This is a genomic window from Alteromonas sp. LOR, assembly GCF_000753865.1.
Lineage (GTDB): Bacteria > Pseudomonadota > Gammaproteobacteria > Enterobacterales > Alteromonadaceae > Alteromonas.
Genome location: NZ_JQFW01000057.1, coordinates 346,657 through 404,327 on the forward strand (window position 1 = coordinate 346,657; position 57,671 = coordinate 404,327).

The following is a 57,671-nucleotide window of genomic DNA, read 5'->3' on the forward strand; positions in this document are numbered from 1 at the left end:
TCAGCATCTACCTTCTTACCGCGAGTCAGCTCTTTTAATTTTTCATAGGGCTTTTCTATACCATAGCGACGCATCACGGTTTGAATTGGCTCAGCAAGAAGCTCCCAATTATTATTAAGCTCGTTAGTGAGGCTTTTTTCGTTTACCTCAAGCTTACTGATGCCTTTAAGCGTAGCTTGGTATGCAATTACTGCATAACCCACACCCACACCTAAATTACGCAAAACGGTTGAATCGGTAAGGTCACGCTGCCAACGAGAAATAGGCAGCTTAGCGGCTAGGTGATCAAAAATAGCGTTGGCCAGACCTAGGTTGCCTTCTGAGTTCTCAAAATCGATAGGGTTTACTTTATGCGGCATAGTTGATGAACCAATTTCGCCGGCAACGGTTTTTTGCTTAAAGTGACCCAGTGCAATGTAGCCCCATACATCTCTATCAAAGTCGATAAGGATAGTATTAAAGCGGGCAATAGCATCAAACATCTCGGCAATGTAGTCGTGGGGTTCGATTTGCGTAGTGTATGGGTTCCACGTTAGGCCTAGCGATGTTACGAAGCCTTCTGACACACTGTGCCAATCTACATCTTTATACGCAGATAAGTGAGCGTTGTAATTACCCACAGCACCATTGATTTTACCTAACAACTCTACATTTGCGATTTGCGTGCGCTGGCGCTTAAGGCGGATAGCCACGTTTGCCATTTCCTTACCCATAGTGGTAGGCGATGCAGGCTGGCCGTGTGTTCTTGCCATCATAGGTACCGATTGATACTTTTTCGCTAGTGTAATAAGCGCATCTATGAGTTTATCGCAGTAAGGTAATATAACGCTTTCGCGGGCTTCATTAAGCATAAGTCCGTGAGAAAGGTTATTGATGTCTTCTGATGTACATGCAAAGTGAATAAATTCGTTAACTGCTGAAAGCTCAGCGTTATCCGCCACCTTTTCTTTTAGAAAATACTCAACCGCTTTTACATCGTGGTTAGTGGTGCGCTCGATATCTTTGATACGAGTGGCATCTTCAACACTGAAATCAGCCACAATACTGTCTAACAGCGTATTTGCTGATTCAGAAAAAGCGGGAACTTCCTCAATGTGCTCGTTGTTCGACAGCATTTGTAGCCAACGAACTTCTACTTCTACTCGGTACTTTAATAAGCCATACTCGCTAAAAATACTGCGTAATTCTACGCTTTTGCCAGCATATCGACCATCGACAGGGGAAATTGCAGTTAACTGACTCAGTTCCACCTTGAGCTCCTCACTAGTTTATTAGTATGAGCGCCTTAACGGCACTAGTTGATTAATCTGAGCGCTTTAACAGCACTACTTAAAATTTGTTTGCGCTTGAACAAAATGTTGCGTCTTTTACCACCCATTTGACGCCACATTACCGCCGCTCTAACACCTGACAGTAATATTGCCCGCACTTTATGTTGGGTACCCGGTTGGCTTAGGTAGTCGGGATTGCCTGCAACCTGAATTTTCGGTGCAAGCGGGCTAACAACATCGCTGTATATACTTGCAAGAGAAGACACAATTTGTGGATTTTGAAAGTCCACGTGGGCAAGCTGTCGCTGAACGTGTGAAATGCGGTCGCCTAGCTCGTGCATGGCTTTTGATTTGCGTGCTAGCTTGCGCTCAAGGCCAAGAATACTCGCAATGTAACGAGTAAGCTCTGTATCTTTGGTTGCCTGCTTGTCGGATAGTTGTGAAACCAGCGTAGAGTATCCCAACTGTAGGTTGCTCAGTTGACCAAACACCTGCTGTGGTGTTTCTGGGTCGGTAACAAGGATGCTTGATAAGCTAGCCTCTATGGCGTCATTATCTGCTGTACCTTTTCTTGCCAGTTGCTGAACAAGCGCTGCCGCTTGGCATACACCAGCAAGGGCTAAGTTATCTTCAATATCTGCATCTAACATTATCGGATATAGCTCTCAATAATACCGCCACCTAAACATACTTCATCGAGGTAAAAAACGGCTGATTGGCCTGGAGTAACGGCTTTTTGTGGCTCGTCGAACATGACTTCGATAGTGTCATTGTCTTTCGGCGTGATGGTACAAGGGATATCAGCCTGGCGATATCGTGTTTTCACCATAGCTTTAAACGGTGCACTCACATTTTCGCGGTCAACCCAGTGTAGCTGTTTCGCCACTAAACCTTTTGAATAGAGACGAGGGTGGTCTGCACCTTGACCTACAATAAGGACGTTACGTGCTACGTCTTTATCTACTACGTACCATGGGTCTTCACCAAATTTGGCAAGGCCGCCAATATGAAGCCCTTTACGCTGGCCTAATGTGTGATACATCAAGCCTTCGTGCTTGCCTATTTCCTCACCTTCAGCGGTTTCAATAATACCTGGCTGTGCAGGCAGGTACTGCGCTAAAAAGTCTTTGAATTTTCGTTCACCGATAAAACAGATGCCAGTGGAATCTTTTTTATCATGGGTAATTAGACCTTGTTCTTCAGCTATTTTTCTAACCAGTGGCTTTTCAATGTCTCCTACTGGAAACAACGTTTTGGCGACGTGCTCTTCGCCTAGTGTATAAAGAAAGTAGCTTTGGTCTTTGTTGTTGTCTAACCCGCGCAGCATTTGCCATTGACCGTCAACCTCGCGACGGCGTACATAATGACCCGTTGCAATATAGTCGGCGCCTAAGTCTTCTGCCGCAAATTCTAGAAACGCTTTAAATTTAATTTCCTTGTTGCACATAATGTCGGGGTTTGGTGTTCTACCCGCCTTGTATTCTTCAAGGAAATATTCGAATACGTTATCCCAGTACTCTGCAGCAAAGTTGATTGTATGCAGTTCCATGCCAAGCTTGTCAGCGACTGCTTGGGCATCTTTTAAGTCTTCAGCTGCGGCGCAATATTCGTCGTTGTCATCTTCTTCCCAATTTTTCATGAAAAGCCCTTCAACCTGATACCCCTGCTGTTGAAGCAGGTAAGCTGAAACGGATGAATCTACACCGCCGGACATTCCGACAATAACTTTTTTGCTGGCGTTTGAATCTATGTCAGTCACTACGTCTTGCACACTCAATAATTAGGAAATTGCAGGAAAAACCCAGGCTGTTCTCTGGGATAGTTGTTTCAACCGGTCTTTCAACCGGCTTTTTGACCGGTTTTTCAATGTCGCTCTCTAAATGAACGACAACTTGCTTGCGTATCAATTTTTAGGTCGCGGATTTTATCAGAATTGGAGGGGTAATTCACGCTAATATCTTTTCAATACGGCATAGCTTATAAGGTAGGGTGTTTAAATCTAATTTCAATATGAACAGTTGTTTTGACTCTTTATCCACCATAGGAGCTAAGGCTAAAAAGGCGCATCTCCTAGTACCGAATACAGGCTCTCAAAACACAGTGGCTATTTCATTAAGTTATTTCACCGCACTATTTCATCACACTATTTTACACACTATCCATCAATGCTTACGAACTTGCCGTTTTGAATGCCGTCTATGGTCCAGTTTCCAACACGATAACGAATCAGGCGTAGAGTAGGGTAGCCCACGTGAGCCGTCATTCGTCTAACTTGCCTGTTACGTCCTTCGGTAATAGTAATTTCAAGCCATGAAGTAGGAATAGATTGACGAAACCTTACAGGGGGATGCCTATCCCATACCGTAGGCTCAGACATTAATTTAACTTTTGCAGGTTGAGTCATGCCGTCTTTCAGCTCTACACCCGCTTGCAGTGACTGAATAGCGGCATTATCTGGTATGCCTTCAACTTGAGCCCAATAGGTTTTGCTGGTTTTAGCTTTTGGGTGGGCAAGCTTGTGCTGTAATTTACCATTGTTGGTAAGCACTAAAAGTCCTTCAGAGTCTCTGTCTAGTCGGCCCGCCGCATACACATCAGGAACCTCTATATAGTCTTTTAACGTTTCGCGACCATCTGCATCGGTAAATTGAGAGAGCACCTGGAACGGTTTGTTGAAAAGAATAACTTTTGTATCGGACTGCATAGAAAGCCTGTTTAAAGTGGTATTGATGTATGTGTTGTCAAAAATACGGATGCTGCGTCGCGGTTTTCATTTGCGTGACGAAACTATGCTTTGGATATCGCTCATCAAGCATAACCTTTATGGTGTTTATACCTATTTAGTGCATTTTTATCACCCTCAGCATGTTAACGATCGTAGCACGGTTCAAATAATGGTTCCTGTATTTCCCCCTGTATTTCTCTTCCTTTTCGGACCAAATTGCCAATTAATACGTTGATCTTTATCACTAAGACAATGGTATGACTTGTAACTCGAACTTTCGACCCTATACTAATGAACGCAGCCAATGTTATAGGCTGTGCATTCGTTTATCCGTTGTAAAATGACAGAGTGATATGTGAAGGGCGTTTGTTGCAATGACTTGTAGCATTGATTGTCACAAAGACACGCCGCCTAAGCGCATTGTTAAAAGGATGTGCGGCGGAAAACGAAGACGAAAGACAATAATCGCGTTTACAGACAGCAATGCTTTGTGAGGCGAAAGAGTAATTACGTATTGCAATGACCGTGGGCGCTACCCTTTGTAGCGGGTTGTTGCAACAAAATGGATTAAAAACGGCAGCACTCTGCCGACTTAACAGAGGTATATAATGACCAAGTCTAAGATCATCTATACGAAGACGGATGAAGCGCCAATGTTGGCAACGTATTCGTTACTTCCAATTATCAAGAAATTTGCTGCTGCAGCAGGCATCGATGTTGAACTAACCGACATCTCACTAGCTGCCCGTGTTTTAGCAAACTTCCCAGAATATCTGAAAGAAGAGCAAAAAGTACCGGATGCATTATCTGAACTTGGTGATTTGACTCAAGATCCTAATGTAAACATCATTAAGCTTCCAAACATCAGTGCCTCAATTCCACAGCTTCGCGCAACCATCAAAGAGCTTAACGACAAAGGGTTCAATGTACCTGCGTTTCCTGACTCGCCTAAAACCGATGAAGACAAAGAGATTCGCGAACGCTACAGCAAAGTACTTGGTAGTGCAGTAAACCCTGTACTTCGTGAAGGTAATTCTGATCGCAGAGCACCAACAGCAGTTAAAAACTTCGCTCGCAAGCATCCTCATTCAATGGGTGAGTGGTCTCAAGCGTCTCGTTCACACGTGGCTCACATGCGCGGCGGCGATTTCTACTCGGCAGAAAAGTCGGTTACCGTTGAAAAAGACGGTCACGTAAGCATTGAATTTACGGGTAAAGATGGCAGTAAGAAAACCCTTAAGCCTCGCGTAGATTTGCTAGCTGGCGAAGTTATCGACGGCATGTTCATGAGCAAAAAAGCGCTTTGTGAATTCTTTGAAGAACAGATTGAAGATGCGAAAAATTCAGGCGTATTGTTCTCACTACACGTGAAAGCAACGATGATGAAAGTGTCGCACCCTATTGTATTCGGACACTGTGTTAAAGTTTTCTACAAAGACCTGTTCAACAAGTACGGCGACCTTTTCGAAGAGTTAGGCGTTAACCCTAACAATGGTTTAGGTAGCGTTTACGACAAAATAGCGACCCTTCCTGAAAGTCAGCGTTCTGAAATCCAAAAAGATATCAATGCGTGTTACGCAGATAGACCACCAATGGCGATGGTTAATTCAGATAAAGGCATTTCAAACCTTCACGTACCAAGTGACGTTATTGTAGATGCTTCAATGCCTGCAATGATCCGTAACTCTGGTCAAATGTGGGGACCGGATGGAAAAGCGCACGATACTAAAGCGGTTATTCCAGAAAGTACGTACGCGACTATTTATCAAGAAGCGATTAACTTCTGTAAAACCCATGGTGCGTTCGATCCAACAACAATGGGTACAGTGCCAAACGTTGGCCTAATGGCGCAAAAAGCTGAAGAGTACGGTTCTCATGATAAAACATTTGAATTGGAAGCTGATGGTACAGTGTCTATCGTAGACCAAGACGGCAACGTGCTTATTTCTCATGACGTTGAGGAAGGCGATATCTGGCGTATGTGTCAGGTGAAAGACGCGCCTATTCAAGACTGGGTGAAGCTAGCGGTGACTCGTTCACGTCAATCAGGCATGCCTGCGGTATTCTGGCTGGACGATGAGCGTGCACACGATGCCCAGCTTATTGAGAAAGTGAATACCTACCTAAAAGATCACGATACTTCTGGCTTAGACATTCAAATAATGTCTCCAGTACGCGCTATTCGTTACAGCATGGAACGCGCAATTCGCGGGCTTGATACTATTTCTGTAACCGGTAATGTGCTTCGTGATTACCTCACTGATTTGTTCCCAATTTTAGAGCTTGGTACCAGTGCTAAGATGCTATCCATTGTTCCATTGATGGCGGGCGGTGGCCTTTACGAGACGGGTGCAGGTGGTTCAGCACCAAAGCACGTTCAACAGTTTGTTGAAGAAGGCCATTTACGTTGGGATTCACTAGGCGAATTCCTTGCGTTAGCCGTTTCTTTAGAAGATGTTGCTATTAAGCACAAAAACCCGAGAGCGAAGATTCTTGCAGAAGCATTAGACAAAGCAACTGAAACACTGCTTAACGACGGTAAGTCACCACAGCGTAAAGCAGGGCAGCTTGATAACCGTGGTAGCCACGTTTACCTTGGTCTGTATTGGGCACAAGAAGTGTCTAATCAAAGCGAAGATGCTGAGCTTGCTGCGCAGTTTAAGTCTGTCTACGACGAACTTTCTGCAAAAATGGACGACATTATTGCAGAGATTGATGCGACACAGGGTAAAGCGCAAGAAATTGGCGGTTACTACTACCCAGACGAAGACAAGGTTTTCGCTGCAATGTCTCCAAGTGAGACGCTTAAAGCAATTATCGGCGCTTAAGAGCTTTAGCTCAGTTGATAGGGCGCTATTAGCGCCTAGTTAACACGTAATTAGCGCGCAAATAGCGCGCAAGTACTGAATAAATAGCGCGCTAATTAGTGCATATACCAAAAACCCAGAAGTGCTGCTTCTGGGTTTTTTATTGTCTTTTTTTCGCCATAAAGCCTCTTTCTGCTATGGTTGATGTTAACGCTAGCGCCTATTTTTACGTGCTGACATATTGCGTCTACGTCTGCGTTAGCGAATGTGATGCAGCTTAAGTGAATAAGGCGTAATACGAAGGGAATTTAAACATGAGTGAAAAAGAACAACGTTCGGTGGTGTCGAGGGAAAAGCCTCAAGAGCAAAGGCGCGAAACCGCGAACACACTCACTCTTAAGCATGAGTTTCCTGCGTCCCGCTTTACGGATAAAGAGACTTACAAAGCAGAGGAGAAAGCCCTTCAAGAACAGCTTTTTCACGTTCAGCAAGCGTATTTTCATCAAAATCGACGAGCATTGATTATTTTTGAAGGCTGGGACGCATCGGGGAAAGGCGGTGCGATAAGGCGAGTTACCGAAAAACTCGATCCCCGCGGCGTGCGAGTATTACCCGTGGCTAAGCCTGATGAAAAAGACCAGGCTAAGCATTTTCTTTATCGTTTTTGGCATCATGTTCCGGCCCCTGGGAATATGACTATATTTGACCGTTCCCACTATGGAAGGGTGTTAGTCGAACGCGTTGATCAATTGGCCAGTGATGCACAATGGCAGCGTGGGTACCGAGAAATTAACGAGTTTGAAGAGACACTTCACAATAGCGGTGTTCGAATTATAAAGCTGTTTATGCATATCTCAGCTGCAGAGCAGCGAAAACGCTTTGAAGAAAGACTTCGCAATCCTTATAAACGCTGGAAGCTCACTGCAGAAGACCTGCACAATAGTAAGCAACGACATCATTATATTAGTGCAATTAATGATATGTTTGCCAAAACAAACACGCCATTCGCACCATGGAAAATTATTGATGGTGAGCATAAGTGGCAAGCTAGGGTTGCAGTGCTGCGCGCTATTGTTGCGGGGTTAAGCGCAGATGTAGATATTGTGCCGCCACCTCTTGATGAAGACTTAATAGCAATGGCCACGCAAGAACTTAATATTACTGATGAGTTACCGGGTATTTAACTCTTTATTTTCGAGCTTTATATATTTTTCTATTGGGAATTCTAATGGGGGGAAGGGTGTTGTTCGATGAAAAGATGCTAGCCTAGCTAGCGGCATGTGATTTACATCCACTCATAGCTATTACAATTTATCCATATTCGAAGAAAATTTTGATTCAAAATACGAAATGTGACAGGACTTTTATTTAAAAAAGCACAATATTCGGGTGCAAATCGAGTTAAGAAAACGGGGATTTAAGGCTTAGGATACGTCGCGGAACAATGTATTTTGGTAAGGATGGGCCGTAAACCTATAAAGCATAGGTAATAGTTGGGACGACAAAAACCGCTCTTTTTCCTTTAATGTTGACCGGAAAAAAGAGTGTTAGAAGAGCCCGACATGGCAGTCGGGCTGCTTAGAATTTTTCTTTAACGCTCTGGTTCTTCTACAAAACCTATGTTCTCTGCATGCAAGCCCTTTGGACCTTGTTGCACCTCGAACTGAACTTCTTGACCTGCCTTCAATGAGCGATAACCTTCCATCTGAATTGTTGAGTAGTGAGCGAATATGTCATCACCACCTTCCTCTGGAACGATAAACCCAAAACCTTTCGCGTTGTTAAACCATTTAACTTTGCCAACCGCCATACTTCGACTTCCTCTTAATCCTTGAACTCACACGTTTATGCCCCCATTATAGATCCGAGAGCATAGAGTATTGAGTATCGATATAGACAGATACTCAATGTCACTATCAAAATGTAGATTTTTTAACCATATTATGTCAAGAGCTAATGTGAATTAATTTTATCCAAAAGTTTAACGACATCTGCCAGTAACACACTATTATTAAGTTATGAGTAAAGACAACGCTATTAGTATTGAAAAGGAAAAGCAAAAAGACGCGCAGCGACAAAAGCCGCAGCCGCCTCCCATGTATAAAGTGTTGTTGAATAATGACGACTATACACCAATGGATTTTGTTATAGAGGTTCTCACGCAGTTTTTCAATTTGGACGCTGAGAAAGCCAATCAACTTATGCTTACCGTGCATTATCAAGGTAAAGCGGTTTGTGGTGTGTTTACCGCTGAGATTGCAGAAACAAAAGTGATGCAAGTCAATCAGTACGCACGCAAACATCAGCACCCATTGATGTGCACTATGGAGCAGGCATAAGGCAATTTGTAGAGGGCGAGCAATATGTTAAATAAAGAATTAGAACAAACGCTAAATAGTGCGTTTGTATTTGCCAGAGAGCACCGTCATGAGTTTATGACGGTAGAGCACTTGTTGTTGGCATTGCTGGACAACACAGCAGCTCGCGATGCATTAAAAGCGTGTGGCGCAGACGTTGAGGCCGTTAAAAGCGAATTGCTATCTTTTGTGAAAGATACAACGCCGCTCATTCTTGACGAGCAGCTTAACGAACGCGAAACCCAGCCAACGCTTGGATTTCAACGCGTATTGCAGCGCGCGGTTTTTCATGTTCAATCTTCGGGTAAAGACGAAGTGACTGGCGCAAACGTGCTAGTAGCAATCTTTAGCGAACAAGAGTCGCAAGCGGTATTCATTCTCAAGAAAGCAGACGTCACCAGATTGGATGTGGTTAATTACATCAGCCATGGCGTGAGCAAAGCTGAGGATGATGAGTCAATCAATTCTGAAACCCCAGAAGAGGCTGAGAGCGGCGAAGAAAACGGCACAGCGTTAGGTAAATACGCTACCGATTTAAACCGCCACGCAAAAGATGGCAAAATAGACCCTCTTATCGGCCGTGATGCAGAGGTTGAACGTACGATTCAAATCTTATGCAGACGTCGTAAAAATAACCCGCTACTTGTTGGTGAAGCTGGTGTGGGTAAAACGGCCATTGCCGAAGGGTTAGCTTATCGTATTGTGAACGACGACGTCCCTGATGTTATCGCAGAAAGTACAGTTTACTCTCTCGACCTTGGCGGTTTATTGGCGGGAACAAAATATCGCGGCGACTTTGAAAAACGTCTTAAGGCTATCCTCAAGGAGCTAAGCAAAGATGAACACGCCATATTGTTCATAGATGAAATTCATACCATTATTGGTGCAGGTGCTGCCTCTGGCGGCGTCATGGATGCGTCTAACTTGCTAAAACCTAAGTTATCAAGCGGCGAATTACGCTGTATTGGTTCAACGACGTATCAAGAATACCAAGGTATTTTTGAGAAAGACCGTGCCTTAGCTCGTCGTTTCCAAAAGGTTGATGTGACTGAGCCAAGTGTTAGCGACACTACGAAGATTTTACTTGGACTGAAAAGCCGTTACGAAGATCACCACAATGTGCGCTTCACGCAAAAAGCGATTCAGGCTGCAGCAGAGCTGTCTGCGAAGTACATCAATGAGAGACATTTGCCTGATAAAGCCATTGATGTAATGGACGAAGCGGGCGCTAGTCAGCGTCTTCTTGCACCGTCAAAGCGTAAGAAAACAATCAATGTGGGTGATATAGAGCAAATCATTGCGAAAATGGCTCGTATACCTGAGAAGTCCGTATCGGCATCTGACAAAGAAGTACTTAAAAACCTAGGGCGCAACCTTAAGATGGTAGTGTTCGGTCAGGACAAAGCGATAGAGACCCTCAATGACGCTATATTGCTGTCTCGCTCTGGATTAGGCGCTGAAACAAAGCCAATTGGTAGTTTCTTATTTGCAGGTCCAACCGGTGTAGGTAAAACGGAGGTGACTCAACAGCTTTCAAATATTATGGGTGTTGAGCTAGTGCGCTTCGATATGTCTGAGTACATGGAACGTCATGCTGTAAGTCGCCTAATTGGTGCGCCTCCAGGTTATGTTGGTTTCGACCAAGGCGGGTTGCTGACTGATGCGGTAATTAAAAACCCGTATTCGGTTGTGCTATTGGACGAGATTGAGAAAGCTCACAGCGATATTTACAACATATTATTGCAGGTAATGGACCACGGCACACTGACTGATAACAACGGACGCAAAGTTGATTTCAGAAATGTTGTGCTAGTGATGACAACGAATGCTGGCGTTCAGGAAACCGTGCGTAAGTCTATTGGCTTTAAGCAACAAGATCACAGCCACGATGCGTTAAGTGAAATCAATAAGATATTCACCCCTGAGTTCCGCAACCGTCTTGATGGCATCATTTGGTTTAATCACTTGGATGCTGAAATCATCCTACAGGTGGTAGACAAGTTCATTATCGAGTTGCAGGCCCAGTTAGACGTGAAAGGTGTGTCTTTAGAGGTGACCTCTGAAGCAAGAGCTTACATGGCAGAAAAAGGGTATGACAAGTCGATGGGTGCGCGCCCAATGGCACGTCTCATAAAAGATGAGCTTAAGAAAGAACTGGCCAATGAGCTGCTGTTTGGTGAGCTGGCGAAAGGCGGAAACGTTAAAGTGGATTACGTTGATGACAAATTAACGTTTGAATACAGCGGCGTGGATACGAAGTCAGAGCAAGCTGAGCCTAGTTAATTGTGCAAGGCTTTTAAGAGCTAATTTTAAAAGCCTATTTAAGAGCCCATTTGAAGAGCCTATTTAAGAGAGTGGCCCGTCTGTAATGACGAAGAGAAATCCAAACTGTCGTTAAGGCAGCAGTTTGGTTGTGTTTAAGCAACGTGTAAAGCTGTTGCTCATTAGCGCTCTAAGCTACAGGCTCGCAGCACAAATGAAAAAGCCCGATAATTAAAAAATTATCGGGCTTTTTTTATGCGTTACCGCTTCAATGGCTCATTATCTTGCGCGATAAATGATACGACCTTTGGTCAAATCATAAGGAGTCATCTCAACAGTGACCTTATCGCCAGTAAGAATTCGGATATAGTTCTTACGCATTTTACCAGAAATATGTGCAGTCACTACGTGACCGTTCTCTAGTTCTACGCGGAACATAGTATTAGGTAGAGTGTCTTGCACCGTACCTTCCATTTCAATACAATCTTCTTTTGCCATGTAAAGCAGTTACCTCAGTAATTCAAAATTTTTGCCGCGCAGACATTAACCAATCTTGCGAGCAGTGTAAAGCGATTAAGCTGGTTTTTTAGTAAATAGACGCCATTGGTTGTCTATAAACTGTTCAAAGGGGTGAAATTTGTGCTTATAGCTCATTTTTTGACAGCCTTCCACATAGTACCCTAAGTAAACATAATGGTGGCCTGCTGACCTTGCCTGCTCAATTTGCATGAGGATCATCCACGTACCGAGAGATGAGGCAGCATAGTCAGGATCAAAAAAGGTATACAACGCAGATAGCGCGCTTGTGTGTACATTGTCCTCTAGTACGTCGGTTACTGCAACCGCTACGAGCTTATCATTGTCATAAGCTTCCAAAAAATGCGGTGCCATCCATGTGCAGCTTAAAAAATTGTCAAATTGCTCATAGGAGGGCGGGTACATAGACCCATCCGAATGCCGTTCGTTGATGTACCGCTCGTATAACGGATAATATTCAGGCTTTAAAGAAGTGCTTAACTTTACAGATAGTGTGGCATTTCCTTTTAAAATCCGCTTTTGGCTGCGAGAGGGGGCGAAGGCATCAACGGGTATCCTCACAGACTGACATTTATTACAGCTAACGCAATGGGGGCGATAAATTTGCTCGCCACTGCGTCTAAAACCAGCTTGAATGAGCTGTGAATAACGCGCTGATAAAAATGTATCTTCCTCTGCATATACCAGTAAACGTTCTTCCTTGTGAGGAAGATAGCTACAAGAAAATGATTGTGTAATACCAAACTTCATGGCGTTATTACCCTCGGACGCCAGCGCTGTACATACTCAGAGCTTAGCTCACCCTGTGAATTTACGGTCTGATTATTCTCTCTCAGCGTCTTAATGAAGTCGTTTCTGCTGACTGTGCGTGCCCCTAAAGAAGACAAATGCTCTGTAGGTAACTGGCAATCTATAAATGCCATCTGTTGTGAACGCATGTGTTCAACAAGGGCAACCATTGCAAGCTTAGATGCATTACTTTTCTTATGAAACATAGACTCACCGCAGTACACCTTACCAATACCTACGCCGTAAAGGCCGCCAACGAGCTCTTCGTTTTCCCATACCTCAACAGAGTGGGCAATGCCTAAGCCATGAAGCTGCGAATAGGCGGCTTTCATATCGTCGGTAATCCAGGTTTCGTTAGATACGCCGCTTCCAGATTGCGTAACCCGAGGTATTGCAGAGCAAGTATCGATAACTCTATTAAATGCATGATTAAGGGTTACCGTGTATTTTCGCTGTCTGACGAGTTTCTTTAAACTTTTTGAAACGCAGAAATCATCCAAATTAATAATGGCTCGCGGATCAGGAGACCACCATAACAAGGGCTCGTCATCACTGAACCAAGGAAAGATGCCTTGAGAGTAGGCAGAAAACAAACGTTGCGGGCTCAAATCGCCGCCAAAAGCAAGCAAACCATTGGGATCGTCTAACGCCTCATGAACTTCAGGGAAAGGCGCATCATTTTCAATGTAGTGTAGTGCTAGCATAAGAGAGGCCTCACAAATTCCTATCAGGATAAGTAAGGCCTATACCGTGATTACCCTTGTTCAGAAGCCATTCCGTCCAAGAATTTTTCTGCATCAAGTGCTGCCATGCAACCAGTGCCGGCAGACGTGATCGCCTGACGATAAACGTGGTCACTAACGTCACCAGCGGCAAAAACGCCTTCTACGCTAGTTTGTGTGGCGTTGCCGTGCAAACCACTGTTCACAACTATATAGCCGTCTTTCATAGTGAGCTGGTCGGCAAATATATCTGTGTTAGGCTTGTGACCAATGGCGATGAATAAGCCCATTACATCAAGCTCTTCAGTGGCATCGCCGTCGGTATCTTTGATTCGGATTTTTGTAACACCCATATCATCACCCAGTACTTCATCTAGTGTCTTATTTAGATGCAATACAACGTTGCCGTTTTCCGCTTTGTCTCGTAGACGATGCTCAAGGATCTTCTCACTTCTGAAAGTATCCCTTCTGTGGATTACATGAACTTCAGAAGCAATGTTAGACAAATATAGCGCTTCTTCTACTGCGGTATTACCACCGCCAACAACCGCTACTTTTTGGTTGCGATAGAAAAATCCGTCGCAGGTTGCGCATGCTGATACGCCTTTACCCATGAAGGCTTGCTCTGATTCAAGACCTAAATACTTTGCTGATGCACCTGTAGAAATGATAAGTGCGTCGCAGGTGTAAGTACCGTTATCACCATGTAGGGTAAATGGACGTTTGCTGAGGTCAGTTTTGTTAATGTGATCAAATATGATTTCAGTATCAAATTTTTCAGCATGTTTTTGCATGCGAACCATCAAGTCTGGTCCCGTTAGTCCTTCAGGATCGCCAGGCCAGTTTTCAACTTCGGTGGTGGTCGTAAGCTGTCCGCCTTGTTGAATACCGGTTAATAGAACCGGTTCTAAGTTAGCACGTGCTGCATAAACTGCTGCCGAGTAACCCGCAGGACCCGAACCTAAAATAAGTAGACGGACGTGTCTGCTTTCTGACATTTTCCTCTCCAATAACACCCATCAACAGGGTATGTAGACTATTCATAAATTTGTAAAAAGAAAGTGAGGTCGTTTGGATTTAAATCAACCTTTAAAGCCCCATTCTTTTCAGTCATGAATGCTAAAAAAGTGCTGGCTAAGCAATTCGAAATGATTCGCCAAGATTTCAAACCTCGTTATGAGCGCTAGGATATCAATATTCGAACATGTACGTGGATAAAATTTTTGAAATTTCAGTCAATATAAATTAAGAATCGGCAATCTAGCAATAAAACACGGCAGAAAAAGTGGGCAAGACGTCGGTGTTTCTTGTATTAAATGTAAAGAAGATTACAATTTACGTTAAGCAATAAATCAGTGCGTAGTGCAATACGCACGTTTAGAGGTGAAGCATGTCTCAGTCAGTGATGGCAATGTTGAAAGATGGCCAACAATACATGAAAACATGGCCCATGAGGAAAGAGCTGTATGGTTTTTTCCCAGAGTGCAGAGTTGTGGCTGCCACTAAATTCGCTATAAAGACCATGCCGCCAGCCACCATGGTAATGTGTTTACTGTTGCTTCAAAACTTAGGTACGCAGTTTATTCCACAGACCATTGCCATGGGCATGTTTTTTCTTAGTCTCCCCATACAAGGTTTGCTGTGGTTAGGCCATCGCTCTGACCAATATTTACCGCCCCAGTTGAACAGCTGGTATCAAGAAATACATTCTTCAATGCGCTCACAGGGCTGTAACGTCGCTTCGGTCAAATCAAAACCAAAATATAAAGAACTAGCGCAGTTACTCAAAACAGCGTTTAAAGACTTAGACAATGCGTTTACCGAGAATTGGTTTAATTAAGTATTCTGTTTTAGTTCTGAATTACACTTCCTACAACGATAGCGTGTACCGGTGAGAATGCTTTTATGGCGTCGCATTGACAGGGCATGCTCACTGCAGTCACAGGAATAAGCCACGGTGTTCGTCACCGCTTTGACATCAAAGCTATGCGTTGTTTTTGCCTCACATCCAAACACCTCAATCATAATGCTCTGCCACTCGTTACCATGAGGCTTCACCCTTCCAAACAAAGTCCAAACCAGAAGATGACTTACCTCATGAGGTATCACTTCTTCTAAAAATGCCTGTTGGTTTTGCTTAAACAGCAATGGGTGCAGATTAATTCTATTTTGCTGTAAGAATGCAGTGCCTGCGTTTTTACCTGAGCGTCGAAACGACAGGTGAGGGCGGACGAATTGTCTATTAAAATAGTCATCTGCTTTGTCATAACAAGCGTTTAGCGCAGCATGGATTTCATGTTGCTGTTGCTCAGATAAGTCACGAGTAGCGATGGCGTTCGTCCTGCAAGATAGAAGGGGATAGTGTGGCGAATTGCCCCCCTAGATTATTTGAAAATTACAAAAATTGAAAAAGATAGTAAAAAAAACGCCGTTTAAGACGGCGTTTTTTTAAAGCTTTGTGAGGTAAATGTCACTGGATTATTATCTCACATCGCAAGGTAAGCACAATATGTACGTGCCTTTTGGATCGTTAAGCTCATTGAGGGTATTAAACTCACCCATAACGCGTTTAAATTCATTGATAAGCGCAGAGTTGCTGTTAGCGAACTGCCATTTACTAACAAATGTCATAGCCTGACCAAAGAATTCCTTCCAAAACAGTTCTTGAGCAGAAAGGCTGCGCTGCACATACACTGTGTCGTAGTTTTCTAGTTCAGCGAATTCAGCAGCAGTTGCTACTGCATCATCAAGCTCACCAAGCTCATCAACAAGCCCTAACTCTAATGCGTCTTCACCAATCCACACGCGCCCCTGAGCAACAGTGTCGACTTCTTCAACAGTCATATCCCTAGCGTTTGCTACTAGTGATAAAAAGTTTCCGTAAGTGTTTTCCACATTGCGCTGAAGGATTTGCCCAAACGCCGGAGAGAGCGCTCTTGCTGGCGATAAGCCTGCAATGTCAGTAGAGCCAACGCCATCGCTGTGTATGCCTAAATAGTCTAGTGAATTTTCGTACGTCATAAACATACCAAACACACCAATTGACCCTGTGATTGTACTTGGGCTTGCAATAATTTTATCAGTGCTTGCTGCTATCCAATAACCGCCAGATGCTGCATAAGTACTCATTGAAGAGATAACCGGTTTACCCGCTTGACGCAGCTGTAATATTTCTTGGCGAATCACTTCTGAGGCAAAAGCACTGCCGCCTGGTGAGTCTATTTGAAGCACTACTGCTTTAATATTGTCGTCTAAGCGAGCCTGACGCAGTAATCGTGCTGTGCTGTCGCCACCAATCGTACCGGCTTTTTGATTACCGTCTAAGATGGTACCTTTCGCCACTACGATTGCCACTTTTTCCATGTCATTATTGGTTTTAGGCATCGGCGGATTAATGACTTTTAGGTAGGTGTTAAAGGCTGTTAGGTTGATTCCCTGCTGGTTATCACCTTCACCCACTAATTCGATAAGCTCTTGTCTCACTTCTTCGCGGGTTTTTAGTGCATCTACCCAATTGTTATCTAGGGCGTATTGAGCGAAATCGCCTCCCGCAGCCTCAAACTTAGACAGCAATTCGTTAGCCGTTTCATCAAAGTTAGTGACGTCTATACCGCGGGCGGCTGCAACATCTTCTTTATACTGCTTCCAATACCCGTCTAACCACTGCTTTTCTGCTTCTTTTGCTTCAGCAGACATGTCATTTCTCATGACCGGCTCGACTGCCGACTTGTATGTGCCCACTCTGAATATATGTGTAGTCACTTTGAGTTTATCTAGCATGTCTTTAAAATACATACCGTAACGGCCGTAACCCTCAAGCAACAGCCCACCCATAGGGTTGAGGTACACTTTGTCAGCTTGGGCTGCTAAGTAGTATTGATCTTGAGAGTAGTAGTCGCCTATTGCATAAACAGGCTTTTCAGATTCTTTAAATGACTCAATGGCCTCTGCAACAACGCGAAGCTTGTCTAGTCCACCACCAGTAAGCCCTTGAAGGTCTAGGACGAGTGCTTTAATTCTTCTGTCTTTTGCCGCGTTTTCAAGCACATCTACGACATCACGTACAAGCACTTCTGGATTGTCGGGTTCGCTGCCTAATGACTCTTGCAAAAACTGCTCGAAGGGGTCAACGCTCTCTTTTTCAATCACCAGCTGGCCATTAAGTGTGAGGTATAGCGCACTATCGGATTTAACTGTCAGCTGCTCACCGTCTTGGTTCGCGATGGCCATGATTATGCCAACGAAAATTACAATGAATATTACGTTGAAGAAAAGTTTGCGGGTGAAGTTCAGTACCGTCCACAAGCCAATAAACAAGGATTTAGTCCAATTTCCCTTGGCCGCCATATTTTACTACCTTTTTCTGAAGTGTGATTGTTTTTCAAATTTTTGAGCGCTATGTGCGATGGTAAATCCAACTACACTAATGTCATTATGTTACCTGTTTCGCATAAGATCGCTAAGTTAATTGTAATTTTTTGTAACTTCCACCGATAAAACAGCATTCAGCACCTTAAAACTAGTAAGTAACGGACAATCAAATATATACCACATAACGACGGAACTCATATTATTTCCCCATCAGTACAGTCTTTTTAGCGTCAAGCCAACACTGAAATCAAGGTTGATTTATATTGGGTAAACACGGCCATAGTTCAATAAAGGCAAGCCATAGCTAATCCAGTGATGAAATTTTTTCCTTCACATTACTTCTTAATTCGTTGTCTATGTAATCGTTGATAGCTTCATTGCCGACGACCAACGGGTTTGGCATAGACGCTTTCTGTTGGTTCAATAATTTCATTTTCTCTATTAAATTATTCGAAAACGGATGATTTGAAATAGTGACGTCGGCTCTTTTTTCATTAACGACGCTTTGAAAGTAGTTAAGAGATTGAAGGTAACGTTTATTTGCCTCTAACGTATCTGGTAATCCTGTTCCGCCCCATAACGCTACAGTATGTTTTTTTCCACCATCTTCTGCTGATATTATGAGCGATGTCGCGCCTGGTGTGTGCCCTGGTGTGGCAAGAATGGTTACTTGGGTATCCCCGAAGTTTAAGACGTCTTTATCAGCCACAGATGTATAGGTCGTTGGAGGGGGTATTTCTGTAGAGTAATTGCCAAAGGGATCTGTTAAGACTGGTGCCTCTGGGTTATTAATAAAACGCCACTCTTGTTCCCGCATTAATATTTTGGCCCCATATTCCTGTTCAAAATAGTGCGCGCCGCCATAGTGATCGCTGTGCCCATGTGTTATCAAAACAAACTTGATGTCTTTAGGGTCTAATCCAAGTTCTATCATTCCTGGCACTATTACCGTTTTGGCATCGTTTGGCGTCCACATCGAGTCGATGAGTACAATTCCATCGGAGGTTTGTATAACAAAGCTTCCGACGCTGACATACCCAACAAAGTAGAAATTATCAAACAACTGAGTGGGTGTAAGAATAGTGGTGTCAAAAAGCTCGCTTGATGTGAGGGCGTCAGGCAACTCACTCAGTCTCGCCTTTGCAGTATTCTCAGGTTGTGCTTCCCTTACTTCGTTAGATACGGCTTTGCAACCGACTACGACCGCTATTGAAAAAACCATTACAAACAGATGTATCAGTACACTTCTCACGAATCCTCCGTTATTCCCGTTCGTTTATTTCATATATACATAGCGCTACAGACGAGTGCTATGTCACTATTTATCGCGTTCTAACCAATTGGCAATTAGTTTAGCAATTCGTTTGTGGTCGTTTTCACTCATCTGCATAAGCAAGTTTCCAGAGGTTAATTTATAACCTGTTTTTGACTGGCCTTTTTTCATCAAACGAGACAATGGAGAAGCATTAGGAGTTGTATTAGATGGCTTGTTCAAAATCTTAATCTCCTTATTTGCAGTGCATTACGAATATTAAAAATACGTAATCTGACAATAAAAAGATTACGTAGTCATATACGAAATAGGAAGTTCACGCTTAACAATATCGTAGAATCGGAAACTGATATATGGTGTTGCGATTGAATGACCTCATTTAATGCCAAGCGAGGTGGTTTTGGTCGACAGTCACCGCTGACCTCCGTAAGATTGACGCACAAACGAATTAGTTTCTTTATCAAAATACTGACGCCACAGTACATCAATATCTTGTTTCAATGAGGCGTCACCAAGGAGGCCCAAAGTGGATGCATTATCTCTACTTCTTAATCGAAGCTCTCAGCCACGCTTAAACGAGCCTGCTCCTAGCGGAGATGCGCTGGAAAATATTATGCAAGCGGCTTTACGTGCTCCTGATCACGCTTGCCTTACCCCATGGCGGTTTGTGGTATGCCAAGGCAAAGGGTTAAACAAACTTGGGGCGCTTTTTGAAGCATCTGCAATTGAAAACGACAAAAGTCAAAAAGAAATAGATAGAGCCCCACAACTTCCTTTGCGTGCGCCTATGGTTATTGTTGCCATTGCACAATACAAAGAACACGAAAAAGTCCCTCGTGTTGAGCAGATAGCATCTGCCTCTTGTGGTGTTATGGCCATGCAAATGGCGGCGGTAGCACAAGGGTTTAACGGAATGTGGCGCACCGGTAGCTATGCACAGTGTCCCGTTGTCAAAAGTGGGCTAGGGATGTCAGAAGAAGACGAACTCGTTGGGTTTTTGTATTTAGGTACGCCAGCTTTCGAGCCAGCACCAAAGCCAGAGCGTGACACTACTGCGTTTTTTGAGCATTGGAGTTAATGAAAAATACCTGCTACTGAAGATAAGTGTTGAGGCGCACGTTGCGTGCGCCTTTAGCAGCTCATTTTCTTTGTGGCATCTTTAAAATATGGCTTTAAGCGTAACGTCTAGAAAACTTGAAGCGTGACGTTATAGCCAGCAAATTTTCGGATGTTGATGACCCTGTCGCCATCAAGCATCCAGTATTGCCCTTTAATCCCCTTAAGTTCACCAGAAAAGTCAGGGGTTTTGTCGAGATTAATCGACTTTATTTTTTCTGGGTAAGTGTCTACGGGAAAGTTGATTTGATGTACTTTCGACTCTACCTCAGATACAGCTTGAAGCCCTTTTTCTTGTTTTAATGCAGCAAGTTCATCGGAAATTTTCTCCATGAGCTCGTGTTTTACCGCTATCAAATCCACTTCATCTGGCTTGCCTTTTAACATGGTGCGCCAGTTAGTCTTATCGGCAATATGGTTTTTGCATAACGTTTCCACAAGCCCGCTAGTTAACCTGTCTGGAACGCGCAACATAACCGTGGCTTGCGTTGCGCCTTGGTCCATCCAGCGAGGCGAGACAGATTCGGTTATTTCTCGGGTAATACCCACTTTCACGTTGCCTGTATTAGCTAAGTAGACAAAGTGTTCGTTAAAGCAGTGGGCTTCGCCCCATTCTGGCTCGCGACACGTACCTTCGTGGTAGTGGCACTTTTCAGGTTTTATAATACAGCTGTCGCACTGAGCAAGTGAAATTAGGCAAGGGTAGCAATAACCCTGGTTGAAACTCTTTTTGGTTTTTCGGCTGCAGTGAACACAGTGAATTTCATTGTTAAAGGACAATGAAATCTCCCGTCCTATCAGTGCGTTCATGTCTACGCTGCTATCTCCAATAGGGAGTTCATAGCAAACTTCATTATTATCAAATGCATGAGTACGCATTTTTCGTAATGCACCAGAATAACTTTGTGTCAAAATTTAGTACCTTATTCGCTTAACTCGCCGCGCAGGTTGGCGGTGAGCAGTAAATTGATTTGTTCAAACGAGAGATTTTTACTTAATAAATAATGCAGTTTTGCTAGTGCAGCCTCTGGGGTCATGTCACTGCCCGAGAGCACGCCAACTTCTTGAAGGCCATGGCCGGTTGCATATCCACCCATGTTTACTCTACCGCGCATGCATTGAGTGCAGTTAACCACCGGTATTTCTCTCGATTTAGCGTATTGCAACTGCTCAATCAGTTTTGGGTTTTGAGGTGCATTCCCCACACCATAACTTAATAGTATGAGTGCATTAACCGGTTGCTGCAGCGTGTTTTTAATAACTTCAGGCGCAATTCCCGGATACAGGCTCACCATGCCGATGGGCTGAGCGGATACATTAGAAACGGTCAGCTTTTTATCTGACGCTTTTGCTAATTCACCGGCTTTAAGCCGAATATTTATTCCGGCTTCCAGTAAAGGAGGAAAGTTAGGTGAGTCAAAGGCATTAAAGCCGTCTGCATCTACCTTACGGCTGCGATTTCCGCGCAGTAAACGATTGTTAAAAAATAACCCAACTTCTGCGATAGGGTAGTTGGCGGCAATAAACAGGGCATTTAACAGGTTTACCTGACCATCTGAGCGCAGTTCAGCCAGCGGTATTTGAGAGCCCGTCACTATCACCGGCTTAGCGAGGTCTTCGAGCATAAAACTTAAAGCAGACGACGTGTAGGCCATGGTGTCGGTACCATGCAAAATAATAAAGCCGTCGTAATCGTTATAGTTATCAGCTATATCGTCTGCAATACGTTGCCAATCAGATGGATCCATATCCGAAGAGTCGATTAAATTGTCGTACTCATGAATAGTAAAAAGGGGCATTTCACTGCGGTTAAACTCAGGCATTTTCGCCAGAGTTTCTGTTAAAAACCCAGCAGCAGGTACATACCCTTGACTCGATGGCTTCATCCCTATGGTGCCGCCTGTATAGGCGATATAAATATGTTTACGCATGAATACCCTGTTGTCTGCTTTTTGCAATTTTTTGCGATAAATAAGTGTGGCTGCATTTTAGCAGTCGTCCTTACTTTGTCACTCGTTATACAAAAAAGGCGGCTCGCTATTAACGGCCGCCTCTTATTGACATAGATATGCCTATTTTACTTCTACACCGGCAGCTTGCTGATCGGCATGGTAACTTGAACGTACCATTGGACCACACGCTGCGTGGGTAAATCCTATTTCTTTCGCGTAATCGCCTAGAGCATCAAACTCAGTGGGGTGCACGTATCGCTTCACAGGGAAGTGGTGACGGCTGGGCTGTAGGTATTGCCCTAGCGTCAGCATATCAACGTCGTGATCACGAAGGTCTCTTAATACACCTTGGATCTCTTCGTTTTCTTCACCCATTCCCATCATCAAGCCAGATTTGGTTTTAATGTGAGGGTGCTGCGCTTTAAACTTTTTGAGCAAATCAAGGGACCACTGATAATTAGCACCAGGACGACACTCGCGGTAAAGGCGAGGAATGGTTTCTAAGTTGTGATTGAACACATCAGGCTCACCATTTTTAAATATCTCAAGTGCACGATCCATTCGCCCTCTGAAATCGGGTACTAGCACTTCAATAGTGGTAGTAGGGCTGTGCTCTCGAATGGCATTAATGCAGTCTACAAAATGCTGTGCACCGCCATCGCGCAGGTCATCTCGGTCAACCGAGGTAATAACCACATAGCGAAGATTCATCTCTGCAATGGTTTTAGCTAGCTTTTCAGGCTCTTCAGCGCTTGGTGGTAATGGCTTACCATGAGCAACATCGCAAAACGGACAGCGACGTGTGCATATATCACCAAGGATCATGAACGTTGCAGTACCATGATTAAAGCACTCAGCTAAATTTGGACAGCTTGCTTCTTCGCAAACCGAGTGCAGATTGTTCTTTCTAAGCGTACGCTTGATGTGATCAATTTTTTCCGTAGAGCGGGGAAGTTTAATCTTGATCCACTCAGGCTTCCTCAGCATTTCTTCCTTTTCAGTGGGAACAATGGTGATTGGAATGTGTTTTACTTTTTCATCATCTCGGAGTTTTACCCCCGCTGTAGGTCGTGCGTTACTCATCAAAACCTTCTTTATATGTTGTTTCCGTAAAGGAAAGCGCCTCTAGTAATAAGCGTACAAGCTCATTGCCAGCCTGTTCAAGCGAATCGGGACCGTTAAGACGCGCGGTGTCCGTCATTTCCATACCTGCATAGCCGCATGGATTAATACGCTGGAACGGTGATAAATCCATATTAACATTTAACGCTAGTCCATGAAATGAGCAACCATTACGTATTCTTAAGCCAAGTGAGCAGACCTTTTGCTCGTTGACGTAAACGCCTGGTGCGTCTGGCTTTGGATAAGCAGTAATATCATGGGGGGCTAGCAATCCTACCACCGCTTCTTCCATTGCGGTGACCAGATGTCTTACGCCTAATTTTCTACGTTTAATGTTTAAAAGCAAATATATTATTAGCTGACCTGGGCCGTGATAGGTGACTTGGCCACCTCTATCAACTTGTACAACAGGAATATCGCCAGGCAACAATATATGCTCTGCCTTTCCAGCTTGACCTTGTGTAAACACGGGGTCGTGTTCCACTAGCCAAATTTCATCAGTAGTGTCATTGTCACGCTCATCAGTAAAGCGCTGCATTGCTTGCCAAATTGGTTCGTAAGATTGACGCCCCAACTGGCGGATAATGACGTCACTTTTTGAGCTAACGTCATCGCTGGCTTTAGCAACCTGCTCTTGCGTACTCACTTACAGAACAACCCTAACTAATTCTAGCTTGGCCAGCTCGGTGTAAATGGTTTCCATATGTTCTTTACTGGTTACTCGTACGCTTAATGACAATGAGTGATAACTGCCTTTGCTGCTAGGCTTTATAGCGGGCACATAATCACCAGGCGCGTGTTGCTGCAAGCACGATATTACCTGTTCGGGTAAGTCTTCATGAGCAACGCCCATAATTTTAAACGTCTGGTGTGTGGGAAAATCTAACAGTTCGTCGAAACGGGTATCCATGCGATATTCTCGGTATGTAAACTTTATATAAAAAAACGGCCAGATTGTATCAATCTGGCCGCTTCACAACTAGGTGTTAACGCAATTATTTATTCGTCGTCAAAACCAATTTGAAGCATTATGTAATCTTTTAGGCGGTTGAACATGCTGCCTTCCTTCACTTCTTGAAGTGTAACAAGGGGGTAGCTAGCGACGTCTTCACCACCAAGCTGAAGGTAAAGCTTTCCAACAACTTGTCCTTTCGCCAGTGGTGCTTCAAGCTTTTTATCTAGCTCAAAATTAGCTTCTAGGTTCTCAGCTTGACCGCGTGGAATGGTAATGGGGGTAGATTGATTAATTCCAAGGTCTACAGTTTCTCTGTCACCCATGTAAATTCGGTGTGCTACAAAGCTCTGACCAGCTTCATAAGGAATGACGGTTTCAAAAAAGCGGAAGCCGTATTTAAGCAGCTTCTTATTTTCAACCTTACGCGCTCGCTCGCTGTCGGTGCCCATAACAACTGAAATTAGGCGCATGTCGCCTTGCTCTGCTGATGTTATTAGGCTGTAACCTGCATCAGATGTATGTCCAGTTTTGATACCGTCAACATTGAGGCTTTTATCCCACAACAAGCTGTTGCGGTTATATTGCTTAATGCCGTTAAACGTAAATTCTTTTTCGCTGTAAATCGCGTACATTTCTGGCGTTTCAGCAATAAGTGCGCGAGATAGCACTGCCATGTCACGGGGTGTGGTGTAGTGGTCTGGGTCGTGTAAACCATGTGCATTAACCCAGTTGGTGCTGGTTAATCCAAGGGCCTGAGAATGCGCATTCATCATGCTTGCAAAGGCCGATTGAGAGCCTGCTACATGTTCTGCCATAGCCACACACGCGTCGTTACCTGATTGCACCACGATACCGCGAAGTAGATCGCTTACTGAAACCTGTGTACCTACTTCGATAAACATTTTCGAAGAATCTGGAAATTTCTTCGCCCATGCGTTTTCTGAAATAGTGACTTCATCATCAAGGCTTATGTTGCCCGACTGAAGTTCTTTCCCGATCACATAGATAGTCATTATTTTAGTAAGACTTGCTGGAGCGAGCTGCATATCAGCATTCTTTTCTGCGATGACATGACCGGTTTCAAAATCAGTAAGCAAAAAACCTTCTGCGGCTACAGTAGGCGCTGGGGGGGTAACAACAGCAGCGTGAGCAATGTTAAAAAATACGCCAAGCAATAAGAAGGCAAATGACAGTGAAGGCGCTTTAGCGCGTTTAATTATTTTGAGCATGGTTTATTTCTTTTACCGAGTTATATCCGTGTGAGTTTACAGCTACTCTTAGATTGACGTTCTCACCACTAAGACTACCCATCAAGAGCGATTAGTAATTGCATATCAAATGACAGATAGAGATTGTCATAGAAATTTCGATAGAAATTACAATAGAACTTACATTAGTACCGAAGTCTATCGCAAGGCTGAACATAGGACTAGGGTTTACCGAAAAAGTTTCGATGAAAGTGCTATTGAGGCTGTCTTATTGCATAAGCATGTGGGTAGCCGTTTTGTTTAAGCTGACTTAACACGTCTTCAATCATTTGTTCGTCTTCAATAGGACCAAGCTGAAGTTTGTAGATGTTGTTATTTACAGGGAGATGGGCGGGGAGCTGATATAACGCAGACAACACATTGCTTATGGACTTGGCTTTCTCTGCGTTAGATAGAGCTGCAACCTGAATAAACATACCACCAGCATTGATGGGGCTTTCATTTTGAGTGGCTGTAGATTGTTCATTGCGTTGTGCTGTCTCTTCAACGACTTCAGACTGAGCCATCTTACTTGGTGCTATTTTACTCGTAGCAATCTTATCCGGAACATCTATACCCAAGTATTCATCATAACTAACGGTGGGATTACTGCCTATTGTGACGTTATTGTCTTCATCGAAATGAATGACCTCTAGTTTTACCTTTGCAGTGCCTTTGCTGTGATAGCCCAACTTCACCGCAGCGGCATAAGACAAATCAATAACTCTATTGTCGTGAAAGGGGCCTCGATCGTTTACGCGAACAATTGCTTGTTTATTATTTTCTAAGTTTGTCACTCGCACGAAAGAGGGTAGAGGCAAGGTTTTGTGCGCTGCACTCATGGCAAACATATTGTAAGTTTCACCATTTGACGTAAGGTGGCCATGAAACTTCTGACCATACCAACTGGCATATCCTACCTTTTCGTAGCCTTTGCCTGAGGTCATCGGCGTATAATGTTTGCCAAGGACTTTGTACGGTCTGTTGTTAAAGGTGCGGTAGGCTTCGAACTTAGGCACAGCGTCAAGGGTTTCTGGAAGTTTAGCCACGTAATTAGGGGCAGAGTCTTGTGATTGTGTATAGCGACCAGTTTGGCCTGACTGACATCCGCTTAACAAAAACGCCGATACACATGAGAAAAGCAAAAAGCCTCGGGTACTTGAGTGAATGAAACGCTTAACTAAATTTGGCGCGTTTAACAACGAAAGCAACGACAACAAGACCGATGAAAACAAAACTGATGGCAACAATATGCGACAAAGCTGATGCATTAGCTTTGAAATTTGCGTAAACATTGAGAGTGGCAAGATCATCGGGATATTAAACGTTTTTGCGTTGCAATAGACATAAGAATGCCAAAACCTGCCATCAATGTCACCATAGATGTTCCACCATAGCTAACCAGTGGTAAAGGAACGCCCACAACGGGGAGAAGCCCCGATACCATGCCCATGTTAACGAATACATAGACAAAGAATGTTAGGGTTATGCTGCCGCCAAGTAGTTTTGAGAAAGCATCTTGAGCCCGACTAGAAATGATTAAACCGCGTAAAATAATGTATAAATAGATAGCCAGTAATACCATAACGCCAGTAAGGCCAAATTCTTCACTAAAAACAGAAAAGATAAAGTCGGTATGTCGCTCTGGTAAAAACTCTAGTTGAGACTGCGTACCTTGAAGCCAGCCCTTGCCCTCAACGCCACCGGAGCCAATCGCTATCTGAGACTGAATAATATGATAGCCCGAGCCAAGTGGGTCACTCTCAGGATTTAAAAACGTTAATACCCGCTGCTTTTGATAGTCCTTCATTAAGAAAAACCACATGATAGGGGCGAATGCGCCAATAAGCGCACCTACCAGAGAAATAAGGCGCCAGCTCATTCCTGCAAGGAAGATGGCAAACACACCAGAGCTTGCAATAAGTAACGAAGTTCCTAAATCAGGCTGCTTGGCAATGAGCACCGTGGGCACTACCACCATAGTAAAGCCTAGCGCAATATGGTGCGTTCGCGGGGGTAGGGTATGTTTACTGATATACCATGCTACCATCATAGGTACGGCAAGCTTCATCAACTCCGATGGCTGAAAGCGAATGAAGCCAAAGTCTAGCCAGCGCTGCGCGCCTTTCCCCATATCACCAAAAAGTAAAACGGCAACTAACATAAGCAGCCCTACCGCGAAGGCAAAAGGTGAAAGGCGTCGATAGAAACCAGGCGGCAGTTGAGCCAGTATTGCCATAACGACAAAGCTTAAACCTAAGCGAGTAAACTGTCGCTCCATCTGCGCCATATCTTGACCTGACGCAGAATAGAGTGTGACTAGTCCAACGCCACTTAAGACCAACAGGCCAAGCAGCAACCAGCCATCCACATGGATGCGCTGTAAAAAGCTTATTTTATCTGGCGTAATTGCCGTTCTTTTCATTATTCGTCGAGCTCGCTGTCGATACTTGCGGTTTCAAAACGTCTGTCTCGAAAATAAAAATCCATTAATTTCCTTGCTACAGGGGCCGCATTAGAGCTTCCGCCACCGGCATTTTCTAGCACCACCGTAATAGAAATTTCTGGGTTGTCGAAGGGCGCAAAGCCAACGTAGAGGGCGTTGTCGCGAAGCCTTTCATCCACTTCGTCTGCGTTGTATTTTTCGTCTTGCCCTACGGTAAATAACTGAGCGGTTCCCGTCTTACCCGCAGATTCATAGGGCGTGTCGGCGAACGCAAAGCGTGCGGTTCCCTCTTCGCCATGAACCACATCGTGCATAGCATTTAATACAATATCGAGGTTCTTCTCATCGTTAATCTGGATTGGGCGTGAGGTTTTCAATGGGATCAGGTCGTCTGTGCCATCAAGGTTTCTGTAACCGCGAATGATCTGAGGTATGTAACGCTCGCCTCGATTGACTAACGTGTTGATTGAGTGGGTAAGCTGAATAGGCGTGGCGGTCCAAAAGCTTTGTCCGATGCCAACAGGAATAGTATCACCAATATACCAAGGTTGATTAAAGCGGGCGCGTTTCCACCCTCTGCTTGGCATATTCGCATCGGATTCTTCGTACAAATCGATACCCGTGTAATCACCAAAGCCGAAATTTCGCATGGCCTCACTGATTTTATCGATACCCAAGTTATAGGCTAAATCGTAATAGTAGGTGTCACAGGACACTTCGATCGCTTTTGCAATGTCGACTTCACCATGACCCCATCGTTTCCAGTCTCGCCAAACGTGGTCTACGTTGGGTAATCGGTAGCGGCCGTTATCTTTAATAGTGTAGTCTTCAGTGACCGCACCGTCTTCTAAACCCAGTAAAGCCAGATGCGGCTTTATGGTAGATGCGGGTGAGTATTGGCCTTGAGTGGCGCGGTTAATGAGCGGCCGGTTTGGTGAGTTGAGTAACGCGGAGTAATTTTTACTGCTGATACCGTGAACAAATAAATTCGGATCGTAGCCTGGGTTAGAGTAGAGCGCCAGCACACCGCCGGTCTTTACTTCTGAAATTACCACCGCACCACGAGTGCCCTCAAGTATACGCTGAGCTTCTTGTTGAAGAGATAAGTCAATATTAAGCACAATATCCTTGCCAGGAGTTGGCGGCTCTACGTTTAGTACACGAATTATTCGTCCTTGATTATTCACTTCAACCTGTTGGTAGCCTACCTCGCCGTGAAGAAGTTCCTCGTGGTATTTCTCTATGCCAAGCTTACCAATATCATAGGTGGCGGCGTAGTTATCTTCTTGTCCGGCTTCAACTATCTTTTGCAAGTCCCGTTTGTTAATGCGTGCTACGTAGCCAAGTACGTGAGTGAGGGTTTCTGCATAGGGGTAATGGCGAGCAAGACGAGCTTCAATTTGCACACCTTTAAACTTGTGCTTACTGGCTGAGAAAATAGCCACTTCTTCTTCAGATAGTTCCGTGCGCAAAACAATAGGTTTGAAGCGGCGAGTACCCTTTAAGTTTTTCTGAAAGCGTTTAATTTCGTCATCAGTAATATCCATAAGCGTGGTAATTCGCGCTAATGTTTCATCGATGTCGTTAACTTTTTCTGGAATGACTTCTAAACTAAACACGGGTCTATTTTCGGCAAGCAATACACCATTTCGGTCGTAAATTAGCCCCCGATTTGGCGCAACAGGCAGTACCTTAATGCGATTGCCATTTGAGCGAGTTTGATAGTCATCGTGTTGTGTCACTTGCAAAGAATAGAGATTATTAAGCACGATGCCCAGCATGGCGGTAACAATGATAAAGGCAATGGTTGCACGACGGGCAAACAGATTGGCTTCCGCTGAGTGGTCGCGAATAGCTTGACGCTTACGGTGCATTGAATTCCTTTGCATTAATGACTGCTTCTATTCTCTATGATAAGGGTGATTCTGTGTGACTGACCATGCGCGGTAAACGCTTTCTACCAGGATAATACGAACTAAAGGGTGAGGAAGTGTGAGCGCTGATAATGACCACTTTTGTTCAGAAGCCGCTATGCAAGAGGGGGCTAATCCTTCAGGACCACCAATGAGCAAGCTAACATCTCTACCGTCCATCTTCCAATTATCTAGCTGTTTTGCCAGCATTGGTGTATCCCATGGCTTTCCGGTTACCTCAAGCGTCACTACGCGGTTGCCTTTGGGAATGGCCGCCAACATCTGCTCGCCCTCTTTTTCGAGGATCCGTTTGATGTCTGCGTTTTTTCCACGTTTGCCGGCCGGTATTTCAGTAATGCTCACGGGCATATCGCTGGGGAATCGACGGATAAACTCGTCGACGCCCGCGGATACCCATGAAGGCATTTTTGTTCCCACAGCAACAATTTGAATCTTCAACACTGCACCATGAATGACAGTCCTAACCTTAATGGCTGTTGTGGATGAATATAAGACATGCTGATTACTGGCTCTGTTAGGGCGAGCCCTATGACCAGAGCTTTTCTAGTTGATAAAAGTCTCGGGTTTCATCTTGCATAACGTGCAAAATGACATCGCCGAAATCAACCAGTACCCATTCTCCGGTGTCTTTGCCGTCAACGTGTCCAGGCGCATGCCCAGCATTTTTCGCTTCAACCAATACATTCTCTGCAATTGAGGATACGTGACGTTTTGAATTACCAGAACAAATGATCATGGTATCTGTAATGGTCGACTTACCTCTAACATCAAGCTCAATGATATCACGGCCTTTCATGTCATCTATTTTGTCTTTAACAAACTGCTTAAGTTGTAGACTCTCCAAGTTTTTTCCTCTTATCTTTCTTCAATATATAACTGGTTGGCATCAATATATTCAATGACGCTGTTTGGTATCCAGTTTTCAATAAAATCTTGAACGGCTTTATCTAAAGCCCCTGCGTTTTTTTGGGTTATGGTATTGCGCAACTGCGTTGACGAAATTGCTTTAAGGGGAGTATCAACTAACAATACATATCCATTTTTACGTTGATGTAACTGCGCCGCATCTCGAGTAACAACGGGTTTGAGCCAATCTGCTACAGCCGGTGGTGGGGCGAAATTATCGTCGTCCCTTCGCATTACAACAAGGTGGCAATACGTTAATAAGCATTCCCACTCGTACCACTTATCTAGATTATACAGTGAATCGGCACCAATGAGAAAACAGATTGTCTCGTCGGTTTGAGAATTTAATTCTCGCAGTGTTTTTACCGTATAAGAAGGAGAGGGAAGAGAGAGCTCAATCAGCTCTGCGTGAAGCTTAGGGTTTTGTTCGCAACACAGATTGATCATATTCACTCTGTGCTCTTCAGACACTGATACCGATTTATGAGGCGCCAACTTGCATGGCATCAGATAAACAGAGTCAATGGCTAAGGTTTCTGCGGCATTGAGCGCAGGCGTAATGTGACCGTAGTGGGGTGGATTAAACGTACCGCCCAATATCGCTTTTAAGGCCACAGCTATTTATCCAATAACGGGATGTTAGCCAAATTTACACCCATAAACATCATACATAGGTGGCATAGCTTTACATAAGGACGGGAGATAACTTGTTGCTTAAAGGCAAGGTCGGCTTGACTCAACGCGTGTTGAATACTTTCTAGCTGTTGTAAAGAAAGCCGCTGCATTGCATTTTGATATACCGCTTGTTTATTTCGCCAAATACCAAATTTCTGCCATTGTATAGGCTGGCCTTGTTGTTCAGCCGCTTTTAAATTCCACAGCTGTTCCCACTCTCTCACTAATGCCCAAATGATTATATTTGGCTCTAAACCCTCACTTTCTAATCGGTAGAGCATTTTAATACAGCGGGTGCTCTCTCCATTAAGCATCACATCAACAAGCTGAAACACGCTGTAGCGGGATTGATCGACCATCGCTCGCTCAATTTGCTCATCGGTAACAGACTGATGCGGATAAAGCAGCGCGAGTTTATCTATCTCTTGTTTAGCGGCTAGCAGATTTCCTTCACAAAAGTCTGAAATCATTTTTGCGCCATTGGGTGATACAGAAAGCTGATGCGAGGTGAGTTGCTGGTTTATCCAAGTGCTTAATTGGCGTCCTTCAAGGGGATAACATAGTGTGGATGCGCCTATTTCGTCGAGAACCTTAAACCATTTTCCACGCTGTACGTCTTTACCAATTTTAGGCCCATGAATGAGTAGCAGCATATCTGGGTTAAGTTTAGCGGCGACTTCTTGCAGCATTTTACTGCCCTCCGTGCCTGGTTTACCGGTGGGAAGTTCTAGCTCAATAAATTGCTGGCTTGAAAACAAAGACATACTTTGCGTTGCCTCAAGCAGCTGGTTCCATGAAAAACCTGTGTCAGCAACCAGGGTAGTTCTCTCGTCAAATCCCTTTAATTTTGCTTGTGCTCGAATTTGCTCGATAACGTCGAACTTCTGCTGCGGCTCGTCCCCAAACACCATATAACAGGGTCTCAGACCTTTTTTGATGTCTTGATGAAACTGGTTTGGATAAATTTGCATGCCTAGTTGTCAGTCATCATTTTTCAATGTCCAATGCAGCAACCGCTTGACCGGATAAGCGTCTAATGATCATATCCGCTGCCTCGGCGCGCATTTCATCAAGCATTAAATCAAGCTCTCTCGATTTTGCTAACACCTGATCGGGGTCGTCCTGATAATCCCTTACTACTTCAAACTGTGCCATCATTGGCTCTTTGTTAGGAAAGGACACGCGATAACGCACCACATAAATGAGATCGTACTCCGCCACCTGACCCGATGGATAAACGGATAAAAGTTGGCGGTCCAACTTTTCCGGTAAAAGGTAGATGCTGATGTTCTCATTCGGCGCGCTGTCGCTACCCCGTTCTTGTGACTTTAATCCATAAATGTTCAATCTATTGTCGAGCGCACGCGCTAAGGGCGCATGTGCTCGGGCACTTTCAATTACAATAGTGTTGATATTGTCAGGAAGGCTGGGGGCGCCACGCAGGTGAAAACCACAGCTAGTAAGGGTGCTCACTATCGCTGCAATACCGACTAATTTTAAAAGTGCATTCATTATCAATAGTCGCCTAGTTCGCCACAATATTTACAAGCTTGCCGGGCACAACAATCACTTTTCGAATGGTTTTCCCATCGATAAATTGTTGGACATTCGACTGGGCGAGGGCGCTTGCTTCAATGTCGTCTTTGCTCGCATCAGCGGCAATGGTCATTTTGGCGCGTACCTTGCCATTTACCTGAACAATGATCAGTTTTTCGTCTTCAACCAGTGCGTCTTTGTCCACTTCTGGCCACGGCGCAACATCAATATCTTCGTTATGTCCAAGCACCTTCCACAACTCGTGGGCAATATGCGGTGTAATTGGGTTAAGCAACAAAAGCACTGACTCGGTCGCTTCGCGCATAATGGCAATGTCTTGCGCATCGTCTTGCGGCGCTTTTTGAAGATGATTCAGTAGCTCCATAATTGCAGCAACAGCTGTATTAAAGGTTTGTCGACGGCCAAGGTCGTCGCTTACCTTTTGAATGGTTTTGTGCAGTTCACGACGAAGGGCTTGCTGCGACTTATTAAGCGCCTTCACGTCGAGCGCTTCAGGAATCCCTTTTTCAACATGCTCAGTCACTAGCTTCCAAATACGACGAAGGAAGCGGTTAGCACCCTCTACACCCGAATCTACCCATTCAAGAGTCTGCTCAGGTGGAGCAGCAAACATCGTAAATAAACGCACTGTGTCCGCACCGTACTGATCAATAACTTCTTGCGGGTCTATACCATTGTTCTTTGACTTCGACATTTTTGTCATGCCGCCGTGAGTGACAGGTGTGTTATCAGCGGTAAGCCATGCGTTAACAATACGGCCTTTGTCGTCTTTTTCAGTGGTTACTTCAGTAGGCGAATACCAGGTTTTCTTACCTTTATCGTCTTCTCGATAGTAAGAATCTGCTAGCACCATGCCTTGGCATAGTAAGCGCTTAAACGGCTCGTCTGAGTCTACTAAGCCTTCATCGCGCAATAATTTGTGGAAAAAGCGAGAGTAGAGTAGGTGCAATATTGCGTGCTCTATTCCACCAACATATTGGTCAACAGGCAGCCAGTAGTTAGCCGACTTAGGGTCTAGCATGGCATCGGAGTTGGTTGCACTAGCATAGCGAGCGTAATACCACGACGATTCCATGAAGGTATCAAACGTATCCGTCTCACGCAGAGCGGGTTCACCATTGTAAGTTGTTTTTGCCCACTCAGGATCCGCTTTGATAGGCGAAATGACGCCGTCCATCTCTACGTCCTCTGGAAGCTCAACAGGAAGTTGATCCGCCGGCACAGGCGCAGATTCACCGTTTTCTAGCCTTAACATTGGGATAGGGGTACCCCAATAGCGCTGACGACTTACCCCCCAATCTCGTAGGCGATAATTTACTTTGCGTTTGCCGCATTCTTTAGTTTCTAGCTCATCTGCGATGCCGTTAAAAGCCGCATCGAAATCAAGACCATCAAACTTTTCAGAGTTAATTAATGTGCCTTTTTCAGTGTAGGCAGACGCTGAAAGGTCGCATTTATCTTCATCACCTTCTTTCGCGGCAATAACTTGCTGAATGGGCAGACTGTACTTTGTTGCAAACTCCCAGTCTCGTTGGTCGTGCCCAGGAACTGCCATTACAGCGCCAGAGCCGTATTCCATCAGTACGAAGTTAGCAATCCAAATTGGTAGCTTTTCGCCGGTAAGCGGATGAACAACCTCCAATCCAGTCGCGCAGCCCTTTTTATCCATAGTGGCCATTTCTGCTTCAGCAACTTTAGTATTTTTGCATTCGTCGATGAAACGGGCGATGTCTGGATTTGACTGTGCTGCAAATTCTGCCAATGGGTGTTGGGCAGCAACAGCAACATAAGTAACGCCATAAAAAGTATCAGGGCGGGTGGTGTAAACAGTAAGGTCGGCAATGTCATTGACAGGTGATGCCAAATTAAAAGTAATGTCTATCCCTTCAGAACGACCAATCCAGTTCGCCTGCATGGCGCGTACTTGGTCAGGCCATTCTTCAAGCTGTTCCAAATCGCTTAATAATTCTTCAGCATAATCGGTTATTTTGATAAACCACTGAGGGATCTCTTTTTGCTCAACTAACGCACCAGAGCGCCATCCGCGGCCATCAATAACTTGTTCGTTGGCCAACACTGTCTGGTCAACGGGATCCCAGTTCACCGTTGAGTTTTTCTTGTAAACCAGCCCTTTTTCGTAAAGACGGGTGAAGAACCATTGTTCCCAGCGATAATAATCAGGTTTACACGTTGTAACCTCTCGGTCCCAATCATAGCCAAAACCAAGCGAGCGAAGCTGGGTTTTCATGTAATCGATATTAGAGTAGGTCCACTTAGCAGGCGCCGTATTGTTGTTGATTGCTGCATTCTCAGCAGGTAGGCCGAACGCATCCCAACCCATTGGCTGCATGACATTTTTTCCCTGCATACGCTGGTATCGGCTGATAACATCGCCAATGGTGTAATTGCGCACGTGACCCATATGCAGACGACCGCTTGGGTAAGGGAACATTGATAGGCAGTAAAATTTTTCTTTATCTACGTCATCAATTGCTTTGAAAGATTGATTATCTTCCCAATATTGCTGAACGCGTTTTTCTATATCTTTTGGGTTGTACTGATTATCGGCCATGAAACTTAGGCTTCCGCATTATTAAGTTGAAACGTTCTTACTTTGCTAGATGGTCGTTATTATTGGTCCAAGACTGGCACCAAAAAATGGCACCAAAAGGTAATAGCAACGAAAATGTAGCAAGTTGAATACATATGTAGCCGCATAGAATACCCCACGGGAGAGTCATGCCTCAATAGCTTAACGTATATGAGCGGGATTTTTATTGCCACTTGCTGTAAAAATAAGCAAGTGGCGGTTTTCATTGGGATGGTTTAAAAGCGTATAGTGTTATCTGATTATCTTTGAGACCGTCTGAGACACGTTTGTTGCACCTTTGAGGATCTCATCCATTACGCCCTGTACTTGCTTTATTTGCTGGCTATTGCGCTCTACATTCTCATTAACGCTTTCCATTTTACTGGTGGACTGATTGGCAAGTTTACGATTTTCAGCGACTACAGATTCAATTTCCACGGTGGAGTGGCTTGTTCTCTGTGCTAGTTGTCTCACCTCGTCGGCAACTACGGCAAATCCACGTCCCTGATCCCCAGCTCGCGCGGCTTCAATAGCAGCATTAAGCGCCAAAAGGTTAGTTTGGTCTGCAATGCCACTAATGGTAGTGACTATCGCTTCTATTTTTAACGACTGTTCACTCAATTCACGCATGAGCTTATTGGTCTGCTCCACTTCTTCTAACGCTACTTCAAATGTATCTATGCTCTGTTGGAGAGAGTTTGAACCGTCAGCCGCTATTTGGGAAGTTTCCTCCGCAGTAGAAACTGCAAGTTCAGCTGCCTGCGCCACTGCATTCTTTTCATTCATTTGCGCCGTAATATCAGAGGCGAATTTGATAATTTTAACCACGTTCCCAGTGCTATCCCTCACTGGGTTGTAAGTTGCCTCAAGCCACAAAGTTTCGTTATTCGCATCGACCCGTTCAAATGTACCCGAGTAAAACTCACCCTGTGCTAGCAAGTCCCAAAAGTTTGGGTTTTTTTGATAAAACTCCTCTTTGCAAAACATGCGGTGATGTTTACCGCGGATCTCATCTAGGCTGTATTTGATAGTGGCGGTAAAATTTTGGTTTGCAGTGATGATTGTGCCATCAAGTTCAAATTCAATGACAGCCATTGACCTATTCAAGGCGTCTGATGTTGCTTTTGTTGAAGAAGCGTCTTGTTCTTGAACGGTGACGTCGTGATAGATAGCATGAATTTCATCTTCATGCCCAGTGTGAACTTTCATAAAGCTTGCTTGAAGACATTTAATATCTCCAAATTTCGTTTTGTAGCTGACCTTAGTTGAAAAACTTGGTTGGCTCACTACCTTGTCCCAAAGCAAGTGTCCTGAGGATTCATTGTTTTTGTCAGTAAAGTGAATGTCGCCATGAGTAAATGAAGAAGCATCGTTACCGCTGCGCTCTAGCAGTGCTAAAAATTGGGAAGAGGCAAATGTGCAATTACCTTGCTTGCTGTAAATAGCATAATTGGCACAGCTTTTAAGCGTGTTGAGCACATCTGTATGCTTTTTTACTTGGTCCATAAGTAATGAAATATCCTCATCATATCGTGATTTTGTCACAAGCATTTTTATTCGCTTCCTCTCGTCAAGTTGATAAAGGTTAGCACCACTTCTAAAAAAACGACTGTGACAGAAGATTAAATTGCATTAATGAAAAATGCTTTGATCAACACAGAAAAAATATCAGCGTACCCAACCAAATAAGATGTTATGCGTGCTATATGTTCACAATTTTCTCGGAAATGGCAAACAGAACAATTATACCTTGGGTTAAAAAGCGCTAGTGGCTATTACAATTTGTCTGATTCTTGTTCATTTGCGCCATGAAATTGTGGCAACGGGCGATAAGGGTTTGACACCCCAGTTAAATAGAGTTTCACTTACCTAAAAGCACTATAAAAAGAATGATATGTCAGTCGACAGTAAAGCCTTTGCGTTAGCTACCGATGCCTTAACGCCCACAATAAACAGACGAGTAATAAACAGCGCGCTTAAAGACGAGCAGGCGCTCAATGCCACCTTTATTGGACAAGAAAGGGCGAGAGAAGCCTTGACCTTTGGTTTAGGAATCGATGCCATTGGGTACAATTTGTATGTGATGGGTGAGCCTGCCACTGGTCGATTTACACTGGTAAAAGACTACATAGAGCGACAAGTCGCTCGGCTGAGCTCGCCTGATGACTGGTGCTACATTAACAACTTTGACGAAGAGCGTGAGCCCGTGGCCCTTCGTTTTCCTCCTGGCGGTGGTAAGGTTTTTCAAAAAGATATCGCCCAACTTATCGACGACGTGTTAGACACATTTCCAGTGGCTTTCGACAACCCGGGATATCAGCGCAAACGCGCCTCTATTTCACGAGATTTTGAACAAAAGTACGATGAGGCCATCGACGCGGTAGAACGCTATGCCAACGCCAATGAGATTGCCATGTTCGAAGAGAGTGGCGCCATCACATTTGTTCCTATTGTCGACGGTAAACCCGCCAACGATAGTCACGTTGCTACGCTGAGTGAGCAGCAGCGGCAACACTTTTATACACTCGTGGATGAACTAGAGAATAGATTAAGCGAGGGTTTATTAAGTCTCCCGGCGTGGAAGCGAGAAAACTCCGAGCGTCTTCGAGAACTTGATAGGGTGACTGCAGAGCAAGGAATTAAAGCCCTAATAAAAGACCTTGAACACCAATACGCCGCTAACCTCGGTGTGATGAAGTATCTCAAGCAGCTTAAAACCGCTTTGGTCAATGCCATTCTCGTTATTCACCAAGAAGAACAAAAAGAAGAAAAAAGTGACGACTTTGACAGAAAGATATTTTTGGAAGAGCAGCTGTTACCTAATGTATTAGTGGCCAATAGGCGTGACGATGCTGCCCCCGTTATTTATGAGCCAAACCCCACTTACCAAAACCTATTTGGAAAAATTGAATATACCAACATTCACGGCAGTGTGTTTACTAATTACAGAATGATTCAGCCAGGTGCCTTACACCGCGCTAATGGCGGTTATTTATTGTTGGATGTTGATCAGTTAATCGAGCAGCCCTATGTGTGGGAAACGTTAAAACTTGCTATAAAATCTGGGCGATTAAGAATGGATTTACCCCAGCAAGACGTTGGCATGGTAAACAACATTACGCTAAACCCACAGCCTATTGATTTAACTGTGAAGATTGTTCTGCTTGGTTCTCGAGACTTGTATTACACCTTGCAAGATTACGATGACGAATTCGATGAACTATTTCGGGTGTTGGTAGATTTCGATTTAGAAATTCCAGTCACTCGTCGAACTCTATTCGATTTCGTTGGAAAAATCCGTGCGCATCTAGCGTCATTAGGGCTCAAGGGTATTACCGCTAATGCCATGTGTCGCTTGGTCCAATTTTCATTGCGAAAAGCTGAACACAAAGAAAAGCTATCGGCCCACTTTGCAGAGGTGATAGAGCTAGTTAATGAAGCGCATTATTTCTGCGCTATGGCCGGTGCCAGTGAAATTGAACTTGGGCATTTGGTTACCGCTCTTGATGCAAAAAAGCGTCGAACCGGTCGAGTCAGTCAAACTTTGCTAAACGACATAAAGGAAGGCCACGTTCTCATCGACACTGAAAACAAAGCAGTGGGTAAGGTTAACGGGCTGACGGTTTTAGACGTAGGAGATACGGCGTTTGGCACACCTGCTCGTATAACTGCAACGGTATTTGCCGGAGCAAGTGGCGTGGTTGATATAGAGCGAGAAGTAGAATTAGGGCAGCCCATACACTCTAAAGGGGTTATGCTGCTTAATGGTTACTTGGGTAACAAATATGCCCAACATTTTCCGTTAACCTTATCGGCAAATATTGCCCTTGAGCAATCCTATGGCCACATAGATGGTGACAGTGCATCGTTAGGTGAACTAGTTGCGCTTATTTCTGCCTTAACGGAGATCCCTTGCCTGCAAACATTGGCCATTACAGGGTCAATAAACCAATATGGTGAAGTGCAAGCTGTGGGCGGCGTGAATGAAAAAATTGAAGGTTTCTTTGACCTTTGCCAATACCGCGGGCTTACAGGAACTCAAGGCGTTATTATACCTAAATCTAATGCGATTAATTTAGTGCTAGATGCAACCGTCGTTGATGCGGTGAAAAAAGGGCTGTTTCACATATACACAGTGGAAACTGTTGATGATGCGCTTACTATATTGATGCAGCAAGAAGCGGGCAAACTGAGTAGTAAGGGGAGATATCCTAAAAACTCACTTAACTATCATGCCGTAAACAGGCTATACAATATTGCGTTAATTGTTAGCGGTGGTGACGGAGAGTGACAATCAAAAATACCAAGGCTCTATTTAGGAAACTTAACGACCAAAGTTTAATTGGCAAACTCTTCAAACCAGTTATCTTAGTTATAGATAAGAATAATTGATGAGAATGAATTTGGGTTGTATTGGTAGTATAAACCAGTTTTTTAAACCTGTAGCTTTGTTAAAAAGCGTATTCACCTTAAATGACCTAGCCCAGTCCAAGCGCTTGGCTATGGTCTTACGCATAGCTAAGGGCACTCGCATAGCTAAGGGTTCTTGCTTAGCTGAGGGCTCTCGCTTAGCTGAAGCTAAACGTCGTAGTAACAAAACTGCCTCCTTTTTCCTCGTACTCTTTATGAGCAATATATTTGCTTCGGCAAGTAGTGCTGAGCAGCTTAATGTCGGCGTATCAATTTCTACCAGTGCTCAGCGTGAAACGTTTTACACCTTAGCGAGAGATTTCGAAAGGCAACACCCTGGTGTAACGGTTCGCTTTACAACGCTAAGCAGCGAAGAATATAAGCGTTCATTTCCTTCTATGATATCTCAAGAAAGCAGTTTAGATGTGCTGTATTGGCACTCTGGACAGCGACTTTTTGATTATGTAGACGCGGGGTTAGTGCTCTCTATCGATGATGTATGGGCGCAACAAGGCTTGCTCACAGCATTTGATCAAAGTGTGAAAGATACAGTAGTGCGAGACGGCCAGTTTTACGGGGTGCCTATTTCGTATTATCAAATAGGCTTTTACTACTCAAAAAATATCTTTAATCGCTTGTCTCTGGCAGAGCCGTCCTCTTGGCAGGATTTTATGGCGGTGTGTGAAGCAATTAAGCAGGCTGGTTACCCACCCATATTTATTGGCACAAAGAGTAATTGGCCAGCCACAGCGTGGTTCGATTATTTAAATCTTCGAATTAATGGGCTCGAGTTTCACCAACAGCTGACCAGTGGCCAGATTCCATTTACTGATGAAAGAGTGGCTGCGGTGCTTAATGCGTGGCTAGAGCCTATCGAGAAAGGTTACTTTATTACTGAGCACAATGAGCTGTTGTGGAGAGAAGGCTTACCGTTTCTGTTTCGAGACCTAGTTGGTATGTCCATGATTGGCAATTATGTTATTCAAGATATTCAGCAAACGGTGGTTCCACGGCTTGGCTTTTTCCCTTTTCCTATTCTCGATGAGCGCGTACAGGCATTCGAAGAGGCGCCTATTGATGTACTGATCATTGCGAAACAGACTAGCAATGTTTCCTTGGCTAAGCAGTTTTTAGCCTTTTCGGCTCGACATGAAGTTCAGTCGAAATTAAATAAAAGTTTGGGGGTGCTGTCGCCGAATAAATTCGCTCAACAGGATACATCGCCCTTAACCAAAGAGGCGTATTACGTTTTATCTAACGCCGCTGGGGTATCGCATTTTTTTGATAGAGATGCTAGCGAGGCATTTGCCAATGGAGTTATGCCGGTGCTAGATAAGTTTATGCTTGAGCCAGATGTGGATAGTACACTTTTGGAGCTTGAAAAAATAAGACAAGCAACGTTTCAACTCACTGAGGGTTAATTAGCCAAGCTCGTAAAGCTAACGCCTTAGGTTTAGGCCTTAGGTTTAGCCCTTTAGCTTAGCCCTTAAGCCATAGAATAAAAGCACGCCGCCTGTCTTCTCGTTTTAACCTCCGGCGTACTTCATTAACCTTATTTAGGCTGTGTTGGCTTTGCTACTTTGCTCGGCGTGCTATTTAACTGTGCTGCCCCAACTATTTTGGGGGCATGCGAAGGCCACCGTCCAAACGAATGGTCTCGCCATTAATATACGTGTTATCTGCGATTTGCATAACCAGTTTTGCAAATTCTTCAGGTAAGCCTAAACGCTTTGGAAACTGAACATTTGCTGACAGAGCTTCTTGCACTTTTTCTGGCATAGCAAGCAGCATAGGCGTACCCATCACGCCGGGCGCGATTGTATTCACGCGAATACCTAGGGGCGCCAAGTCTCGAGCCATAGGTAGGGTAAGACCAATGATGCCGCCTTTACTCGCAGCATAGGCCGTTTGGCCTATTTGGCCCTCATAGCCAGCCACCGATGCCGTATTAATGATAAGGCCACGTTCACCTTCATCATTGATAGGTGACTGTTTTGCCATTGTTGCAGCAACAAGCCTTGCAACGTTGAAGCTGCCAACAAGATTAATGTCGATGGTTTTTTGAAAGTCGCCAAGGGGGGCAGGGTTGCCTTCTCTGTCGAGTAAGCGTTTTGCTGGAGCAATACCGGCGCAGTTAACTACCATACTTATGGCACCAAATTTTGCAGTGGTAGCGTCGATTCCTCGTTGAACCTGCTCTTCATCGCGAACGTCTACGTGAGAAAAAAGCGTGCCTTCTTCACCTAGTTCAGTTACGCGCTGGGCGCCTTGTTCGTCATTTAAATCGAAAAGACTGACTTTAACGCCGGCGCCTCTAAGTGCAACCGCAGTTGCATGGCCCAGACCAGAGCAGCCGCCAGTGACTATTGCAGTAAGATTAGTTAACAGCATTTATTTCCCGTTTGTTCTCGTTGTTTTAACAAGATGTTAACGGGATTTGGTTGGAAAAACTATGGCGCTAGCCTATGCCAGCACCAAAAGCTTTCTTATTTTGGCAACTGAATTTTACAGTCTTCGCTAGGACGGTAAATTATAAGCGTGTGACCTATGACCTGAAGTTTGTGTGCGTTAGTTTCGCGAACGATGGCATCCATTATCAACGATTTTTCTTCGCGATCGTCAGAGGGCACTTTCACTTTGATCAGTTCGTGATGATTTAAGGCGCTATCAATTTCCGCTACTACGCCCTCAGTGAGGCCGTTTGAACCAAGCTGTACGATTGGTTTCATTGGGTGCGCTAGGCCTTTAAGAAATTGTTTCTGTTTATTTGAAAGTTTCATTTAATAAATATTCTTACAATTATTCTGTTAGTTTATGCTTGAAATAACGTATTCTAACGCCATCTTCCCTACAATCCTAATAACATTGTAATTGAATGACAAAAAAGAACCAATCCGCCAGCAGTAAACGTTGGCTCAAAGAACATTTCGACGACCATTATGTGCAAAAAGCGCAGAAAGAGGGTTGGCGGTCTCGCGCTATCTATAAACTGGAAGAAATTCAGAATAAAGATAAATTAATCAAACCTGGAATGACATTGGTCGATTTAGGTGCAGCCCCCGGTGGCTGGTCACAGCTCTCTGCAAAGTTAGTCGGCGACAAAGGTCAGGTTATCGCTTGTGACATTTTACCTATGGATTCCATTGTAGGTGTAGACTTTCTTCAGGGTGATTTTCGCGAAGAAGAAGTTTTAAATGCATTATTGAACAGAATTGGTGGGAACACCGTAGATATAGTGTTGTCTGACATGGCACCTAACTTAGCTGGTAATTCGGCGGTGGATCAGTCTCGATCTATGTACTTGTGCGAGCTGGCGTTGGATATGTGTCATCAAGTATTGAAGCCGGGTGGCTCATTCGTCATCAAAGTGTTTCAAGGTGAAGGTTTTGTTGAGTTTATGAATTCACTTAAACAATCTTTCACCACCATAAAAACGCGGAAGCCTGCTTCGTCGAGATCACGGTCTCGTGAGGTGTATTTGGTGGCTTGTGGGTATAAAGTGTAGTACGCTTTGAATTAAGCGATTTTTGTTGCGAACCGTTTTGCATATTGAATAAACAACTTGTTCAAAACCGCATCGGTTCGGATTTATAGAGGTTAGTAGCATTGAGCGACATGGCAAAAAATTTAATCTTATGGTTGGTTATCGCCGTTGTATTGATGTCGGTTTTCCAGAGCTTTTCACCGAGTGAATCTGCTCGTTCACAAACTGACTACACAACATTCCTAAGAGAAGCGGAGCAGGGCAATATCCGTGAAGTTCGCATTAACAATGATGGCGAAATTCGCGGCACTAAGCGCTCTGGCGAATCTTTTCAAACCTTTGTACCTTACTTCGATGACAAGCTGGTTTCAGACTTGGTGAAAAATGACGTAAGAGTTTATGGAGAGCCACCAGAGGAGCAATCACTCCTTGCATCGATATTTATATCGTGGTTCCCAATGTTACTGCTAATTGGTGTTTGGATATTCTTTATGCGCCAGATGCAGGGCGGCGGTGGCAAAGGCGCCATGTCGTTCGGCAAGAGCAAGGCGCGCTTGTTAGGCGAAGACCAAATCAAAACGACGTTTGCAGACGTTGCGGGTTGTGACGAGGCAAAAGAAGATGTGTCCGAATTGGTTGACTTCCTGCGCGATCCTTCGAAATTCCAAAAGCTAGGCGGTAAAATCCCTAAAGGCGTGTTAATGGTCGGTCCTCCGGGAACGGGTAAAACGCTGCTAGCAAAAGCCATCGCCGGTGAAGCTAAAGTGCCATTCTTCAGCATCTCGGGTTCTGACTTTGTTGAAATGTTTGTGGGTGTAGGTGCATCACGCGTTCGCGATATGTTCGAGCAAGCGAAGAAAGCAGCACCCTGCATTATCTTTATTGACGAGATAGACGCTGTCGGACGCAAGCGTGGTGCTGGATTAGGTGGTGGTCACGATGAACGTGAGCAAACTCTTAACCAAATGCTAGTTGAAATGGATGGCTTTGAAGGTCACGAAGGAATTATCGTTATTGCGGCAACTAACCGCCCAGATGTACTTGACCCTGCATTACTTCGTCCAGGCCGTTTTGACCGTCAGGTTATTGTTGGTCTTCCCGATATTCGCGGTCGTGAACAAATTCTTAAAGTGCACATGCGTAAAGTGCCTATCGCAGACAACGTTGAAGCATCGTTAATTGCTAGAGGAACACCAGGTTTTTCTGGTGCCGACTTAGCAAACCTAGTGAACGAGGCTGCTCTGTTTGCCGCCCGCGGTAGCAAGCGTGTTGTTGCCATGGAAGAGTTCGAAAAAGCGAAAGACAAAATCATGATGGGCTCTGAGCGTAAGTCTATGGTGATGTCTGAGTCTGAAAAAGAAATGACGGCATATCACGAAGCAGGTCACGCAATTGTGGGCCGTATAGTGCCTGAGCACGACCCTGTATACAAAGTGTCAATCATTCCTCGCGGTAGAGCGCTAGGTGTCACTATGTACTTACCGGAGAAAGACCGCGTAAGTCATTCGAAGCAGCACCTAGAGAGTATGATTTCGAGCTTGTTCGGCGGTCGAATTGCAGAGCAAATCATTTACGGCGATGACAAGGTGACTACCGGCGCATCAAACGATATCGAGCGTGCTACTGATATCGCTCGTAAGATGGTAACGCAATGGGGATTATCTACCAAGATGGGACCTATGCTGTACGCAGAAGAAGAAGGCGAAGTTTTCCTCGGCAATTCAATGTCGAGAGCGTCAAGTATGTCTGACGACACAGCCCGTGCCATCGATGCTGAAATTAAGTCACTTATCGATCGTAACTACGACAGAGCGCAGCAAATTCTAGAAGACAATAAAGATGTTCTTCATACGATGAAAGACGCGCTTATGAAGTATGAAACCATCGATGCTAAGCAAATTGATGATTTGATGAACCGTACCGAAGTGCGTCCTCCTGCAGACTGGGACGACAGCAAACCATCGGGTGGCGACAAGCCTAGTGGTGGTTCGCCAGTGAAAGAAGGTGAAATAAAAAACGACGGTGTAGACAAACCATCAGTCGGTAAGCCAGGCGATATTCCTAGCTAGCACCTCTTTACACTATTTTTTGTAATTAAAAAAAACGCCAGTTAATCTGGCGTTTTTTATTATAGACACAGTAATTTACAAATATTAGCGAGTTTTTTTAATGCAGTTTGCCAATCACTCTATCAATCTTTCTGAACCTCGAATTATGGGTATTCTAAATGTCACCCCCGATTCTTTTTCTGATGGTGGACAACACACGTCGACTCAACATGCAGTTCAGCATGCACTTAAGATGGTTGAGCAGGGCGCTACGTTTATCGATATTGGTGGCGAGTCTACTCGCCCAGGCGCGAAAGAAGTGGCGCTTCAAGAAGAATTGGACAGAACCATTCCAGTTATTGAAGCCATTTCGGCAAATAGCGACTGTGTCATTTCAATAGACACAAGCAAAGCGCAGGTGATGACTGAAGCCGTTAATGCTGGTGCCGGTTTGATAAACGATGTAAGAGCGCTTCGCGAACCAGGCGCGCTAGCTGCGGCAGCAAATGCTAACGTACCTGTATGCTTAATGCATATGTTAGGTCAGCCAAGAACCATGCAGTCTAACCCGCAATATGATGATGTACTCGCAGATGTAAGCCAATTTTTACTGGAGCGTATTGACGCATGCAAAAGCGCTGGAATAGACAAGTCGTCTATATTGTTAGACCCTGGTTATGGCTTTGGGAAATCACTTGAACACAATTATGCTTTGGTGAAATATCTTCCTGATATCATGGCGCTAGGTCTTCCTGTTTTAGTGGGCATGTCTCGAAAATCTATGATTGGAAAGTTATTAGACAGAAATGTGGACGAACGCTTGGCTGGAAGCATAGCACTCGCTACAATTGTCGCTCAAATGGGCGCACACATTATACGTGTACACGATGTGCAAGAAACGGCGGATGCTGTGAATATCGTGAAAATGCTGAATAAAATGTAATAAGGAATAATAATGAGTCAGCGTAAATATTTTGGTACCGACGGTATTCGCGGGAAGGTTGGCGAAAGCAGCATAAACCCCGAGTTTTGCATTAAATTAGGCTGGGCCGCGGGTAAAGTACTTGCCGGACGGGGTACGAATAAAGTGCTCATCGGTAAAGATACCCGTATTTCTGGATACATGCTTGAGTCTTCTTTAGAAGCAGGGCTTTCAGCGGCGGGTATCAACATAGGTCTTTTAGGTCCAATGCCGACGCCTGCCATTGCCTACCTTACCAAAACATTTCGCTCTGAAGCCGGAATTGTTATCAGTGCGTCGCACAACCCTTATTATGATAACGGCATTAAGTTCTTCTCGGCTCAAGGCTTTAAGCTTGACGATGACATTGAATTGGCAATAGAAGAAATGCTTGAGCGTCCAATGACATGCGTTGCGTCTGATAAACTTGGTAAGGCAACCCGAATCGATGACGCTGCAGGTCGTTATATCGAGTTTTGCAAAGGCACGTTCCCTTCTGAATTGTCTCTCACTGGTCTAAAGATAGTAGTCGATTGCGCCCATGGCGCTACCTACCATATTGCGCCTAATGTACTGAGAGAGCTTGGCGCTACTGTCATTGAAATTGGCACCGCGCCAAATGGATTGAATATTAACGATGAAGTTGGCGCGACGGCAATGGACGGCATTGTAGCAAAAGTTAAAGAAACTGGGGCTGACCTCGGATTTGCGCTAGACGGTGATGGTGATAGGCTCATGATGGTTGACCATCTAGGCAACGTTCTTGACGGCGATCAGATTGTTTATATCATTGCACGGGACGCGCTTAAAAATGGGCAGATGCAGGGCGGTGTAGTCGGTACACTTATGAGTAACCTTGGCTTAGAAAATGCGTTGAGTAAGCTGGGAGTTCCATTTGCTAGAAGCAATGTGGGCGATCGCTACGTCATGGAGCTTCTACAGCAAAAAGGCTGGTCTATTGGCGGAGAGAACTCAGGTCATATACTTAATTTGTCTATGTGCTCAACGGGCGATGGTATTGTCGCAGGCCTTCAGGTGCTCGCGGCTATGCTGCGTTCGCACATGGATTTACATGATTTAGCCAGCGGATTTGAAATGTATCCTCAAACCTTGGTCAATGTGCGTTATACAAAGCAAGATATTGACTACCTTGCACATCAAGATGTACAAAATGCAAAACAAGAAGCTGAGGCAGCACTGGGTAAAACCGGCAGAGTATTACTGCGAAAAAGTGGTACTGAACCTTTAATAAGAGTTATGGTTGAATCTAACGAAGAGCAAAAGTCCGAGAAATGGGCAGAGCATATTGCAGAAACTGTTCGTAATCTCGCCAATTGATTGGTGTGGCAGGAAATTTCGCTTTTTATACTTGTATCTTACGTTGTAAATAGTTAATATCACGCCCGCTAAAAGACAGGGCTAAGGTCGACATAGTGAGTAAAAAAATAAGACAATCGCTAGTTGCTGGAAACTGGAAAATGAACGGAAGCGCTGCGCTAGTTGCTGACTTCAATGAGAAGCTCAAAACAGTGCAGTGTGACGCAAATATAGTTGTTTGTTCACCGTCTACCCTGTTTCATCATTTTTCTGGCGATGCATTTTCTCTAGGTGCTCAGAATGTAAGCCATCTTGATAACGGTGCCCACACGGGTGAGTTGTCACTTGAGATGATTAAAGATGCCGGTTGCAGTTATGCAATTGTCGGTCACTCTGAGAGAAGGGAAGACCAGCAGGAATCAAACGCCCTTGTCGCATCGAAAGCAAAAAAATGCGTTGAGGCAGGTGTTACGCCTATTATTTGTGTAGGTGAGTCCCTTGAAATTCGCGAGGCGGGTAACGTAGAGCAATTTGTGGGTGAGCAGCTAGATGCATTAACTTCGACGCTTTCGGTTGAAGAGCTGTCAAAATCTGTTATTGCTTATGAGCCGATTTGGGCCATAGGAACAGGAAAAACAGCAACGCCCGAACAGGCGCAAGAAGTACACGAGTTTATACGCGGTTACTTTAACAAAGTGGACGCAGATTTGGCTCTCAGGCTTCCTATACTATATGGTGGAAGTGTGAAACCCGATAACGCTCAAACGTTGTTTTCACAAAAAGACGTAGACGGCGGTTTAATTGGTGGAGCCAGTTTAAAAGCTGAAGATTTTATTTCAATTTGCCAAGCGGCAAACTGACGAGGTATTTATGATATATGAAGTGCTTTTAGTAGCATATCTAGTTGTAGCGCTCTTATTGGTTGGGTTTGTATTAATCCAGCAAGGAAAAGGGGCGGATATGGGTGCTTCTTTTGGCTCAGGTGGCTCAAACACAGTGTTTGGCTCAGGCGGCTCTGGTAACTTTATGACGCGCACAACGTCAATTCTAGCAGGCTTGTTTTTCTTCATAAGCTTGTCACTAGGTGCGATGACTGCAAACCGTGAAAGCGCTGATGATGAGTGGAATAATTTAGACGTACCTGCAGCGGTTGAAGTACCGGTGGAAGTACCAGGCGATGCAGACGTGCCGGTAGTGGAAGACGTGCCAGCACAATCTGACATCCCAGTTTCTGATGAAACACAAAACGATGTACCTGCAGTTGATAGCAGCGACACACCAGATTAAACAGTTTATTGCGGAAGTGGTGGAATTGGTAGACACGCCATCTTGAGGGGGTGGTGAGCATAGCTCGTGCGGGTTCAAGTCCCGCTTTCCGCACCAATTTTAAAGGGCCAGCAGAAATGCTGGCCCTTTTTTTATTCTCTACATATACATTTGCTAAATCAAGAACCTACAAAAAGCGCCCATGTGTACTGGCCTTAAAGTATGCTTCGTTTATATATCGGTAACAAAGTAAAAAATAAGTGCAAAATAAAGTGTAATAACAGCATGGTTACCCTGTCTTGATGGGGCTAAGTCAGCTATTATTTTCCTAATATATCAAGGGTTGCTGCATTTTGTTTTGAAAGCTAGGGCAGCAACACGCCATAGAACGGCACAAACTCATTCATTAGAGGCGTATTCGTGCATACAGGTCTTCGCCAATCATTGACTAGGCTTATCGCTATCGGGGCAACCATAGCGACGCTATTCGTGTTCATCGCGCTGTGGACGTCGTTTAGCACCTTAATAAAAAGTCATTTGGACAAAGAGGTATCCATTGCGGAAAGCGCTTTAGAGAAAGTATTAGTCGAACAAAAGAGTTTACTCAGCACCACGCTTGATGCCCTGACAGGCTCTGAAGCACTCAACGACGTTAAAACGCTCTCAGATGCCTCTTCATTCATAAACTCTCTTAACCGTGAAAGAGGCTCATCGAACATTGTGCATCTAGCGATTGTAAATCTAGATCATGTTGTTACCGCCTCTAGCTCTTCATTGTTCAAAGCAGGTAAACAAGCTAAACAGAGCGTTGCAATGGCTGCCATGGGCTTAACGCACTCCATGGCAATGGTTAACGGGAAGCTGACGTACCTCAGGTTTAAAACAATTCAAGCTAACGGTATCCGCTACTATTTACTCATCGCTAGGCATATTCAAGACGACGTGATTCAAAGCGTCGGAGCATTTTCAAACGCATATATCAACATTATTGATAGTAATACTGGTGCAGTTTTGGCGTCTACGCTACCTGAACATATAAAAGGTGCGCGCCAGTCTATAGCCTCTCAAATCAGGTGGCACGATATTACTTTTTTAGACACTGCTGAGTACATAGAGCACACTGTCTCACTAGAGTCCTTATCGATTGCACCTGTAAAGATAACATTTTTTGTGGATGTTGCAGCTCAGGTGGAGAGCTTTCGCTCAATACAGCTGACTTTGCTTTCTCTCTATATTTTAGGCCTTTTTACCATCACTCTATTTGCTCTGATATGGATACGAAGGGTCACAATACCGATGAACTCCGTGATAGGGGCTATCAATAATATAGCGTCCGGTCGTTATAAAAATTCGTTTGAGAAGACAGGAAATTTCCACGAAGTTGTTGCATTGGAAAATGCGGTTGATGGCATGCAGAAAAGTATATCTCAGCGAGAGGACAGTATTCGGTATCAGGCACAGCACGATGATTTAACAGGATTATTCAATCGCAATTATCTAGAACGTTATTTTGTAGAGCAAATGCGAGAGCCTAAGTGGGTACAAGTTATTGCTATCACCGTTATTGGCTTTCGAACTATTAACGACTTGTACGGCTACTCTAACGGTGACAATACATTGAAAACGTTAGCAAGGCGTTTGTTGCGCTGGCCGGGCACATCTGCGCGCTTAGCCGGCGGTGAGGTTATTTACGTCACCGATGAGCCCCTAAATGATAATCAACTTGAAACGTTAAAACATATTCTTGAACAGCCCGTTGAAAGTAACCTGATAACTATTCCTGTCAAAGTGGCTATGGCGGTATTATCGTGTCCTGAAGATGCACAGACTACGGAAGAGCTTTTCAGGAAGCTCAATATCGTGTCTGACAAAGCCATCCGAACAGGTGCTTGGTCAGTTCACTATAGTGCAGAGTTAGAGGCTAACTATAATAGACGTCTATCCATTACTACAGAGTTAAAGCGTGCTCTTGCAACTCAGCAAGATGAGCTATCTATGGTATATCAACCTAAGATAGACCTACGTTCGATGAAGGTATGCAGCATGGAAGCACTAATACGCTGGAATAACAGTAAATTAGGCCATGTTGCACCGGATGAATTTATTGCCATCGCTGAGCAGGCAGGTCTCATCGAGCAAGTGACTAAGTGGGTAATGCGCCAAACTATTTCAGATCTGGCCTATTTCAGAGAACAATATTACGACTTTACCATCGCGATGAATCTGTCAACACAAGACATACAGAACAAAGCTTTGCTCAATGAATTGGTTGCTTTTTTGACAGAGAAAGGGCTGTCACCTGCGTCACTTCAGCTTGAAATAACAGAAAGTGATTTAGTCTCTGATGCAACCCTTGCAGTAGAAAATCTATCATCGCTAAAAGCATTAGGGTTTCGTTTCGCTATCGATGATTTTGGTACAGGTTACTCTTCATTGGCTTATTTGAAAAATTTACCGGTTGAATCAATCAAAATAGATAAAAGTTTCATTTTGGCGCTCGCAACACAAGAAAACGATCAGCAAATCGTTCACACTATTTTAAGCTTAGCCAGCATATTCGACTTAAGGGTGGTTGCTGAAGGGGTGGAAAATGAAGAGTCTTTACGCATTTTAAAAGAATGGGGGTGCGACGAGGCCCAGGGGTACTTTATAAGCAGGCCTTTGAAGCGAGAAGACTTAGAAGTATGGCTGCTTAATTCGCCATTCAAAAAGTAAATTGAATAGGAATGCGCGCTTCTATATCGAATAAAAGGCGTTAATCACAATTATTATTACTTTTTGGTAATGCTGGAACGCATTGTGCTTTATTTAAGTGGTAACTACTAGGTACTAGGTGCTAAGCGTTTAGTATGCTTTTACGGTTTAGTGTTTTTAAACTGATGAGTGAAAGCAATTTGAGCATTATGTGGTTTCATTGCTCACTAATTAGCTGCATATTTAGCTAAGCACATACCAAAGAACGAAATTAAGAACAAACAAGGACTTTATTATGGACATCATACGCGTACTACTATCAATTTTACTTCCTCCATTAGGTGTGTTTTTGCAAGTAGGCATCGGCGCCCACTTCTGGATAAACATACTGCTTACTATTCTTGGTTATTTCCCAGGTGTGATCCATGCGGTTTATATCATCGCGAAAAAATAGTGAAGATATAAAAGGCCGAACATAAAAAAGCCAGTGACAGAAATATGATTTCTGTCACTGGCTTTTTTATTACGTGTTTCTTACCAACGTTTCTACATTAACATCACTTGTTATATGTACGAAGGCATGTGCACTTAGAAGTGTGAGCTTAGGGGGCCGCACTTAGGTATAGATACTTACTAGCACCTAGCATTGCTGCAGATGATGAATTATAGCCAGTATGCAAAAACCCTCTATGTATGGCTTTAACGTCATACATAGAGGGTTTTTTCAGTGCTTGGCACTTGTATTAAATACTGTCGAATTACGACGCTAACTCTTGGTTCATTTCTTTCTTATAACCTGCCGCTAGTTCGGTCTTTTGGTGTTCATTAAGCACTCTTCCAGCTATATGAAAGAACTCTTGCTCTTCGTCAGCTAAATGGTGCTCAACTTTTTCTTGAAGCACTTTTAAGTGATGCAGCCATGCAGGTGAACTCATATCGGTATCGTCTAACTTTGCGATAAGCTCATCAATTTCATGATGCTCTGCAATTCCATGCCGTGTTAAATCTATCGTCGCGTCTTTCTCAAGAAGATGAGTATAAAAATGACGTTCCTCAGCAATAGCATGGCTCTCAAGCTGTTGTTTAAGTTCTTCGAAATATTCTTGACGGGCAGGGGTGTTACCGCTTGTCTCTGCAAGGATTTTAAGCAGTAGGCGTTGCTTTTCATGGTCTTGACGTAATGCTTCAAAGATTTTCACAGTTAGTTCCTCATTAATCAAATATTCAATTACTTATATAGTGTAATGCGATAACCATTCCATAATGTTGGTTTTTGTATCTCATTGAATACTAAGCAATTTCATTTAAATTAAATCGAGCGCTTGATGTGGGCGTACAAAGATGAGCAGTTTTTACACTTTGTACGCCTAATCTTTCATAAGGAATTTTACGCTGTTGGTTTACACGCCTTGTGCAACAATGGCATCCGCTAATCTTCTAAACGCGGCGATGTTTGCGCCTTTCATATAGTTAATGTACCCGTCTCGATTAGCTAGCAATTTGGCTTCCTCAAGGCAGCGCTCATGAATACTTTGCATAATGGACTGTAGCTCTTCATCAAGAACGTGGGCACTACGTTGGCTAAACATCGCATTTTGCGACATTTCTAATCCAGAAAGGGCGACGCCACCTGCGTTGGATGCTTTACCAGGTACATAAGCAATATTTTTGCCAATGAACGCTTCTTGTGCTTCTATACTGCAAGGCATATTTGCCCCTTCTAGCACCATAGTACATCCATTTTTCAATAGCTCTTTTGCGTCAGCTTCGTGAAGCTCATTTTGTGTTGCGCAAGGTAGAGCGATATCACATTTAATATGCCAAGGGGTTTTCTTTTCAAACCACACTCCAGCGCCTCTTTTTTCAAGATCGACTAAGATATTGTCTGATGTGGTGTGTTGTTTGATAGCCCACGTGATGTCAGCTTCGCTGAAGCCTTCGTCGCAAAAAAGCAGCCCGCGACTGTTTGACAGTGTGACAACACAAGCGCCTTTTTGAATGGCTTTTTGCGCAGCGTGCAGGGCAACATTACCAGCACCAGAAACAACCACGCGCTTGTTTTTGAGCTCGGTGTTGTTAGCCTCGCACACCGACTCAGTAAAGTAGATAAGACCAAACCCTGTTGCTTCAGTTCTTACATAGCTTCCACCAAATTCAAGGCCTTTACCTGTGAGTACGCCTTCAAACTTGTTGTTTAATCGGCGATACTCACCGTACATGTAGCCAATTTCCCTTGCTCCAACGTTGATGTCGCCCGCAGGAATATCGGTATTAGCACCAATATGACGTTGAAGCTCTCGCATAAACGCCTGGCAAAAAAGCATAATGTCTCGGTCGCTCCTACCTTTAGGGTTAAAGTCTGAGCCTCCCTTACCACCGCCCATTGGCAGGCCCGTTAATGCGTTTTTGAAGCATTGCTCGAAAGCTAAAAATTTAAGCACTGAAAGGTTCACGGTTGGATGAAATCGCAATCCTCCCTTGTACGGGCCCATTGCGCCATTATGCTGTACGCGCCAGCCTTGATTAACTTCTACGTTCCCTTGCGAACTTACCCAAGAAACAGTGAAATAGATAACACGCTCAGGTAAACACAGGCGGCGAACGACGTCTACCTGTTTGTAAGCGCTATTGGCATTGTAAATTGGAATGATATCTTCTAGTACTTCATGAACAGCCTGAAGATATTCTTTTTCGTTTTCAAATTTTGTATTTAAAAAACCGTAAATTTCATCAAAGTTACTGACGTCTGACATGTGGATATTTATTCCTTGTTTTCTATATTGGTAAGCACAGTGAGGCTTCTAGGGGAGGTGGTTATCGACAGGGTGTCTGCCTGATAGATTTCACCATCTACTGCATATGACACTGTGCTATCGAAAGTCAGTGTGACTGTTTTAGCTTGCGCATGACGAATATTCTCTGAATGACGCTTGCTTTCGCTGGGGCTCAGTATTAATTCGGCCAATGACAACAATTGCTTATCAGGTGTGGTTTGGGGTATCAACCACGTCAGGTCAAGTTTTCCATCAGTAATGTCTGGTGGCTCATCACCTTGAGCTAGCGCCGTTGACATAGGGGCAGCATTGGCCACCACAAAACTGGGTGTCGTTAACGTCTCTTCGTCATCATCGTCGGTTTGAATGCGAAATTTTATATTTTGATTGTTACTGATAGCGCTCCAAAGGCCTTTGAGATAGGCAAATTGACCGCCTTCATTTTTTTCATCTCTATCTGCGGATGAAATCATTTGTTCCTCAAAACCAACGGCAGCAACGAGTAGCATGATGTTGTCATTGCAGCTCGCCGTATCGATAGACAGTGTTTTACCTTCGATAATAATGTCGCAGGCGATATCAATTGGCATTACCTTGCTCATATAGCCGTGAAGCACCTGGCTAAGTGCGTTCGCTGTGCCTAACGGGATAAAGCCCATAGTAAGGGGGGTATTAACGAGTATTGAGGCAACCTCTGCTAAAGTACCATCTCCACCGCACGCCACGACAATATCGGCGCCTTCATCTTTTGCCTTTTGGGCAAGCACTTTTCCATCTTCATCTGAGGTAGTTTCAGCTACCGTCACATTAAATTTTTCGTTTAGCCGCGCCAATATCTGACTTTTGTTCTGCGACCATTTGCCGCCCCCAGCTACAGGGTTAGCGATGAGAAATAGATTTTGTTGTAGAGAAAGTAGCCCACCTTCTTTGACTTTTTCTAATGCAGCTAGCTGTTTCTTGTTAAGCCTTGCAGTTTCCCGTATTCGATTAATACTTTGCATGGCCTGGTCCACGGTTAACGATGAATCTTTTGCTAACAAATAAGCGGCAACCACAAGTACAGAACGGCCTCTGCCTAAGGCACAATGCACAACCACATTTCGCCCAGCTGCTATCTGTTGATCAATCCAGTTGATAGCATGAATAAGTTGCTCTGAGGTGGGACTTGTGTGATCAAGTACAGGAATATTGAGGTATTGGTAATCTTCGCGCAGCGCGGTGTAATCAAGACCATCAAATTCGGCGGTAACATCAAGTATGGCAGCAATATCATTTTCATTTAATAGGTCAACATGCTGACCAGACATTCGACACGCTAAGAAAAGATTGTCTTTCACCTTCTGAAGAGGCGGCACCTTATCAGTTCTTCGTGCGTATTCGTTGTAAAGCCACGAGCCGAATAGGAAAGGAACGAAAATCCAACGTATATAAAAAGGGATGGAACCATCATCGCGCTTTCTAAAAAGAGAGGGATAGTTAAAAATATAAGCACTGCTCACCGCTGCTAAAGAAAACGAAGTCCATCCCAGTAAAATTTGTAAGACAACAGATTGACTAATAAGTAGAAGAGCAAATGCTATCAGTGCACCGGCGATATAATATTTAACCATCTTCACGACGAAACATATCCTTTGTTATTGCAAGTACTTATCTATACAGCACAAGGTTAAATTTCGTTTACTTTTCCACGTAATTAGGGCTCTTATTCATAGTTGCATCTCATGTGGATAATGAACTTTGTTCGTGTCGGCGTCGTAACTGAGCTTATATGGTGTAAGTGGCGTTACGAATTTAATGAGTGAGTTCAATGAAAAACGATGTTGTTGTTAAAGTTGCCAATTTTGTATGGTTTCAAACCATTTGGTGGCTAGTGATTTTATTTCAGAACCAAGCGGTCCTTGCAGTCGTCGGTTTACTTGTTTTGTGGCTTTGGTTTTCAAGGGAACGCAAAAACGACCTAAAGCTGATGGCTTCCATGTTTATCATCGGCACCCTCATTGATACAGCACTCACCAAATCAGGTGTTTTTATATTTACCGAGACCCAAGCCAATATTCCTTTGTTACCAATTCCTATTTGGCTCAGTTTATTATGGGCTGGCTTTGCGGGCACGGTGTACCATAGCCTCACTGTGTTTGAGGGAAGGCCGCTTTTAGCTGCATTGGGTGGCGCTATTTTTGCCCCGCTTAGTTACATTGCAGGGGCTAATTTTGACGCTGTTGAACTGGGCTTCTCTATTCCTATAACCTTTGTAATTATAGGGATAGTATGGAGCATTGCGTTTCCATTTTGCTTTTATCTATCAACCGTGTTTGTATCGTCAGACACCCAGAAATAGTCGTCGGTAAAGCGCGGCTTTACATCCATCAACTCAAGGAGTGTATTGATTATGACAAAAAATGTTTTGGTTACCGGAGGCAATAGGGGCGTTGGCTTAGAGATTGTCAAAGGCATGGTTGCTGAAGGCTACAAAGTGTTAATGGGCTGTCGAGACGAAGATGCCGGACTAGAAGCGAAAAAAGATATTGTTGGTGGAGACCTCCACGTTATCGAAATGCCCTTGGACAATGAGTCTGCCATAGTAGACGCATTTACGAGAGCAGAAGCGGTATATGGACCTATTGATATCTTAATTAATAACGCTGGCGTGTTAGACGATACCCAATGGACAGACGTGACCTCCGAGTCATTCGCATCGTCTATGCAAGTCAATGTTTTTGCACCCTTAACATTAATTCAGCAGACCCTGCCGAAAATGATAGAGCGAGGCTTTGGCCGGATTATCAACGTCAGTTCTAGCTATGGTAGTTTTCATGAATCCTTAGCAGGTCCATTTTCTTATGCAATATCAAAAGCAGCCGTCAACGCACTAACCGTGAAGATGGCTGCGGTAGTCGACAATGCAAAAGAAGATAAAGAGATTGATGTTGCTGTAAATAGTATGACTCCAGGTTGGGTGCACACGAGGATGGGTGGTTCAGATGCACCTAAAACCCCTGAGGAAGGTGCCGATACTGCAATATGGCTAGCCATGTTGGAAGACGATGTGCCCAACGGGAAGTTCTTTAAAGATCGAAAAGAAATTGCTTGGTAAGTGTAAGTC

52 protein-coding genes and 1 tRNA gene (1 of these 53 running past the window's edge) are annotated in these 57,671 nt (G+C 44.2%); 19 read left to right on the forward strand and 34 right to left on the reverse strand.

What is annotated here, in order from left to right; all coding sequences use genetic code 11:
* The 4 genes from purB to JV36_RS0118470 form a co-directional block, all read right to left on the reverse strand.
* Nucleotides 1-1,250, reverse strand: partial view of an adenylosuccinate lyase gene (gene purB, locus JV36_RS0118455; RefSeq protein WP_032096528.1) — the 5' portion only. The gene continues 118 nt to the left of window position 1, outside the view; 1,250 of the gene's 1,368 nt are visible here — the first part of the coding sequence; its start codon is at nt 1,248-1,250; its stop codon lies beyond the left edge, outside the window.
* A 44-nt stretch (nt 1,251-1,294) separates the two neighbouring features.
* Nucleotides 1,295-1,921 carry a high frequency lysogenization protein HflD gene (hflD, locus tag JV36_RS0118460; RefSeq protein ID WP_032096527.1) on the reverse strand — a complete coding sequence of 209 codons (627 nt, stop codon included), beginning with the start codon at nt 1,919-1,921 and terminating at the stop codon, nt 1,295-1,297.
* On the reverse strand, nt 1,921-3,030 hold the full coding sequence (gene mnmA / locus JV36_RS0118465) for a tRNA 2-thiouridine(34) synthase MnmA (RefSeq protein WP_032096813.1): 1,110 nt from the start codon (nt 3,028-3,030) through the stop codon (nt 1,921-1,923). The genes hflD and mnmA overlap by 1 nt, the downstream gene beginning before the upstream one ends.
* Nucleotides 3,031-3,426: 396 nt before the next feature.
* A complete protein-coding gene (locus tag JV36_RS0118470) occupies nt 3,427-3,975 on the reverse strand; it encodes an rRNA large subunit pseudouridine synthase E (RefSeq protein ID WP_032096526.1) in 549 nt (182 codons plus the stop codon).
* A gap of 629 nt (nt 3,976-4,604) precedes the next feature.
* Between JV36_RS0118470 and JV36_RS0118475 the strand changes: the two genes are divergently transcribed.
* Entirely contained in the window at nt 4,605-6,824 is a 2,220-nt protein-coding gene (locus JV36_RS0118475) for an NADP-dependent isocitrate dehydrogenase (RefSeq protein ID WP_032096525.1), read from the forward strand.
* A 293-nt stretch (nt 6,825-7,117) separates the two neighbouring features.
* Nucleotides 7,118-7,987, forward strand: coding sequence for a polyphosphate kinase 2 family protein (locus tag JV36_RS0118480; protein ID WP_032096524.1), 870 nt, complete (start codon nt 7,118-7,120; stop codon nt 7,985-7,987).
* A 407-nt stretch (nt 7,988-8,394) separates the two neighbouring features.
* Here the strand turns inward: JV36_RS0118480 and cspD are convergent, their stop codons facing one another.
* Entirely contained in the window at nt 8,395-8,613 is a 219-nt protein-coding gene (cspD, locus tag JV36_RS0118485; protein WP_032096523.1) for a cold shock domain-containing protein CspD, read from the reverse strand.
* Between the two features lie 208 nt (nt 8,614-8,821).
* Here cspD and clpS point away from each other — a divergent pair, with 208 nt between their 5' ends.
* Together clpS and clpA are read left to right on the forward strand one after the other, a co-directional pair.
* On the forward strand, nt 8,822-9,142 hold the full coding sequence (clpS, locus tag JV36_RS0118490; protein ID WP_032096522.1) for an ATP-dependent Clp protease adapter ClpS: 321 nt from the start codon (nt 8,822-8,824) through the stop codon (nt 9,140-9,142).
* A 24-nt stretch (nt 9,143-9,166) separates the two neighbouring features.
* Nucleotides 9,167-11,443 (forward strand): ATP-dependent Clp protease ATP-binding subunit ClpA, encoded by a 2,277-nt coding sequence (clpA, locus tag JV36_RS0118495; protein ID WP_032096521.1) that lies wholly within the window; start codon nt 9,167-9,169, stop codon nt 11,441-11,443.
* A gap of 258 nt (nt 11,444-11,701) precedes the next feature.
* On the opposite strand, the gene infA is transcribed toward clpA, so the two are convergent.
* The 4 genes from infA to trxB all read right to left on the reverse strand — a co-directional run bounded on the left by infA (nt 11,702) and on the right by trxB (nt 14,468).
* The gene (infA, locus tag JV36_RS0118500; RefSeq protein ID WP_013784390.1) at nt 11,702-11,920 is read right to left on the reverse strand and encodes a translation initiation factor IF-1; all 219 of its coding nucleotides are present in this window, start codon (nt 11,918-11,920) and stop codon (nt 11,702-11,704) included.
* Nucleotides 11,921-11,995: 75 nt separating this feature from the next.
* Nucleotides 11,996-12,709, reverse strand: a complete 714-nt coding sequence (locus tag JV36_RS0118505) for an arginyltransferase (protein ID WP_032096520.1) — start codon at nt 12,707-12,709, stop codon at nt 11,996-11,998.
* On the reverse strand, nt 12,706-13,452 hold the full coding sequence (gene aat / locus JV36_RS0118510; RefSeq protein ID WP_032096519.1) for a leucyl/phenylalanyl-tRNA--protein transferase: 747 nt from the start codon (nt 13,450-13,452) through the stop codon (nt 12,706-12,708). Before aat ends, JV36_RS0118505 begins: the two co-directional genes overlap by 4 nt.
* 50 nt (nt 13,453-13,502) lie before the next feature.
* On the reverse strand, nt 13,503-14,468 hold the full coding sequence (trxB, locus tag JV36_RS0118515) for a thioredoxin-disulfide reductase (protein ID WP_032096518.1): 966 nt from the start codon (nt 14,466-14,468) through the stop codon (nt 13,503-13,505).
* Between the two features lie 392 nt (nt 14,469-14,860).
* Here trxB and yfbV point away from each other — a divergent pair, with 392 nt between their 5' ends.
* Entirely contained in the window at nt 14,861-15,310 is a 450-nt protein-coding gene (gene yfbV / locus JV36_RS0118520; protein WP_032096517.1) for a terminus macrodomain insulation protein YfbV, read from the forward strand.
* Here the strand turns inward: yfbV and JV36_RS19535 are convergent.
* The 4 genes from JV36_RS19535 to JV36_RS19740 form a co-directional block, all read right to left on the reverse strand.
* Nucleotides 15,307-15,801, reverse strand: coding sequence for a SprT family zinc-dependent metalloprotease (locus JV36_RS19535; protein WP_081926717.1), 495 nt, complete (start codon nt 15,799-15,801; stop codon nt 15,307-15,309). The genes yfbV and JV36_RS19535 overlap by 4 nt on opposite strands.
* Nucleotides 15,802-15,951: 150 nt before the next feature.
* The gene (gene sppA / locus JV36_RS0118525; protein ID WP_032096516.1) at nt 15,952-17,817 is read right to left on the reverse strand and encodes a signal peptide peptidase SppA; all 1,866 of its coding nucleotides are present in this window, start codon (nt 17,815-17,817) and stop codon (nt 15,952-15,954) included.
* Between the two features lie 328 nt (nt 17,818-18,145).
* Nucleotides 18,146-19,093, reverse strand: a complete 948-nt coding sequence (locus JV36_RS0118530) for an MBL fold metallo-hydrolase (protein ID WP_235207892.1) — start codon at nt 19,091-19,093, stop codon at nt 18,146-18,148.
* Nucleotides 19,094-19,159: 66 nt separating this feature from the next.
* Nucleotides 19,160-19,336 carry a hypothetical protein gene (locus JV36_RS19740; protein ID WP_160173364.1) on the reverse strand — a complete coding sequence of 59 codons (177 nt, stop codon included), beginning with the start codon at nt 19,334-19,336 and terminating at the stop codon, nt 19,160-19,162.
* Between the two features lie 304 nt (nt 19,337-19,640).
* On the opposite strand from JV36_RS19740, the gene JV36_RS0118535 reads away from it, so the two are divergent.
* Complete coding sequence (locus JV36_RS0118535) at nt 19,641-20,192, forward strand: NAD(P)H nitroreductase (protein WP_032096515.1); 552 nt, start codon at nt 19,641-19,643, stop codon at nt 20,190-20,192.
* Nucleotides 20,193-20,299: 107 nt separating this feature from the next.
* On the opposite strand, the gene JV36_RS0118540 is transcribed toward JV36_RS0118535, so the two are convergent.
* The 16 genes from JV36_RS0118540 to JV36_RS0118615 form a co-directional block, all read right to left on the reverse strand.
* Entirely contained in the window at nt 20,300-21,142 is an 843-nt protein-coding gene (locus JV36_RS0118540; RefSeq protein WP_081926719.1) for a DUF2797 domain-containing protein, read from the reverse strand.
* Nucleotides 21,143-21,153: 11 nt separating this feature from the next.
* Nucleotides 21,154-22,161 (reverse strand): asparaginase, encoded by a 1,008-nt coding sequence (ansA, locus tag JV36_RS0118545; protein ID WP_032096514.1) that lies wholly within the window; start codon nt 22,159-22,161, stop codon nt 21,154-21,156.
* 141 nt (nt 22,162-22,302) lie between these two features.
* Complete coding sequence (lipA, locus tag JV36_RS0118550; protein ID WP_032096513.1) at nt 22,303-23,265, reverse strand: lipoyl synthase; 963 nt, start codon at nt 23,263-23,265, stop codon at nt 22,303-22,305.
* On the reverse strand, nt 23,258-23,842 hold the full coding sequence (gene lipB / locus JV36_RS0118555) for a lipoyl(octanoyl) transferase LipB (RefSeq protein WP_235207904.1): 585 nt from the start codon (nt 23,840-23,842) through the stop codon (nt 23,258-23,260). Before lipB ends, lipA begins: the two co-directional genes overlap by 8 nt.
* Nucleotides 23,843-23,950: 108 nt before the next feature.
* On the reverse strand, nt 23,951-24,214 hold the full coding sequence (gene ybeD, locus JV36_RS0118560) for a DUF493 family protein YbeD (protein WP_032096512.1): 264 nt from the start codon (nt 24,212-24,214) through the stop codon (nt 23,951-23,953).
* Nucleotides 24,215-24,303: 89 nt separating this feature from the next.
* A complete protein-coding gene (locus JV36_RS0118565) occupies nt 24,304-25,488 on the reverse strand; it encodes a serine hydrolase (RefSeq protein ID WP_052010217.1) in 1,185 nt (394 codons plus the stop codon).
* 233 nt (nt 25,489-25,721) lie between these two features.
* Nucleotides 25,722-26,651, reverse strand: coding sequence for a septal ring lytic transglycosylase RlpA family protein (locus JV36_RS0118570; RefSeq protein ID WP_235207893.1), 930 nt, complete (start codon nt 26,649-26,651; stop codon nt 25,722-25,724).
* 164 nt (nt 26,652-26,815) lie between these two features.
* Entirely contained in the window at nt 26,816-27,931 is a 1,116-nt protein-coding gene (gene rodA, locus JV36_RS0118575; protein ID WP_032096511.1) for a rod shape-determining protein RodA, read from the reverse strand.
* Nucleotides 27,931-29,826, reverse strand: coding sequence for a penicillin-binding protein 2 (gene mrdA, locus JV36_RS0118580; RefSeq protein WP_032096510.1), 1,896 nt, complete (start codon nt 29,824-29,826; stop codon nt 27,931-27,933). Before mrdA ends, rodA begins: the two co-directional genes overlap by 1 nt.
* Nucleotides 29,827-29,853: 27 nt before the next feature.
* Nucleotides 29,854-30,324 carry a 23S rRNA (pseudouridine(1915)-N(3))-methyltransferase RlmH gene (gene rlmH, locus JV36_RS0118585; protein WP_032096509.1) on the reverse strand — a complete coding sequence of 157 codons (471 nt, stop codon included), beginning with the start codon at nt 30,322-30,324 and terminating at the stop codon, nt 29,854-29,856.
* An 88-nt stretch (nt 30,325-30,412) separates the two neighbouring features.
* Nucleotides 30,413-30,730, reverse strand: coding sequence for a ribosome silencing factor (rsfS, locus tag JV36_RS0118590; protein ID WP_032096508.1), 318 nt, complete (start codon nt 30,728-30,730; stop codon nt 30,413-30,415).
* Nucleotides 30,731-30,741: 11 nt separating this feature from the next.
* Entirely contained in the window at nt 30,742-31,407 is a 666-nt protein-coding gene (gene nadD / locus JV36_RS0118595) for a nicotinate (nicotinamide) nucleotide adenylyltransferase (RefSeq protein ID WP_032096507.1), read from the reverse strand.
* A gap of 2 nt (nt 31,408-31,409) precedes the next feature.
* Nucleotides 31,410-32,438 (reverse strand): DNA polymerase III subunit delta, encoded by a 1,029-nt coding sequence (gene holA, locus JV36_RS0118600; RefSeq protein WP_032096506.1) that lies wholly within the window; start codon nt 32,436-32,438, stop codon nt 31,410-31,412.
* Nucleotides 32,439-32,454: 16 nt separating this feature from the next.
* Nucleotides 32,455-32,979 carry an LPS-assembly lipoprotein LptE gene (locus JV36_RS0118605; RefSeq protein WP_032096505.1) on the reverse strand — a complete coding sequence of 175 codons (525 nt, stop codon included), beginning with the start codon at nt 32,977-32,979 and terminating at the stop codon, nt 32,455-32,457.
* Nucleotides 32,980-32,992: 13 nt separating this feature from the next.
* Complete coding sequence (gene leuS, locus JV36_RS0118610; RefSeq protein WP_032096504.1) at nt 32,993-35,596, reverse strand: leucine--tRNA ligase; 2,604 nt, start codon at nt 35,594-35,596, stop codon at nt 32,993-32,995.
* Between the two features lie 270 nt (nt 35,597-35,866).
* Nucleotides 35,867-37,165, reverse strand: a complete 1,299-nt coding sequence (locus JV36_RS0118615) for a methyl-accepting chemotaxis protein (protein ID WP_032096503.1) — start codon at nt 37,163-37,165, stop codon at nt 35,867-35,869.
* 343 nt (nt 37,166-37,508) lie between these two features.
* On the opposite strand from JV36_RS0118615, the gene JV36_RS0118620 reads away from it, so the two are divergent.
* Nucleotides 37,509-39,905, forward strand: coding sequence for a Lon protease family protein (locus tag JV36_RS0118620; RefSeq protein WP_032096502.1), 2,397 nt, complete (start codon nt 37,509-37,511; stop codon nt 39,903-39,905).
* A 334-nt stretch (nt 39,906-40,239) separates the two neighbouring features.
* Nucleotides 40,240-41,445 (forward strand): ABC transporter substrate-binding protein, encoded by a 1,206-nt coding sequence (locus tag JV36_RS0118625; protein WP_160173363.1) that lies wholly within the window; start codon nt 40,240-40,242, stop codon nt 41,443-41,445.
* A 193-nt stretch (nt 41,446-41,638) separates the two neighbouring features.
* Here the strand turns inward: JV36_RS0118625 and JV36_RS0118630 are convergent, their stop codons facing one another.
* Nucleotides 41,639-42,415, reverse strand: coding sequence for an SDR family NAD(P)-dependent oxidoreductase (locus tag JV36_RS0118630; RefSeq protein WP_032096501.1), 777 nt, complete (start codon nt 42,413-42,415; stop codon nt 41,639-41,641).
* A gap of 95 nt (nt 42,416-42,510) precedes the next feature.
* The gene (gene yhbY / locus JV36_RS0118635) at nt 42,511-42,804 is read right to left on the reverse strand and encodes a ribosome assembly RNA-binding protein YhbY (protein WP_032096500.1); all 294 of its coding nucleotides are present in this window, start codon (nt 42,802-42,804) and stop codon (nt 42,511-42,513) included.
* Nucleotides 42,805-42,899: 95 nt separating this feature from the next.
* Here yhbY and rlmE point away from each other — a divergent pair, with 95 nt between their 5' ends.
* The 9 genes from rlmE (at nt 42,900) to JV36_RS19540 (ending at nt 52,248) form a co-directional block, all read left to right on the forward strand.
* Nucleotides 42,900-43,529, forward strand: a complete 630-nt coding sequence (gene rlmE / locus JV36_RS0118640) for a 23S rRNA (uridine(2552)-2'-O)-methyltransferase RlmE (protein WP_032096499.1) — start codon at nt 42,900-42,902, stop codon at nt 43,527-43,529.
* A 101-nt stretch (nt 43,530-43,630) separates the two neighbouring features.
* The gene (ftsH, locus tag JV36_RS0118645) at nt 43,631-45,577 is read left to right on the forward strand and encodes an ATP-dependent zinc metalloprotease FtsH (RefSeq protein ID WP_032096498.1); all 1,947 of its coding nucleotides are present in this window, start codon (nt 43,631-43,633) and stop codon (nt 45,575-45,577) included.
* A gap of 100 nt (nt 45,578-45,677) precedes the next feature.
* Nucleotides 45,678-46,499: a dihydropteroate synthase gene (folP, locus tag JV36_RS0118650; protein WP_032096497.1), complete on the forward strand. Its 822-nt coding sequence runs from the start codon at nt 45,678-45,680 to the stop codon at nt 46,497-46,499.
* Nucleotides 46,500-46,511: 12 nt separating this feature from the next.
* Nucleotides 46,512-47,855 (forward strand): phosphoglucosamine mutase, encoded by a 1,344-nt coding sequence (gene glmM, locus JV36_RS0118655; RefSeq protein ID WP_032096496.1) that lies wholly within the window; start codon nt 46,512-46,514, stop codon nt 47,853-47,855.
* Between the two features lie 95 nt (nt 47,856-47,950).
* The gene (gene tpiA, locus JV36_RS0118660) at nt 47,951-48,694 is read left to right on the forward strand and encodes a triose-phosphate isomerase (RefSeq protein ID WP_032096495.1); all 744 of its coding nucleotides are present in this window, start codon (nt 47,951-47,953) and stop codon (nt 48,692-48,694) included.
* A gap of 10 nt (nt 48,695-48,704) precedes the next feature.
* The gene (secG, locus tag JV36_RS0118665) at nt 48,705-49,121 is read left to right on the forward strand and encodes a preprotein translocase subunit SecG (RefSeq protein ID WP_032096494.1); all 417 of its coding nucleotides are present in this window, start codon (nt 48,705-48,707) and stop codon (nt 49,119-49,121) included.
* A gap of 10 nt (nt 49,122-49,131) precedes the next feature.
* Nucleotides 49,132-49,217 (forward strand) — tRNA-Leu (locus tag JV36_RS0118670).
* Nucleotides 49,218-49,520: 303 nt separating this feature from the next.
* Nucleotides 49,521-51,815 carry a putative bifunctional diguanylate cyclase/phosphodiesterase gene (locus tag JV36_RS0118675; protein ID WP_032096493.1) on the forward strand — a complete coding sequence of 765 codons (2,295 nt, stop codon included), beginning with the start codon at nt 49,521-49,523 and terminating at the stop codon, nt 51,813-51,815.
* Nucleotides 51,816-52,089: 274 nt separating this feature from the next.
* Nucleotides 52,090-52,248 (forward strand): YqaE/Pmp3 family membrane protein, encoded by a 159-nt coding sequence (locus JV36_RS19540; protein WP_032096492.1) that lies wholly within the window; start codon nt 52,090-52,092, stop codon nt 52,246-52,248.
* 304 nt (nt 52,249-52,552) lie between these two features.
* Here JV36_RS19540 and JV36_RS0118685 read toward each other — a convergent pair whose 3' ends face one another.
* The 3 genes from JV36_RS0118685 to JV36_RS0118695 form a co-directional block, all read right to left on the reverse strand.
* Nucleotides 52,553-52,993 (reverse strand): hemerythrin domain-containing protein, encoded by a 441-nt coding sequence (locus JV36_RS0118685; RefSeq protein ID WP_032096491.1) that lies wholly within the window; start codon nt 52,991-52,993, stop codon nt 52,553-52,555.
* A 201-nt stretch (nt 52,994-53,194) separates the two neighbouring features.
* A complete protein-coding gene (gdhA, locus tag JV36_RS0118690; RefSeq protein WP_032096490.1) occupies nt 53,195-54,547 on the reverse strand; it encodes an NADP-specific glutamate dehydrogenase in 1,353 nt (450 codons plus the stop codon).
* Between the two features lie 8 nt (nt 54,548-54,555).
* Nucleotides 54,556-56,184 carry a diacylglycerol kinase family protein gene (locus JV36_RS0118695; RefSeq protein WP_032096489.1) on the reverse strand — a complete coding sequence of 543 codons (1,629 nt, stop codon included), beginning with the start codon at nt 56,182-56,184 and terminating at the stop codon, nt 54,556-54,558.
* A 191-nt stretch (nt 56,185-56,375) separates the two neighbouring features.
* Between JV36_RS0118695 and JV36_RS0118700 the strand changes: the two genes are divergently transcribed.
* Together JV36_RS0118700 and JV36_RS0118705 are read left to right on the forward strand one after the other, a co-directional pair.
* Nucleotides 56,376-56,906, forward strand: a complete 531-nt coding sequence (locus JV36_RS0118700; protein ID WP_032096488.1) for a DUF2878 domain-containing protein — start codon at nt 56,376-56,378, stop codon at nt 56,904-56,906.
* A 51-nt stretch (nt 56,907-56,957) separates the two neighbouring features.
* Nucleotides 56,958-57,662 (forward strand): SDR family NAD(P)-dependent oxidoreductase, encoded by a 705-nt coding sequence (locus JV36_RS0118705; RefSeq protein ID WP_032096487.1) that lies wholly within the window; start codon nt 56,958-56,960, stop codon nt 57,660-57,662.
* The last annotated feature ends 9 nt before the right edge of the window (nt 57,663-57,671 follow it).

Bases quoted from the DNA above. Each gene is read 5' to 3' on its own strand.
- glmM (WP_032096496.1), top strand. From the start codon at position 46,512: ATGAGTCAGCGTAAATATTTTGGTACCGACGGTATTCGCGGGAAGGTT.
- aat (WP_032096519.1), bottom strand. From the start codon at position 13,452: ATGCTAGCACTACACTACATTGAAAATGATGCGCCTTTCCCTGAAGTT.
- JV36_RS0118505 (WP_032096520.1), bottom strand. From the start codon at position 12,709: ATGAAGTTTGGTATTACACAATCATTTTCTTGTAGCTATCTTCCTCAC.
- rlmE (WP_032096499.1), top strand. From the start codon at position 42,900: ATGACAAAAAAGAACCAATCCGCCAGCAGTAAACGTTGGCTCAAAGAA.
- yhbY (WP_032096500.1), bottom strand. From the start codon at position 42,804: ATGAAACTTTCAAATAAACAGAAACAATTTCTTAAAGGCCTAGCGCAC.
- gdhA (WP_032096490.1), bottom strand. From the start codon at position 54,547: ATGTCAGACGTCAGTAACTTTGATGAAATTTACGGTTTTTTAAATACA.
- ybeD (WP_032096512.1), bottom strand. From the start codon at position 24,214: ATGGATACCCGTTTCGACGAACTGTTAGATTTTCCCACACACCAGACG.
- folP (WP_032096497.1), top strand. From the start codon at position 45,678: ATGCAGTTTGCCAATCACTCTATCAATCTTTCTGAACCTCGAATTATG.
- JV36_RS0118620 (WP_032096502.1), top strand. From the start codon at position 37,509: ATGTCAGTCGACAGTAAAGCCTTTGCGTTAGCTACCGATGCCTTAACG.
- sppA (WP_032096516.1), bottom strand. From the start codon at position 17,817: ATGGCGGCCAAGGGAAATTGGACTAAATCCTTGTTTATTGGCTTGTGG.
- JV36_RS0118625 (WP_160173363.1), top strand. From the start codon at position 40,240: ATGAGCAATATATTTGCTTCGGCAAGTAGTGCTGAGCAGCTTAATGTC.
- holA (WP_032096506.1), bottom strand. From the start codon at position 32,438: ATGCAAATTTATCCAAACCAGTTTCATCAAGACATCAAAAAAGGTCTG.
- ansA (WP_032096514.1), bottom strand. From the start codon at position 22,161: ATGCGTAAACATATTTATATCGCCTATACAGGCGGCACCATAGGGATG.
- JV36_RS0118470 (WP_032096526.1), bottom strand. From the start codon at position 3,975: ATGCAGTCCGATACAAAAGTTATTCTTTTCAACAAACCGTTCCAGGTG.
- JV36_RS0118615 (WP_032096503.1), bottom strand. From the start codon at position 37,165: ATGCTTGTGACAAAATCACGATATGATGAGGATATTTCATTACTTATG.
- rodA (WP_032096511.1), bottom strand. From the start codon at position 27,931: ATGAAAAGAACGGCAATTACGCCAGATAAAATAAGCTTTTTACAGCGC.
- leuS (WP_032096504.1), bottom strand. From the start codon at position 35,596: ATGGCCGATAATCAGTACAACCCAAAAGATATAGAAAAACGCGTTCAG.
- yfbV (WP_032096517.1), top strand. From the start codon at position 14,861: ATGTCTCAGTCAGTGATGGCAATGTTGAAAGATGGCCAACAATACATG.
- cspD (WP_032096523.1), bottom strand. From the start codon at position 8,613: ATGGCGGTTGGCAAAGTTAAATGGTTTAACAACGCGAAAGGTTTTGGG.
- clpS (WP_032096522.1), top strand. From the start codon at position 8,822: ATGAGTAAAGACAACGCTATTAGTATTGAAAAGGAAAAGCAAAAAGAC.
- lipA (WP_032096513.1), bottom strand. From the start codon at position 23,265: ATGAGTAACGCACGACCTACAGCGGGGGTAAAACTCCGAGATGATGAA.
- JV36_RS0118705 (WP_032096487.1), top strand. From the start codon at position 56,958: ATGACAAAAAATGTTTTGGTTACCGGAGGCAATAGGGGCGTTGGCTTA.
- JV36_RS0118565 (WP_052010217.1), bottom strand. From the start codon at position 25,488: ATGCTCAAAATAATTAAACGCGCTAAAGCGCCTTCACTGTCATTTGCC.
- trxB (WP_032096518.1), bottom strand. From the start codon at position 14,468: ATGTCAGAAAGCAGACACGTCCGTCTACTTATTTTAGGTTCGGGTCCT.
- JV36_RS0118630 (WP_032096501.1), bottom strand. From the start codon at position 42,415: ATGCTGTTAACTAATCTTACTGCAATAGTCACTGGCGGCTGCTCTGGT.
- JV36_RS0118480 (WP_032096524.1), top strand. From the start codon at position 7,118: ATGAGTGAAAAAGAACAACGTTCGGTGGTGTCGAGGGAAAAGCCTCAA.
- JV36_RS0118475 (WP_032096525.1), top strand. From the start codon at position 4,605: ATGACCAAGTCTAAGATCATCTATACGAAGACGGATGAAGCGCCAATG.
- JV36_RS0118605 (WP_032096505.1), bottom strand. From the start codon at position 32,979: ATGAATGCACTTTTAAAATTAGTCGGTATTGCAGCGATAGTGAGCACC.
- mrdA (WP_032096510.1), bottom strand. From the start codon at position 29,826: ATGCACCGTAAGCGTCAAGCTATTCGCGACCACTCAGCGGAAGCCAAT.
- lipB (WP_235207904.1), bottom strand. From the start codon at position 23,842: ATGCAGCGCTTTACTGATGAGCGTGACAATGACACTACTGATGAAATT.
- hflD (WP_032096527.1), bottom strand. From the start codon at position 1,921: ATGTTAGATGCAGATATTGAAGATAACTTAGCCCTTGCTGGTGTATGC.
- JV36_RS19540 (WP_032096492.1), top strand. From the start codon at position 52,090: ATGGACATCATACGCGTACTACTATCAATTTTACTTCCTCCATTAGGT.
- clpA (WP_032096521.1), top strand. From the start codon at position 9,167: ATGTTAAATAAAGAATTAGAACAAACGCTAAATAGTGCGTTTGTATTT.
- secG (WP_032096494.1), top strand. From the start codon at position 48,705: ATGATATATGAAGTGCTTTTAGTAGCATATCTAGTTGTAGCGCTCTTA.
- JV36_RS0118700 (WP_032096488.1), top strand. From the start codon at position 56,376: ATGAAAAACGATGTTGTTGTTAAAGTTGCCAATTTTGTATGGTTTCAA.
- infA (WP_013784390.1), bottom strand. From the start codon at position 11,920: ATGGCAAAAGAAGATTGTATTGAAATGGAAGGTACGGTGCAAGACACT.